This window comes from Motiliproteus sp. SC1-56 (assembly GCF_017309075.1).
Taxonomy (GTDB): domain Bacteria; phylum Pseudomonadota; class Gammaproteobacteria; order Pseudomonadales; family Balneatricaceae; genus Motiliproteus.
Genome location: NZ_JAEMGS010000005.1, coordinates 1 through 56364 on the forward strand (window position 1 = coordinate 1; position 56364 = coordinate 56364).

At 63.6% G+C, this 56364-nt stretch carries 53 protein-coding genes (1 of these 53 only partly in view); 31 read left to right on the plus strand and 22 right to left on the minus strand.

The genetic code is table 11. From position 1 onward, the window contains the following. Positions 1 to 496 precede the first annotated feature (496 nt). Genes JGZ97_RS06510 through napF form a run of 7 tightly spaced genes read right to left on the minus strand, consistent with a single transcriptional unit; the run spans position 497 to position 6544 of the window. The gene (locus JGZ97_RS06510; protein ID WP_207061820.1) at positions 497 to 1099 is read right to left on the minus strand and encodes a NapC/NirT family cytochrome c; all 603 of its coding nucleotides are present in this window, start codon (positions 1097 to 1099) and stop codon (positions 497 to 499) included. A gap of 39 nt (positions 1100 to 1138) precedes the next feature. Further along, positions 1139 to 1588, minus strand: a complete 450-nt coding sequence (locus JGZ97_RS06515) for a nitrate reductase cytochrome c-type subunit (protein WP_207061821.1) — start codon at positions 1586 to 1588, stop codon at positions 1139 to 1141. Then, the gene (gene napH / locus JGZ97_RS06520; protein WP_242521587.1) at positions 1585 to 2451 is read right to left on the minus strand and encodes a quinol dehydrogenase ferredoxin subunit NapH; all 867 of its coding nucleotides are present in this window, start codon (positions 2449 to 2451) and stop codon (positions 1585 to 1587) included. The genes JGZ97_RS06515 and napH overlap by 4 nt, the downstream gene beginning before the upstream one ends. Continuing rightward, a complete protein-coding gene (gene napG, locus JGZ97_RS06525; protein WP_207061822.1) occupies positions 2448 to 3218 on the minus strand; it encodes a ferredoxin-type protein NapG in 771 nt (256 codons plus the stop codon). The genes napH and napG overlap by 4 nt, the downstream gene beginning before the upstream one ends. 30 nt (positions 3219 to 3248) lie before the next feature. Continuing rightward, entirely contained in the window at positions 3249 to 5753 is a 2505-nt protein-coding gene (gene napA, locus JGZ97_RS06530; protein WP_207061823.1) for a nitrate reductase catalytic subunit NapA, read from the minus strand. 12 nt (positions 5754 to 5765) lie between these two features. Next, entirely contained in the window at positions 5766 to 6035 is a 270-nt protein-coding gene (locus JGZ97_RS06535) for a chaperone NapD (protein ID WP_207061824.1), read from the minus strand. Positions 6036 to 6040: 5 nt separating this feature from the next. Beyond that, positions 6041 to 6544, minus strand: a complete 504-nt coding sequence (gene napF, locus JGZ97_RS06540) for a ferredoxin-type protein NapF (RefSeq protein WP_207061825.1) — start codon at positions 6542 to 6544, stop codon at positions 6041 to 6043. A 485-nt stretch (positions 6545 to 7029) separates the two neighbouring features. Between napF and JGZ97_RS06545 the strand changes: the two genes are divergently transcribed. The 16 genes from JGZ97_RS06545 to JGZ97_RS06620 all read left to right on the plus strand — a co-directional run bounded on the left by JGZ97_RS06545 (position 7030) and on the right by JGZ97_RS06620 (position 21128). After that, positions 7030 to 9057 (plus strand): methyl-accepting chemotaxis protein, encoded by a 2028-nt coding sequence (locus JGZ97_RS06545; protein WP_207061826.1) that lies wholly within the window; start codon positions 7030 to 7032, stop codon positions 9055 to 9057. A 99-nt stretch (positions 9058 to 9156) separates the two neighbouring features. Then, entirely contained in the window at positions 9157 to 10008 is an 852-nt protein-coding gene (gene nfo, locus JGZ97_RS06550) for a deoxyribonuclease IV (RefSeq protein WP_207061827.1), read from the plus strand. Between the two features lie 292 nt (positions 10009 to 10300). Then, complete coding sequence (locus JGZ97_RS06555; protein WP_207061828.1) at positions 10301 to 11890, plus strand: PAS domain-containing methyl-accepting chemotaxis protein; 1590 nt, start codon at positions 10301 to 10303, stop codon at positions 11888 to 11890. 55 nt (positions 11891 to 11945) lie between these two features. Then, on the plus strand, positions 11946 to 12128 hold the full coding sequence (locus tag JGZ97_RS06560; RefSeq protein ID WP_207061829.1) for a hypothetical protein: 183 nt from the start codon (positions 11946 to 11948) through the stop codon (positions 12126 to 12128). Between the two features lie 50 nt (positions 12129 to 12178). Next, positions 12179 to 13312: a PQQ-dependent sugar dehydrogenase gene (locus JGZ97_RS06565; protein ID WP_207061830.1), complete on the plus strand. Its 1134-nt coding sequence runs from the start codon at positions 12179 to 12181 to the stop codon at positions 13310 to 13312. Positions 13313 to 13322: 10 nt separating this feature from the next. After that, on the plus strand, positions 13323 to 14303 hold the full coding sequence (locus JGZ97_RS06570) for a lyase (RefSeq protein ID WP_207061831.1): 981 nt from the start codon (positions 13323 to 13325) through the stop codon (positions 14301 to 14303). A 75-nt stretch (positions 14304 to 14378) separates the two neighbouring features. Next, on the plus strand, positions 14379 to 14654 hold the full coding sequence (locus JGZ97_RS06575; RefSeq protein WP_207061832.1) for an HlyU family transcriptional regulator: 276 nt from the start codon (positions 14379 to 14381) through the stop codon (positions 14652 to 14654). 4 nt (positions 14655 to 14658) lie between these two features. Beyond that, complete coding sequence (gene modA / locus JGZ97_RS06580) at positions 14659 to 15432, plus strand: molybdate ABC transporter substrate-binding protein (RefSeq protein WP_207061833.1); 774 nt, start codon at positions 14659 to 14661, stop codon at positions 15430 to 15432. Next, positions 15425 to 16108: a molybdate ABC transporter permease subunit gene (gene modB, locus JGZ97_RS06585; RefSeq protein WP_207061834.1), complete on the plus strand. Its 684-nt coding sequence runs from the start codon at positions 15425 to 15427 to the stop codon at positions 16106 to 16108. Before modA ends, modB begins: the two co-directional genes overlap by 8 nt. After that, a complete protein-coding gene (modC, locus tag JGZ97_RS06590) occupies positions 16105 to 17184 on the plus strand; it encodes a molybdenum ABC transporter ATP-binding protein (RefSeq protein ID WP_207061835.1) in 1080 nt (359 codons plus the stop codon). Before modB ends, modC begins: the two co-directional genes overlap by 4 nt. A 104-nt stretch (positions 17185 to 17288) precedes the next feature. Further along, positions 17289 to 18479, plus strand: a complete 1191-nt coding sequence (locus tag JGZ97_RS06595; protein ID WP_207061836.1) for an NAD(P)/FAD-dependent oxidoreductase — start codon at positions 17289 to 17291, stop codon at positions 18477 to 18479. 28 nt (positions 18480 to 18507) lie between these two features. After that, complete coding sequence (locus tag JGZ97_RS06600; RefSeq protein ID WP_207061837.1) at positions 18508 to 19254, plus strand: hypothetical protein; 747 nt, start codon at positions 18508 to 18510, stop codon at positions 19252 to 19254. A gap of 97 nt (positions 19255 to 19351) precedes the next feature. After that, the gene (locus JGZ97_RS06605; RefSeq protein WP_207061838.1) at positions 19352 to 19525 is read left to right on the plus strand and encodes a hypothetical protein; all 174 of its coding nucleotides are present in this window, start codon (positions 19352 to 19354) and stop codon (positions 19523 to 19525) included. 4 nt (positions 19526 to 19529) lie between these two features. Beyond that, positions 19530 to 20108 (plus strand): TetR family transcriptional regulator, encoded by a 579-nt coding sequence (locus JGZ97_RS06610; RefSeq protein WP_207061839.1) that lies wholly within the window; start codon positions 19530 to 19532, stop codon positions 20106 to 20108. Positions 20109 to 20245: 137 nt separating this feature from the next. Beyond that, positions 20246 to 20611, plus strand: coding sequence for a phasin family protein (locus JGZ97_RS06615; RefSeq protein ID WP_207061840.1), 366 nt, complete (start codon positions 20246 to 20248; stop codon positions 20609 to 20611). A 226-nt stretch (positions 20612 to 20837) separates the two neighbouring features. After that, on the plus strand, positions 20838 to 21128 hold the full coding sequence (locus JGZ97_RS06620; protein WP_207061841.1) for a hypothetical protein: 291 nt from the start codon (positions 20838 to 20840) through the stop codon (positions 21126 to 21128). Between the two features lie 23 nt (positions 21129 to 21151). Here the strand turns inward: JGZ97_RS06620 and JGZ97_RS06625 are convergent, their stop codons facing one another. After that, complete coding sequence (locus JGZ97_RS06625; RefSeq protein ID WP_207061842.1) at positions 21152 to 21625, minus strand: hypothetical protein; 474 nt, start codon at positions 21623 to 21625, stop codon at positions 21152 to 21154. A gap of 255 nt (positions 21626 to 21880) precedes the next feature. On the opposite strand from JGZ97_RS06625, the gene JGZ97_RS06630 reads away from it, so the two are divergent. The 3 genes from JGZ97_RS06630 (at position 21881) to JGZ97_RS06640 (ending at position 24994) form a co-directional block, all read left to right on the plus strand. Next, positions 21881 to 23038: a pyridoxal phosphate-dependent aminotransferase gene (locus tag JGZ97_RS06630; RefSeq protein WP_207061843.1), complete on the plus strand. Its 1158-nt coding sequence runs from the start codon at positions 21881 to 21883 to the stop codon at positions 23036 to 23038. Between the two features lie 258 nt (positions 23039 to 23296). Then, positions 23297 to 23749, plus strand: a complete 453-nt coding sequence (locus JGZ97_RS06635) for a hypothetical protein (protein ID WP_207061844.1) — start codon at positions 23297 to 23299, stop codon at positions 23747 to 23749. Between the two features lie 207 nt (positions 23750 to 23956). Further along, on the plus strand, positions 23957 to 24994 hold the full coding sequence (locus tag JGZ97_RS06640) for a DUF4382 domain-containing protein (protein WP_207061845.1): 1038 nt from the start codon (positions 23957 to 23959) through the stop codon (positions 24992 to 24994). A gap of 28 nt (positions 24995 to 25022) precedes the next feature. Here the strand turns inward: JGZ97_RS06640 and recD are convergent, their stop codons facing one another. From recD to recC, 3 genes are read right to left on the minus strand one after another with little or no spacing between them, the layout of a single operon-like run. After that, complete coding sequence (recD, locus tag JGZ97_RS06645; RefSeq protein WP_207061846.1) at positions 25023 to 26873, minus strand: exodeoxyribonuclease V subunit alpha; 1851 nt, start codon at positions 26871 to 26873, stop codon at positions 25023 to 25025. Further along, positions 26870 to 30439: an exodeoxyribonuclease V subunit beta gene (recB, locus tag JGZ97_RS06650; protein ID WP_207061847.1), complete on the minus strand. Its 3570-nt coding sequence runs from the start codon at positions 30437 to 30439 to the stop codon at positions 26870 to 26872. The genes recD and recB overlap by 4 nt, the downstream gene beginning before the upstream one ends. Beyond that, positions 30439 to 33888: an exodeoxyribonuclease V subunit gamma gene (recC, locus tag JGZ97_RS06655; protein ID WP_207061848.1), complete on the minus strand. Its 3450-nt coding sequence runs from the start codon at positions 33886 to 33888 to the stop codon at positions 30439 to 30441. Before recC ends, recB begins: the two co-directional genes overlap by 1 nt. Positions 33889 to 34084: 196 nt before the next feature. Between recC and JGZ97_RS06660 the strand changes: the two genes are divergently transcribed. Next, positions 34085 to 34492: a DUF4112 domain-containing protein gene (locus tag JGZ97_RS06660; RefSeq protein ID WP_207061849.1), complete on the plus strand. Its 408-nt coding sequence runs from the start codon at positions 34085 to 34087 to the stop codon at positions 34490 to 34492. 8 nt (positions 34493 to 34500) lie between these two features. On the opposite strand, the gene JGZ97_RS06665 is transcribed toward JGZ97_RS06660, so the two are convergent. Together JGZ97_RS06665 and JGZ97_RS06670 are read right to left on the minus strand one after the other, a co-directional pair. Further along, the gene (locus JGZ97_RS06665; RefSeq protein WP_207061850.1) at positions 34501 to 35001 is read right to left on the minus strand and encodes a TspO/MBR family protein; all 501 of its coding nucleotides are present in this window, start codon (positions 34999 to 35001) and stop codon (positions 34501 to 34503) included. 66 nt (positions 35002 to 35067) lie between these two features. After that, positions 35068 to 35517: a PaaI family thioesterase gene (locus JGZ97_RS06670; protein ID WP_207061851.1), complete on the minus strand. Its 450-nt coding sequence runs from the start codon at positions 35515 to 35517 to the stop codon at positions 35068 to 35070. A 358-nt stretch (positions 35518 to 35875) separates the two neighbouring features. Between JGZ97_RS06670 and JGZ97_RS18320 the strand changes: the two genes are divergently transcribed. Beyond that, on the plus strand, positions 35876 to 37171 hold the full coding sequence (locus JGZ97_RS18320) for an FAD-binding domain-containing protein (RefSeq protein ID WP_207061852.1): 1296 nt from the start codon (positions 35876 to 35878) through the stop codon (positions 37169 to 37171). Positions 37172 to 37249: 78 nt separating this feature from the next. Here the strand turns inward: JGZ97_RS18320 and JGZ97_RS06680 are convergent, their stop codons facing one another. Beyond that, positions 37250 to 37936 carry an OmpW family protein gene (locus JGZ97_RS06680; RefSeq protein ID WP_207061853.1) on the minus strand — a complete coding sequence of 229 codons (687 nt, stop codon included), beginning with the start codon at positions 37934 to 37936 and terminating at the stop codon, positions 37250 to 37252. Positions 37937 to 38304: 368 nt separating this feature from the next. Here JGZ97_RS06680 and msrA point away from each other — a divergent pair, with 368 nt between their 5' ends. Then, positions 38305 to 39534: a peptide-methionine (S)-S-oxide reductase MsrA gene (gene msrA, locus JGZ97_RS06685; RefSeq protein ID WP_207061854.1), complete on the plus strand. Its 1230-nt coding sequence runs from the start codon at positions 38305 to 38307 to the stop codon at positions 39532 to 39534. 483 nt (positions 39535 to 40017) lie between these two features. Further along, on the plus strand, positions 40018 to 41667 hold the full coding sequence (locus JGZ97_RS06690; protein ID WP_207061855.1) for a methyl-accepting chemotaxis protein: 1650 nt from the start codon (positions 40018 to 40020) through the stop codon (positions 41665 to 41667). Between the two features lie 40 nt (positions 41668 to 41707). On the opposite strand, the gene JGZ97_RS06695 is transcribed toward JGZ97_RS06690, so the two are convergent. The 4 genes from JGZ97_RS06695 to JGZ97_RS06710 form a co-directional block, all read right to left on the minus strand. After that, positions 41708 to 42046, minus strand: coding sequence for a zinc ribbon domain-containing protein YjdM (locus JGZ97_RS06695; protein WP_207061856.1), 339 nt, complete (start codon positions 42044 to 42046; stop codon positions 41708 to 41710). Between the two features lie 126 nt (positions 42047 to 42172). Further along, a complete protein-coding gene (locus JGZ97_RS06700; protein WP_207061857.1) occupies positions 42173 to 42442 on the minus strand; it encodes a hypothetical protein in 270 nt (89 codons plus the stop codon). Then, entirely contained in the window at positions 42442 to 42672 is a 231-nt protein-coding gene (locus JGZ97_RS06705; RefSeq protein WP_207061858.1) for a GDCCVxC domain-containing (seleno)protein, read from the minus strand. Before JGZ97_RS06705 ends, JGZ97_RS06700 begins: the two co-directional genes overlap by 1 nt. A 76-nt stretch (positions 42673 to 42748) precedes the next feature. Next, on the minus strand, positions 42749 to 43342 hold the full coding sequence (locus tag JGZ97_RS06710) for a Spy/CpxP family protein refolding chaperone (protein WP_207061859.1): 594 nt from the start codon (positions 43340 to 43342) through the stop codon (positions 42749 to 42751). A gap of 364 nt (positions 43343 to 43706) precedes the next feature. Here JGZ97_RS06710 and JGZ97_RS06715 point away from each other — a divergent pair, with 364 nt between their 5' ends. Then, positions 43707 to 44561 carry a YihY/virulence factor BrkB family protein gene (locus JGZ97_RS06715; protein WP_207061860.1) on the plus strand — a complete coding sequence of 285 codons (855 nt, stop codon included), beginning with the start codon at positions 43707 to 43709 and terminating at the stop codon, positions 44559 to 44561. Between the two features lie 21 nt (positions 44562 to 44582). On the opposite strand, the gene JGZ97_RS06720 is transcribed toward JGZ97_RS06715, so the two are convergent. Further along, on the minus strand, positions 44583 to 45050 hold the full coding sequence (locus JGZ97_RS06720) for a DUF1499 domain-containing protein (RefSeq protein WP_207061861.1): 468 nt from the start codon (positions 45048 to 45050) through the stop codon (positions 44583 to 44585). A gap of 186 nt (positions 45051 to 45236) precedes the next feature. On the opposite strand from JGZ97_RS06720, the gene JGZ97_RS06725 reads away from it, so the two are divergent. The 4 genes from JGZ97_RS06725 to JGZ97_RS06740 all read left to right on the plus strand — a co-directional run bounded on the left by JGZ97_RS06725 (position 45237) and on the right by JGZ97_RS06740 (position 48078). Then, positions 45237 to 45884, plus strand: a complete 648-nt coding sequence (locus JGZ97_RS06725) for a DNA-3-methyladenine glycosylase (RefSeq protein ID WP_242521588.1) — start codon at positions 45237 to 45239, stop codon at positions 45882 to 45884. Between the two features lie 134 nt (positions 45885 to 46018). Beyond that, a complete protein-coding gene (locus JGZ97_RS06730) occupies positions 46019 to 46465 on the plus strand; it encodes a hypothetical protein (RefSeq protein ID WP_207061862.1) in 447 nt (148 codons plus the stop codon). After that, on the plus strand, positions 46462 to 47397 hold the full coding sequence (locus JGZ97_RS06735) for an aldo/keto reductase (RefSeq protein WP_207061863.1): 936 nt from the start codon (positions 46462 to 46464) through the stop codon (positions 47395 to 47397). The genes JGZ97_RS06730 and JGZ97_RS06735 overlap by 4 nt, the downstream gene beginning before the upstream one ends. Then, the gene (locus tag JGZ97_RS06740; RefSeq protein WP_207061864.1) at positions 47398 to 48078 is read left to right on the plus strand and encodes a DUF6064 family protein; all 681 of its coding nucleotides are present in this window, start codon (positions 47398 to 47400) and stop codon (positions 48076 to 48078) included. A gap of 10 nt (positions 48079 to 48088) precedes the next feature. On the opposite strand, the gene JGZ97_RS06745 is transcribed toward JGZ97_RS06740, so the two are convergent. Further along, positions 48089 to 48562: an NYN domain-containing protein gene (locus tag JGZ97_RS06745; RefSeq protein ID WP_207061865.1), complete on the minus strand. Its 474-nt coding sequence runs from the start codon at positions 48560 to 48562 to the stop codon at positions 48089 to 48091. A gap of 262 nt (positions 48563 to 48824) precedes the next feature. On the opposite strand from JGZ97_RS06745, the gene JGZ97_RS06750 reads away from it, so the two are divergent. Then, positions 48825 to 51173, plus strand: a complete 2349-nt coding sequence (locus JGZ97_RS06750; protein WP_207061866.1) for a fatty acid cis/trans isomerase — start codon at positions 48825 to 48827, stop codon at positions 51171 to 51173. Positions 51174 to 51551: 378 nt separating this feature from the next. On the opposite strand, the gene JGZ97_RS06755 is transcribed toward JGZ97_RS06750, so the two are convergent. Beyond that, positions 51552 to 52976, minus strand: a complete 1425-nt coding sequence (locus tag JGZ97_RS06755) for an MBOAT family protein (RefSeq protein ID WP_207061867.1) — start codon at positions 52974 to 52976, stop codon at positions 51552 to 51554. A gap of 4 nt (positions 52977 to 52980) precedes the next feature. Next, positions 52981 to 54051, minus strand: a complete 1071-nt coding sequence (locus JGZ97_RS06760; protein ID WP_207061868.1) for a hypothetical protein — start codon at positions 54049 to 54051, stop codon at positions 52981 to 52983. A gap of 945 nt (positions 54052 to 54996) precedes the next feature. Between JGZ97_RS06760 and JGZ97_RS06765 the strand changes: the two genes are divergently transcribed. Then, the gene (locus tag JGZ97_RS06765) at positions 54997 to 56154 is read left to right on the plus strand and encodes an iron-containing alcohol dehydrogenase (RefSeq protein WP_207061869.1); all 1158 of its coding nucleotides are present in this window, start codon (positions 54997 to 54999) and stop codon (positions 56152 to 56154) included. A gap of 38 nt (positions 56155 to 56192) precedes the next feature. After that, on the plus strand, positions 56193 to 56364 hold the beginning of the coding sequence (locus JGZ97_RS06770; RefSeq protein WP_207061870.1) for a CoA-acylating methylmalonate-semialdehyde dehydrogenase. 1325 nt of this gene lie beyond the right edge of the window; the window shows 172 of its 1497 coding nt (coding positions 1-172); the start codon lies at positions 56193 to 56195; its stop codon lies off the right edge, out of view.

Here is a 56364-nt window from a genome sequence, read left to right on the forward strand (position 1 = left end):
AGCTCCGTCTGCTTGCCGGAAAACGGGCATGCAGGCGGTGTGAAATGATCAAAAACCGGGTTATTACGCCGCAAATGCGGCTTGAGCAGCGGAGTAGCTCAGGAGATGGGACTTAATCGTAGGTTCCTTAGTACAAGCGGCCCTGAAGGTCAGGCCACATTACAATATTCCATATCAGGTTCTGAATCTGATGCAGAAGCGTATGTGTATGCATACAAGAAGATGGATAAATGGCATTTATACGAAGTCGTTGTCTACAGTGAAGATCTAGGAAAACGTATAAATGTCGTTTCCCCAACCCAGTAAAAATGCTAACAAGGCGTTCAACTTCAAGCCCAGCTTCGCAGCCGCGCCACCATTGGTAACTCCAACCCCCTAGCGTTCTTGAACAGAAGCGCAGCAGGCCACGCTTCAAGCCTCCGGTGCAAATGCCCTTGTCTTGTCCTGAAATAAAAAAGCCGCCCGCAGGCGGCTTTTTTGGAGAACGTGCTTTGCATCAACCGTCCCAGCCCTCCACGCCTTCCATGTCGGGCAACTGGTGGGCGATGCCCTTGTGGCAGTCGATACAGGTCTTGCCGCCGCTGCCCAAGGCCTCCTCGTGCTGCTCAAAGCCACGCCTGCTCTGTTCGCTGAAGTCCATGGAGATGTAATTGTGGCAGTTGCGGCACTCCCGCGAGTCGTTCTCCTTCATCCGTTTCCATTCCCGGGCCGCCATCTCTCCCCGATGGGCCTGGAACTTTTCCCGGGTGTCGATCTTGCCGGTGATTTTGCCCCACACTTCCCGTGACGCCGCGATCTTGCGAATGATCTTGTAGGTCCACTCCTTAGGCACGTGACAGTCCGGGCAGGTGGCCCGCACGCCGGAGCGGTTGGTGTAGTGGATGGTCTCTTTGAGCTCCTGGTAGACGTTGTCACGCATTTCGTGACAACCGATACAGAATTCCTCCTTGTTGGTCATCTCCAGGCCGGTATTGAAACCGCCCCAGAAAATAATCCCCGCGATAAAGCCGCCCATCAGAATCAGGCCCATCGCGACGCCGGCCGGTTTGGTCAGCATCGTCCAGTAGCGAGCGAGCATGCCTTTACGTTCTTTTGCCATGAGCGTTTGCCCCTTCAGTCGGTGAAATCGTCAAGCCGGTCACTTCTTCAGGTCGGAGGTGGACTGGTACTCGTTGTTCACGATCGGCTTGGTTTCAGCCTGGGGAACATGGCACTGCAGACAGAAATAGCGGCGCGGTGAGATATCGGCCAGCGCGTGTCCGTCACGGGTCTCGAAATGGGTGAGGCTGACCTTGGTCGCCCCGGCCTCCTTGTAGCGTTCCCAGCTGTGGCAGGAGAGGCACTTATTGGCGCGCAGATCCACCTGGTAGCCCCGCACATCGTGGGGAATGACCGGCGGTTGCTGAACATAATTGCGCTTAACCAGCAACTCGTCCTTGTTCACCTGGTGCATCAGGGGCGCCTCGTTGGTGGCGTCGAGCTCCTTAAAACCGCGTAGAGACTCCAGGCCGCCGATATCCCCAAAGCTCTGGCTTGCTACCGAGTAGCTGCCCAGGACCAGGGTCAGAACCACGGTCGTTCTCTTCATGATTGTTTCTCCATCTGGTTAGCAAATCGACTGCCAAATTCGAAAACGTCTACGGAACAAATATCGATGCAGCGCCCGCAATTGGTGCAATCGCCGGAGAGAATCACCGGCCCCTGCCCCCGCCGCTCACCCTTCAGGGCCGGCTTGATCACATGGGGCTCAGGGCACACCGCGAAGCAATCGCCGCAGTCGTAACAGGCTCGACGCCGGGTGGCTTTTACCCGCAGCAGGCTGGCCCTGCCGATAAGCCCGTACAGGGCCCCCATGGGGCAGAGGTGGCCGCACCACCCCCGGGGGACGTAGAACAGGTCAAACACAAACACCGCGATCACCAGCAGCCAGCCGGCCCCGATCCCGAACAGCAGCCCCCGGTGCAGCTGGGACACCGGGTTGACCAGTTCCCAGATCACCATTCCGGTCAGCAGCGGCAGCAACAGGGCCAGCCCCAGCACGGCGAACCGCAGCCGCCGGGACAGCGTGTGCCGGGGCCGAATGGACCAGCGCCGTCCCGCCCAGGCGGCGAGGTCCGTGACCGGGTTGACCGGGCAGACCCAGCTGCAAAACACCCGCCCGCCCACCAGGGCGTAAAAGGCGCTCACCAGCGCCATGCCGATCAGCGCCGAAGCCTCAAGGGGGTGCCCCGCGGCCAGGCTCTGCAAGGTGACGAAGGGGTCGGCCAACGGCACCGTCTGCAGCAGCTCGCTGGCGCTGAGATTGCCCTTGAGAATCCAGAAACCGCCCACCGGCCCCAGCAGAAACAGCCCCAGTACCGCTACCTGGGTCAGGCGCCGCAGGAGCAGCCAGCGGTGGCTGCGCAGCCAGCCCTTGGCTTCAATCGCATCACGACCGGCCATGGCGATCATTGCCCCCCCTCCGGTCTGCGCTCCGGCAGTTTGAGCACGTCGGGAATCAGGGACTCGCCGTCGTTGGCCTCCTTCTCCTTCCACCCCAGCCGGTAATGGCCGCCGATCTGCCCCTTGGCCAGGTGCAGCGGCACGACCTTGATCGCCGCCTCCTCGAGCACGCAGGCCTGCTCGCACTTGCCGCACCCGGTGCAGGCATCGGAGTGGACCGTGGGAATAAAGCGGGCGTGGTGGCCGGTGCGGCTGTCGTGTTCCATCTCCAGGGTGATGGCCTCGTCGATCAAGGGACAGACCCGGTAGCAGACGTCGCAGCGCAGACCGAGCACGTTAAGGCAGGTCTCCCGGTCGATCAGCACCGCCAGCCCCATTCGGGCCTCGTCGATGTCGGTCAGGGTCGGCGCCAGGGCGCCGCTGGGGCAGGCGGCGACGCAAGGAATGTCGTCGCACATCTCGCACGGCACCTCCCGGGCGGTGAAATAGGGGGTGCCGTTGGCCACCGGGTCGGTGAGGGTGGCGAGCTTGAGGGTGTCGTAGGGGCAGTCCCGCACGCAGAGCCCGCAGCGCAGGCAGGCGCCGAGAAATTCCTCCTCCGCCAGCGCGCCCGGCGGTCGCAGTGCCTCGGGCGCGTGGGAGCGGGCCCGGGTACCGTAAAGCCCCAGTCCCAGTCCCAGCAGACCGAGCCCCGTCAGGCTGCGGGCCGAGTCGCTCAGAAAGCGACGCCGGCTGCGCCCCTTCTGGCTCCCTGCGTTGTCACCCTGTCCGCTCATCGCGCTTCACTCAAACGGGTTGCGATAACCCTAGGCTTTCATCACCTTGACCGCGCACTTCTTGAAGTCGGTCTCTTTGGAGAGCGGATCGGTGGCGTCCAGGGTCAGTTTGTTCACCAGCCGCCCCGCGTCAAAGAAGGGTGCAAACACCAGCCCCTGGGGCGGGCGGTTACGCCCGCGGGTCTCGACCCGCATCAGCACTTCGCCGCGACGGCTGACGATCCGGGCCTCCTGACCGCGGCGCAGGTTGCGCGCCTTGGCGTCCTCGGGGTGCATGTAGAGCACGGCGTCGGGGACCGCCCGGTAGAGTTCCGGCACGCGCCGGGTCATGGTGCCGGTGTGCCAGTGCTCCAGTACCCGTCCGGTTGAAAGCCAGAGGTCATACTCCTGATCCGGCATTTCAACCGGGTCCTCATAGGGCAAGGCGAAGATCACCGCTTTCTTGTCCGGCTTGCCGTAGAACTGGACCTCGCTCCCTTTCTCCACGTAGGGGTCGTAGCCTTCGCGGAAACGCCACAGGGTCTCCTTGCCGCCCACCACTGGCCAGCGCAGGCCGCGGGCCTGGTGGTACATCTCAAAGGGCGCCAGGTCGTGGGCCTTGCCCCGCCCGAAGGCGGCGTACTCTTCAAAGAGCCCCTTCTGCACGTAGAAGCCGAAGTGCTCCGCCTCGTTGTTGGGGAAGTCTTCGTTCACCTCGCTGGTCGGGAACGCGTCCACGTTGCCGTTGCGGTAGAGCACCTCGTAGAGGGTCTTGCCGCGGTACTCCGGCGCCTGCTCCAACAGGGCGTCGGACCAGACCTCCTCGGTCTTGAAGCGCTTGGAGAACTCCATCAACTGCCAGAGGTCGGACTTGGCGTCCCCCGGCGCCTGCACCTGCTGGCGCCAGAACTGGGTGCGCCGCTCGGCGTTGCCGTAAGCGCCCTCTTTTTCCACCCACATGGCGGTGGGCAGCACCAGGTCGGCCCCCTGGGCGGTGACCGTGGGGTAAGGGTCGGAGCAGACGACAAAGTTGTCCGGATTACGGTAGCCCGGATACCCCTCTTCGTTCATGTTGGGGGCCGCCTGCAGGTTGTTGTTGCACATCACCCAGTAGGCGTTGAGCTTGCCATCCTTGAGCATGCGGTTCTGCAGCACCGCGTGATACCCCACTTTTCCCGGTATGGTGCCGGCGGGCAACTTCCAGATCTCCTCCGCCTTGGCGCGATGCTTGGGGTTGGCGACCGCCATGTCCGCGGGCAGGCGATGGGCAAAGGTGCCCACCTCCCGGGCGGTACCGCAGGCCGAGGGCTGGCCGGTGAGGGAGAAGGGGCCGTTGCCGGGCTCGGAGATCTTGCCGGCCAGCAGGTGTACGTTATACACCAGGTTGTTGGCCCAGACCCCGCGCTGGTGCTGGTTGAAGCCCATGGTCCAGTAGGAGACCACCTTCTTCTCCGGGTCGGCATAGGTCTTGGCCAGTGCCTCCAGGTTTTGCGGCGGCACCCCGCTCAACTCAGACACTTTGTCCAGGGTGTAGTCGCTGACAAAGGAGGCGTACTCGTCGAAGGTCATGGGCGTCGACGCGCCGCTACCCGGGTTCTTGGAGCGCTGCTCGGCGGGATGGTCGGGCCGCAGGCCGTAACCGATGTCGGTGTCGCCGCGGCGGAAGTTGACGTGCTTGCTGACGAAGTCCTGGTTCACATGGCCGTTCTGAATGATGTAGTTGGCGATGTAGTTGAGAATTGCCAGGTCGGTATGCGGAGTGAAGATCATACCGTTGTCCGCCAGCTCAAAGCTGCGGTGCTGGAAGGTGGAGAGTACGTGCACCTGCACGCCGGGGGCGCTCAGGCGCCGGTCAGCCAGGCGCGACCAGAGAATGGGGTGCATCTCCGCCATATTCGAGCCCCAGAGCACGAAGGCGTCGGCGTTTTCCAGGTCGTCGTAACAGCCCATGGGCTCGTCGATCCCGAAGGTGCGCATAAAGCCGCCCACGGCCGAAGCCATGCAGTGACGGGCGTTGGGGTCGATGTGGTTGGTGCGGAACCCCGCTTTCATCAGTTTGGAGGCGGCATACCCCTCCCAGACGGTCCACTGCCCCGAACCGAACATCCCCACCGGCGGCATCTCGTCGCTGTTGCGGGTCTTGGCGATGGCCGCCTTGAACTTCTCGGCCATGATGTCGAAGGCCTGGTCCCAGCTGATGGGGGTGAACTCGCCGTTCTTGTCGTATTCACCGTTGGTCATGCGCAGCAGGGGCGTGGTGAGGCGGTCCTGGCCATACATGATCTTGGACAGGAAGTAGCCCTTGATGCAGTTGAGCCCTTTGTTAACCGGCGCATCCGGGTCGGCCTGGGTCGCCACCACCCGCCCCTTCTGAGTACCCACCAGCACCGAGCAACCGGTGCCGCAGAAACGGCACGGCGCCTTGTCCCAACGGATTTCAGACTCGCTGGAACGGGCCAGCAGGTTGGTGGCCGATGCCGGGACCGACACCCCTGCGGCGGCGGCGGTGGCGGCGACGGCGTTGCTCTTTACAAAGTCTCGTCTTGTCAGCTTCATGGTTCTCTCCTGCTAGAGCGCTTGCTCTTCGCGGTGGTGGTACACCAGCGAGGTCGACACTACGCCGGGCATATTGTTGATCGCTTCAATGGTGGTCATCACAAGTTGCTCGCCGCCGATCTCCTCGACGGTCACCACCAGGTTTCCCTGTTCACTCGCGGCGTGAACTTCCACCCCTCTGAGCGCCCGAAGGCGTTCGGTCAAGCGCGCGACTTTCTCCGGTCGTGCGCGCACCACCATGCCGGTGATGTCAAATTCCGCGGGGGCATTCTGGCTTGGCATAAGGGTCACACTCCCCTTTCAGGACGTTGCATGGAAATGGCTTGGGTGGGACAGACGCTGAGGCAGGCACCGCAGCCGGTACAGGTTTCAAGTTGCACCTGCGGCTCGGCCGCCCGGCCAAGGCGCGGCGTAAAGCGGATTGCGCCGGGCTCGCAGGCCTCCTCGCACCGGCGGCACTCCACGTTACGCAGAGTGACGCAGGCCGCGCCGACCTGCGCCCGGATGGTCCAGGGAGACGCCTCCCGGGACCGGAACAGGGGCTCTGGGCAGGCACCGGCGCAGTCACCGCAAAAGGTGCACTCACCCAGTTGAAAGTCGAGTTCGGGATAGCCGCCGGAGCCGGCGTGAATAATCTGGGTCGGGCAGGCCTTGATGCAGTCCCCACAACGTGTACAACCGTCGGTGAAAGCGATTTCAGCGACACTCCAGGGCGGGCGTTGGGGTTGCCGCCGGGCGCCCAGGTCACCTTTGAAAAGCTGACGCCGGGCTGGGTTAAAGGAGCTGCTCATAGCGGTGGGTCCTGACCAGGTTCCGCCGGTTTCTGCGTCCGGTCTGTCTAAAACCTAGATGGGGGTGGACAATATTTCAAACGGTGCAAAAAAGCGTTTCGTCAGCACTTTAAAAAACCCCATTCGATTGCGTTGCTTAGGGGCAATATGGACGAGGAGAAAAAAGACCGACTTGATCTTTATCAAGCCCGCCCCTCATCACTTCGGTGTTGCAGGCGTATCGAAAACCGCACAACAAGTCGGGAGGAGCGCCGACAGCAGAAGCCTCCCTGCGCACCCCTGCCGCCGCGCCCCACTCAAAAACCTGCACCGCGTCAAACGCACGGAGAGCTGCGCACAGAAAACCCACCGCAGTGACATAGATCAATTAATCACGTATTCCCGCTGTTTTACCCGGCCCCTACATTGTGCGCTTCAGGTCAATGTTTTAACGTCCCCCGGTTTTCAACGAAAGTCTAACAACAACAAGAAAGAGAGAGGTTGCGATGCGCTTCAACAGCCTGAGCATTGTGCGCCAGATTACGCTGGTCTTTTTGATCACCCTGCTGGCGGTGTTCTCCACCACCGGTTTTGTCACCTACCAGCGAATGTCCGGCATTCTGCTCGACAAGGCCGAGGTGGAGATCGACAAGCAGGTGCAGATCATTCGCGACCTCATGGAGCAGCAGTTCAACGCCTACGCGGTGCAGGCCAACTCCCTGGCCGACTCCTTTGAAAAGATGTTCCCCAACGGTATCGAGCAGCAGCGGGGAACCACCGATATCAACGGCCAGGCCGTGCCCGTCCTCTCCACCCTGGGCATCCGGCTCAACAACAACTCCAGCATCCCCGATGTATTCACCAAGCGCACCGGCGCCATCGCCGCCGTCTACTCGCGGGCTGGCGATGACTTCATCAGCATCAGCACCAGCCTGGAGAAAGCCGACGGCTCCCGCGCCATCGGCCAGCGCCTGGAGAGCACCCATCCGGGCTACCAGAAGCTGCAGGCCGGCGAAGCCTACACCGGCTGGGCCCGGCTGTTCGACCGCTACTACATGACGGTTTACAAACCGATCGTGTTTAAAGGCGAAGTCGTCGGCGCGCTCTCTATCGGCTTCGACATCACAGAAGCCATGGGGCTGCTGTTCGAAGGGCTCGCCGAGATCCGCTTCGGCGACACCGGCTACGTATTCCTGGTGCGCGCCGACGCGGGCAGCCAGGGTGAGTTCTTCTACCACCCGAACCAGAGCCAGGACGCCAACGTGCTGGCCCTGGAGACCCCCGATGGCGCCAAGCCCTTTGACCAGCTCTTCGCCGCCGACAAGGGGGCCTTCACCTATTCCGGGTCCCATGCCGACGGCCGGATCGAGACCAAGAACCTGTTCTTCCACAAGGCGCCGCAGTGGAACCTGGTGATCGCCGGCGGCTCCTTCGTCAGCGAATACCAGAAAGAGTCCTCGGCGGTGGTCACCCTGATCGTCATCATCTCCGCCCTCGGCGCCCTCGCCGCCGCGCTGGTCGTGGGCTGGATGCTCAACCGGACCCTCGCGCCCCTGCAACGGCTGGTGGCGCAACTGCGCCGGGTCGGTGACGGCGAAGTCAGCGTGCAGGTGGACAACGTCCAGGCCAACTCCCGCAACGAGGTCCACCAGATGGCCTCGGGCGTGCAGGAGATGGCCGACAGCATCCGCCGCCTGATCGAGCGCTTCCGCCAGTCGGTGAACGAACTCGATACCGCCACCGGGCGCATGCACGGCTCGGCGACGGTCAGCGGAGCCGCAGCCCGCGAGCTGCAGGCCCACACCGACCAGATCGCGACCGCCATCGAAGAGATGTCCGCCACCGTCGAGGAGGTCGCCCGCAGCGCCCAGGAGGCCGCCAGCAACGCCGCCTCGGTGGACCAGGAGACCCGCTCCGGGGCCCGTCTGGTCGCGGAGGTGATCACCGAGATCGAGGCACTTAACGCCCGGATTCAGGACTCGAGTGAGGCGATCACCGCGGTCAACCGCGACAGCGAGTCGATCCAGCAGGTGATCCGGGTGATCAACGAAATCGCCGAGCAGACCAACCTGCTGGCCCTCAATGCCGCCATTGAGGCGGCGCGGGCCGGCGACCAGGGGCGCGGCTTTGCGGTGGTCGCCGATGAGGTGCGACAGCTCGCTCAGCGCACCCAGAACTCCACCCAGGAGATCGAGCAGACCGTGGTCAGCCTCGGAAGCAGCACCCAGCGCGCGGTCGCCCTGATGGAGCAGAGCCGCAGCAAGGGCGAGACGACCGTGGAAAAGGTCGGCCAGGCCGGGGAGTCGCTGGATGCCATCGCCGGGCGGGTCACCGGAATCGCCGACATGTCGGCACGCATCGCCACCGCGGCGGAGCAGCAATCGGCTGTGGCCAACGAAGTGGCGCAGACCCTGACCGACGTGCGCCACAAGGCGGATGCCGCCCTGGCCAACTCCCAACAGTCCGAGCAGGACGCCGCGCAGCTCTCACAGCTTGCCAAGGAGCTTGGCCAGCAGCTGTCGGTGTTCCGCTAAGCGACCCTGTCCGGTCTCACTCCGCCCCGCCGGCAAGGCCCCTTTTCACAGCCAGCCGGCGGCGGTAGGGTGAACATTTTCTGTAGAGAGGTAGCCACCGTGAAATATGTGGGAGCCCACGTCAGCGCCGCCGGCGGGGTGGAAAACGCCCCTTTAAACGCGGCCCAGATCGGGGCGCGGGCGTTTGGCGTGTTCACCAAAAATCAGCGCCAGTGGCAGGCCAAGCCGCTGACCGAGGCCGGTATCGAGGCCTTCAAACGCAACCTGGCCGAGACCGGCATCGCCCCCGAGGCAGTGCTGGTGCACGACTCCTACCTGATCAACCTTGGCCATCCTGATCCCGAGGCACTGGCCAAGTCCCGTGCCGCCTTCGTCGACGAGATGGCCCGTTGCGCCCAACTGGGACTTCCCCTGCTCAACTTCCACCCGGGCAGCCACCTGCGCAAGATCGATGAGCAGCGCTGCCTGGCGCTGATCGCCGACTCCATCAACCAGGCCCTGGCGCAGGTTGAGGGGGTCACCGCGGTGATCGAGAATACCGCCGGCCAGGGCTCGAACCTGGGCTGGCGCTTCGAGCACCTGGCCGAGATTATCCACCGCGTCGAGGACAAGTCCCGGATCGGCGTCTGTATCGACACCTGCCACGCCTTCGCCGCGGGCTACGACCTGCGCACCCGCGCCGCCTGCGAGCAGACCTGGGCCGAGTTCGACCGGGTGGTGGGCTTTGACTACCTGCGCGGCATGCATATCAACGACGCCAAGAGCGACTTCGGCTCCCGCGTGGATCGCCACCACAGCCTCGGGGCCGGCAACATCGGCTGGGACGCCTTTGCCTACATCATGCAGGACCCGCGCTTCGACGGCATTCCCCTCATCCTGGAAACGGTGGACGCGTCAATCTGGGCCGACGAAATTAACGCCCTCTACGCACTGGCAGCCCCTCTCCCCTGATCCAACGCGCACCATTTAAGGGCAACCATGGGCGCAGACGTAAGTAAAGTCCCTGATTAATAGGCCTTTTTTAACTTAAATCTATACTTTCCCGGCTTTTCTACGCTATAAAAACGGCTGTACCCAGGTGCGCCGGAAGGCACGGAACGCAGTAGCCCCGCCCAGCGGAGAAGCCCTTGATGCCTGTCGACCTCGTTTTCCGCTGTACCCCAACCCGCTTCGTCCCTACCCCCGGGGCTGGCCTGTCGCCAGCCACCGCGGGCAAGTCGCGCCCAGAGCAGGAGAGCGTCGTATGAAGGTCAACCAGCCCGTTACCAACCGAGAACAGCCGCTGCGACCCGATCACAGCATTATCTCGATGACCGACCTCAAGGGGATCATCACCTATGTGAACCGGGACTTCATCGAGATCAGCGGTTTCGAGGAAGAGGAGCTGCTGGGCAAAAACCACAACCTGATCCGTCACCCCGACATGCCCCCGGCTGCATTCCAGGACCTCTGGGACACGGTCAAGGCCGGCCGTCCCTGGCGAGGTATCGTCAAGAACCGCTGCAAGAACGGCGACCACTACTGGGTCGAAGCGTTCGTGATGCCGGTCATCAAGCAGGGCCAGATCCAGGGCTATCAGTCGGTGCGCAGCAAGCCCAGCAGTGAACAGGTGCGGGCCGCCGATGCCCTCTACAACCGCATGAACCGGGAGAAGATCAGTTCCCTTCCCCGCCAGCGCGACCTGCGCCTGCGCATCAGCACCCAGTTCAAACTGCTGCAAACCCTGTGGCTCTTGGCCCTGGCCGCCCTCCTGCTACTTTCGCCCGCGTGGACCCTGCCCCAGTACCTGGTCGCGGGACTGGCGCTGGGCCTTTATGGCTTCGGTTTCTACTGGGTGCGCCGGCGGGTGATCGCGCCACTGCGATCCCTGGCAGAGGCCACCCAAAAGCTGGCCAACGGCGACCTGCGAACGCCGATTCCCGTGGATCAGGTCGGGGCGCTGGGCGAGATGCAGCTGTCACTGAACATGGTGCGCGCGCGCCTCAAGGCAGTGATCGGCCGCATCCAGGAAGCCACCACCGGGATGGCCGCCTCGGCAACCCAGTTTGACGGCCTCAGCACCCAGACCCAGCAGCAGATGCAGGCCCAGATGGCCGAGACCGAACAGGTCGCCACCGCCATGAACGAGATGTCCGCCAGCGTGCAGGAGGTGGCCGGCCACACCCGCGAGGCGAGCGAGGGGGCGGCCGGCGCCCAGCGCGAGGCCCTTGGTGGAGCCGAGATCGTGGCCCGTACCCAGGCCAGCATCAGCCGTCTGGCCGATGAAGTCAGCGCCGCCGAAGCGACCATCCGCGGGCTGCACCAGGACAGCAACGCCATCGGCTCCATCATCGACGTGATTCGCGATGTCGCCGAACAGACCAACCTGCTGGCCCTCAACGCCGCCATCGAGGCGGCCCGGGCCGGCGATCAGGGCCGCGGCTTTGCGGTGGTGGCCGAGGAAGTGAGGGCCCTCGCGCAACGGGTGCAGAGCTCCACCGACGAAATCCACCGCATGATCGGTAAATTGCAGGCGGGCACCGATGACGCGGTATCAGCCATGCAGCAGGGACGCGCCTGCACCGAGGAGTGTGTGCGCCAGGGCGAAGAGGCTGACGCTGCCCTGAAGCGGATCAGCACGGCGGTGGGCAGCATCCGCGACATGAACACCCAGATCGCCAGCGCCGCCGACGAGCAATCCCGGGTGGCCGAGGAGATGAGCCGCAATATCGTCGGCATCCGCGACATGGCGGTACGCACCGCCGACTCCTGTGAAAAGACCTCCAGCGCCAGCAGTCAGCTGGCCGGCTCCGCCCGACGCCTGGAGTCCCTGACCCAGGATTACGAGGCCTGAGGAACCAATCGCGCCCACGGGGCGTCCACAGGGCAGGTTTTTCGCTGGAGTTGGCATGAAAAAAGTTTTCCTGGCAGCGCTGCTTTTGCTCCCCTGCGGGCCGCTGGCCGCCGCGCCCGCGCCCTGGTACCTCTGGCAGAGCAAGCTGGACGGGCGCCTGCTCTGTATCCAGTCCACTCCGGGTGAAGGCTGGGTCCGCATCGGCGGTCCCTTCCGCAGCTCCCGGTGCGGACGCTAGCCGCCCGTGCCCTGGTCTATGCTGCCGTTAACCCACGAGAGGAGCCCCGCATGCCCCCGCTACGCCAGGCGCTGAGCGCCACCCTGTTGATCTTCGCCCTGCTCCCCGCGGCCCGGGCTGAGCCCCTTTACCAGGGCAGCAGCGAGGGGATGCCTTTCGAAGTTGAGACGCTGGCCACAGGGCTTGGCATTCCCTGGTCGCTGGTATTCATCGGCCCTCAGCAGCTGCTGTTCACCGAACGGGATGGGGGGCTTGGGGTGCTGAACGTAGATACCGGTCAGCTGCAAGCGATCACCGGTGCTCCCGAGGTTCGCGCCAAGGGCCAGGGAGGACTGCTGGATGTGGCGACGACGCCGGACTACCGCCCCGGGGACTGGCTCTATTTTACCTACAGCAAGCCCCAAGAGGATCGCGGCGTCACCGCCCTGGCCCGGGCACGCCTGGACGGCCTAGCACTGACAGACTGGGAGGATCTGGTGGTCACCCGCTCGGCCACCGGCACCGACCGCCACTACGGCAGTCGCATTGCCTTCGACGGCCAGGGGCACCTGTTCTTCACCGTGGGTGACCGGGGCAAGCGGCCCAACGGCCAGGACCTGACCACCCACGCGGGGGCCGTGCTGCGGGTGACCCTCGAAGGCGAAATGCCCGATGACAACCCCTTTTTAAGCCAGGAAGGCGCCCTGGCCGAAATCTGGAGCTACGGGCACCGCAACCCCCAGGGCATCGCCTATGACGCCGCAAACGATCGCCTCTGGGAGATCGAGCACGGCCCCCGGGGAGGCGATGAGATCAACCTGATTGAACGCGGGGAAAATTATGGCTGGCCGGTGGTCTCCCAGGGCAAGGAGTACTGGGGCCCGGTGGACGTTGGCGAAGCCGACCACCGTCCCGACATGAAGGACCCGGTGAAGGTGTATATTCCCTCCATCGCCCCGGGGAGCCTGCTGCTCTACACCGGCGATGCTTTTCCGGCCTGGAAGGGCAACCTCTTTGCCGGCGCCCTTAAGCTCACGCACCTCAACCGAATCACCCTGAACGAAGCCGCAGAAGCGGTCGCTGAAGAGCGGCTGCTGGAGACACTGGAGGAGCGCATTCGGGCGCTGGCCCAGGATGCCCGTGGCTGGCTCTACCTCTCCACCGACAGCGGCAGCATTCTGCGCCTGCGCCCGGTACAGCCGTGAACCCTGCCTGATGGGCCGTCGGCTGACGCCGCTCCTGCTGTTTGCGAGCCTCGTTTGCGCCAACCTGGCGGCCGCCCCCGCGCTGAGCGAATGGCCACTGCCCTGGCCCGACAGCCTGCCGAGGGATCCGGTGATAGCGGCCGACGGCCGCGTCTGGTTCTGCGCCCAGCGGGGGGACTTCCTCGGCGTGTTCGACCCCGCCAGCGAGCGCTTCTCCCGCTTCCCGCTCCCCCCCGGTAGCGGCCCCCACGACCTGGCGATCGATTCCGACGGCCAGATCTGGTACGCGGGCAACGGCAACGCCCATCTCGGTCGGCTGGATCCGGCCAGTGGCGCCATCACTCCCTACCCGCTGCCACTCACCACCATGGATCCCCATACCCTGGCCCTGGATGGGCAGGGCAGCCTCTGGTTCACCCTGCCCGGGAGCAACCTCGTTGGGCGGCTGCAGTTGACCAGCGGTAATCTGCGTTTTGTAGCCCCCCTGACCGAGGCCGCCCGCCCCTCCGGCCTGCTGATCGACAGACGCGGGCACCCGCGGGTGGCGCTGTTCACCACCAACCGCATTGCCACGCTGGGCCCGCGCAGCATGCAGCTGATCGAGGGGGCTCTGCCCGCCCCCGGGGCCCGGCCACACCGCCTGACCTTGGGCGCCGACGGCGCGATCTGGTACTCCGACTCTGCCCGCGGCATCCTCGGCCGTTACCAGCCGACTCAGGGCTGGGTTCACGAGTGGCCCCTTCCCGGCGGCCCGGGGTCAAAACCCCACGGTCTGGCCCGGGACGCCCGTGGCCGCATCTGGGTCGCAGAGACCGGATTCGAACCTAACCGGCTGGTGGCCTTTGACCCCCAGGAAGGCAGGTTCGGCGCGGCTTTGGCCGTCGCCAGCGGCGCGGGCGGCATTCGCCGCATGCGCTTCGACCCTGCACGTAACGAGATCTGGTTCGGCACCGACCGCAACACCCTGGTGCGGCTGCGTCCCGGCCCCTGACCCCCTGCCCTTGACCCCCTGCCCCTTTCCTCCTGCGCCGTTTGGCTCCACAATAGGCGCCAAAAGGAGAAACTGATGTTAGCGAACCTGATACGTAAGCTTTTTGGCGGCGCCTCCGAGACGCCCCCCGCCCCCGAGCAGGCGGAGGTTTACAACGGCTACGAAATCACCCCCTGCCCCCAGCCCGCGGACGGACAGTTCCGCATCGCCGCGTTTATCCGTAAGGACGGGCGCGAACACCATTTAATCCGCGCCGACATTCTTCCCACCCGCAACGAATGCATCGAGCACTCACTGCGCAAGGCCCGGACGTTGATCGACCAACAAGGGGAGCGACTTTTCGAGCACTGACCCCATGGCCCTGATGCGCATCACCCTCTTGCTGCTGTTGCTGGTCAGCAGCCTCGGTGCCTCCGCCCGCACGGTCGAGCCGCTGCAGGTGGCGGTAGCCTCCAACTTCAAGCGCGCTTTTACCGCCATCGCCAGCCGCTTTGAAGCCGAGTACGGCCACCCGGTGGTCGCCACCTACGGCGCCACCGGAAAACACTACGCCCAGATCCTGCAGGGCGCCCCCTTCGATCTTTTCCTGGCCGCCGACACCGAACGGCCGCGACAACTGGAGCGAGCCGGCATTGCGCTGTCCGGCTCGCGCATCACCTACGCCGAGGGCCGTCTGGCGCTCTGGGGCCCCAACGCCCACGGTGAATCCGCCCTGATGATGCGGCTGAAAACCGGGCGTTTTAAGCACCTGGCAATCGCCAATCCCCGCTTCGCCCCCTACGGGCGGGCCGCCCAGGAGGCACTCGACGCCCTCGACCTCTGGGAGCAGGTCTCGGACCGGCTGGTGCGGGGGGAAAACGTGGCCCAGGCCTACCAGTTTGTCAGCAGCGGCAACGCCGACCTGGGCCTTGTCGCTTACGCCCAACTGATCGGCGATCGCCACGCTGACAAACAAACAGGCGCTTACACCCTGATTCCTGATACCCTGCACCAGCCGATTCGCCAGCAGGCGGTGCTCCTCAGTAACCGTCCGGCGGCCCGTCAGCTGCACCTTTTTTTGACGACACCGGCGATTCAGCAGCTGCTGGTGCGCTTTGGTTACGCCCCGCCGGAGCGAAAGCGTGCTTGATGCCTCAGATCTCAGCGCCCTGCTGATCACCCTCAAGCTGGCGGCGGTCACCACCCTGATTCTACTGTTGCTGGGCATGCCCCTGGCCTGGTGGCTGGCCCGCACCCGGGCGGCGTTCAAGCCCGTGGTGGAGACCCTGGTGGCCCTGCCGCTGGTACTGCCACCGACGGTGCTCGGCTTTTACCTGCTGATTGCCCTCGGGCCGCACGGCCCCATCGGCCAGCTGATGGCGTGGCTGGGAGGCCCCCAGCTGGCCTTCAGTTTCGCCGGGCTGGTAGTGGGCTCGGTCATCTACTCCCTGCCCTTCGTGGTGCAGCCGCTGCAGAACGCCTTCGCCGCCATCGATCCCCGTCTGCTCGAGGCGGCGGCCACCCTGCGGGCCCGCCCCCTGGACCGCTTTTTTTCGCTGGTGCTGCCCATGGCCCGCGCCGGCATCATCACCGCCATAACCCTCGGCTTTGCGCACACCCTGGGTGAGTTTGGCGTGGTATTGATGATCGGCGGCAACATCCCCGGTGAAACCCAGGTGTTGTCCATCGCCATTTACGATCATGTGGAGAGCCTGGCCTACGACCGCGCTCACTGGCTCTCCGGGGGGCTGCTGCTGTTCTCCTTCACGGTGCTGCTGCTGGTGTACCGGGTGAATCGCCGCGGTGCAGGGGGCCTGGGGACGTGAGCGCGCAGATCCACTTTCGTTACCGCCATCGCCGCGGAGAATTCGAGCTCTTGGTCGACAGCCAGGTGCCCGGGAAAGGCGTTACCGCCCTCTTCGGCCGCTCGGGCTCGGGGAAAACCAGCCTGCTGCGGTGCCTGGCGGGGCTGGAGCGCCCGGATGAGGCCTACCTGGCCATCGGCGATGAGGTACTTCACGACAGCCGGTCGGGTCATTTCGTCCCCCCCGAGGAGCGGGGCTTCGGTTACGTGTTTCAGGAGGGTGCGCTCTTCCCCCACCTCTCGGTGGCCGCAAACCTGGCCTATGGCCTCAAGCGCACCCCCGCCGCGCAGCAACGCCAGGCCCTGGCGCCGGTGGTCGAACTGCTGGGTCTCGGACCCTTGATGCAACAGTATCCGGCCCAGCTCTCAGGGGGTGAGAAACAACGGGTGGCCATCGGCCGGGCGCTGCTCAGCAGCCCCCGTACCCTGCTGATGGACGAGCCGCTGGCGGCGCTGGACCGCCAGCACAAGAACGAGATACTGCCCTACCTGGAGCGCCTGCACCGGGAGGTCGCCTTGCCGGTTCTCTATATCACCCACGACCCCCAGGAGATGACCCGGATCGCTGACCACCTGCTACTGCTCGATAGCGGCAGAGTGATCGCACAAGGCCCCCTCGACGAGGTGCTGGCAAGGCCGGAGCTGCCGCTTTCACGCACGGAGGATGCGGCCGTCGCGGTCACGGCGACCGTGATCGCCCAGGAGACGGAATTCGACCTCACCCGGCTCGCCTTCAGCGGCGGCGAACTGCTGGTAGGACGCATCGATGCGCCGGTCACCAGCCAGGTACGGGTGCAAATTCATGCCCGGGACGTCAGCCTGGCACTGACCCCGCCCGCGCAGAGCAGTATTCTCAATATCCTGCCGGCCCGGGTGGTCGCCCTGGAGTCCCACGATCGTGGTCGCATGGTGGTCCGACTGGACCTGGAGGGCACCGCCATCCTGGCGCGGATCACCCGCAAGTCGGCGGCACAGCTGGCCGTGCGCGAGGGCAGCCAGCTGTTTGCCCAGATCAAGGGGGTTTCACTGCTGGCCTAAAATGACCAGGGGTGATAGCGCAGCGTCAATCGGAATCCCCCGGCGGGGCTGTACCCGGGAGCCAAAATCACTACAATGGCGCCCCTTTACTCGGGGAAGCGAGAATGATCAGAACCACTGATGTGCTGGTGATCGGCGCCGGTGCCGCAGGCCTGATGTGCGCCGCGACTGCCGCCGCGCGCGGGCTCGCCGTGGTGGTGGTCGACCACGCCCGCAAGGCGGGAAAGAAAATTTTGGTCAGCGGCGGTGGACGCTGTAACTTCACCAACATGGACGTAGGCCCCGAACACTACCTCTGCGCCAACCCCCACTTCGTCAAGTCCGCCCTGGCCCGCTACTCCCAGTGGGACTTTATCGCGCTGGTCAGCCGCTACAACATCGCTTACCACGAACGCGAGCACGGCCGGCTTTTCTGCGACGGTTCAGCCAAGCAGATCGTCAACCTGCTGCTCAACGAAAACCAGGCCGCCGGCAGCCACGTGGAGCTCAATACCGAGATCAAGTCGGTGGAGCAAAACGAACAGGGGTTCCTGGTCACCACCGGACTGGACCGGATCCAGTGCCGTCACCTGGTGGTCGCCACCGGCGGACTCAGTTTTCCCAAGCTCGGCGCCACCGGTTTCGGCTACCGGATCGCGAAAATGTTCGGGCACCGGGTCCTGCCCACGCGTCCCGGGCTGGTGCCGCTGACCCTTGCTTCCGATACTGAGATGGCGCTGGACAAACTCTCTGGTATCAGCCTGCCCGTGCGCATGGGCGCCGAGGATGGCCGCCGTTTCACCGAGGACTGCCTCTTCACCCACCGGGGGCTCTCCGGACCCGCGGTGCTGCAGACCTCCAATTACTGGCAGCATCAGCAGCCCGTTGAGGTTGATCTGCTGCCCCAGGCGCAGATCGAGGCCGAGCTGCAGGCACTGCGCCAGAGCCAACCCGGCCTCTCGCTGCGCCGGGGTTTGACCCGCCACCTGCCCCGCCGCCTGATTGACACCCTGCTTGCCTCCCGGGTCAACCTGGACGGGCCGATCGGCCAGCTCACCCGGGAGCAAACGGACGCGGTGATCCAGACCCTGCACCACTGGCGCCCGGTGCCGAACGGGTCGGAAGGATTCGACAAGGCCGAGGTGACCCTGGGCGGGGTGGATACCAGCGAGATTTCTTCGAAAACCATGATGTCGCAGAAGGTGAAAAACCTCTATTTTGTCGGCGAAGTCATGGATGTCACCGGCTGGCTCGGTGGCTACAACTTTCAATGGGCCTGGTCATCCGGCTACTGCTGCGGCCAGGCAATGGATTAATGCCCGCCTAGCTTTCAAAGAGGACTGCATGGGGTTTGCTCTGTTCCGCTCAGCACCGCTGATCGATGATGTTTCCGCACGCTGGATGAGCACGGTGTTCGACTGGGCCCTGAGCCAGTTCGAGGCGCCCTATTTTCACCGCCACACCCCGCTGGTGCGCCCGGACAACACCCACTTCCCGGGGCGGGCCGCAAGCATCGAGGAGATGGCCGCCAACCTGCTGCGGCATACGCTTGCCCACGCCGGCCTGAGCCACTGGCCCCATCAGCTGGTAGAGGTCCGCAACCTGGAGGCCCTGCCGCCTTCTCCCCTGACCCCGGCCCAGGCACGGCGGGCGGAGCCTCCCACCCCGGCAGCGGAGCAGCTCCCCCTGGTCATTCCCTACGATGCAGCACAGGTCAACGATCCCCAGACCCTGGTGGCAAGTTACGCCACCTTTCTCGGCCACCACCTCGGCGAACTTGCAACGGTGCCGGCGCCGGCCACCGTCGAGCAGCAGCCCCTGGTGGCGGAGCTGGTGGGCATCTACCTGGGATTCGGGGTCCTCTTCGCCAACAGCGCCTTCGCCTTCAAAGGGGGCTGTGGCAGCTGCCGCCCGGGCTTTCAGCGCACCGCTTACCTGTCCCAGGACGAAGCCGTCTACGCCCTGGCCCTGTTTTGCCGGCACAAGCAGTTGGAAGCTCGGGAGGTGCTGCCGCACCTGAAAAAGCACCTGCGCCCCATCTATAAAAAGGCGCGCAAAGAGCTGCAGCGACGCATTGAGGAGGCGCACTAGGCAAGGTCGACGCCTCGGCCGCCCGGTTCTTATTCCGTATTGTTTACGGTAGCATCGGAGCTTAGGCCCAATCAGGGCGTGACACGGGGAGAAGAGCATGGATGAGTCCCGAGACGCTGTTTTAAACTGCGACCACTGCAGCTGTGAAGCCTGTCACTGCGGTCCTAGCGACCTGGACACCCTGCCCAGCTGCCGTTGCGGGCGGGATTTCTCCATCGATCAGCCGGTTCCCGACAGCCCGCCCCCGACCGGCGACAAGCCTGAACCCTGACCCCGTGCCAACCACCAGCTCACCACCCCCGCAGCACGCCGAGGCCATTCTGGACGCGGCCCTGCAACTGGCCGCCCTGCACTCGTGGGAGCAGGTGCAGCTTATCGAGGTCGCCGAACGGGCAGGATGCACCCTCGCCGATATTCAGCGCCTCTACGACCAGAAAGAAGCCTTGGTGGACGCCTGGTTCGACCGGGCCGACAGGGCCCTTCTGGAAGCAGCCAGCGACCCGCTCCTGGGCCCGCTCGACCCCCATGAGCGTCTGGAACCCCTGCTGACCACCTGGCTTGAGACTCTGGAGCCCCACCGTCGAACCACGCGGCAGATGATTTGCGGTCGCCTCGAACCCGGCCACCTGCACGTTCAGGGCGCCGATCTGCTGCGCATCAGTCGCACGGTGCAATGGTGGCGCCAGGCCGCCCGGTGCCGCAGCCAGTTTCTGCAACGGGCGCTGCAGGAGTCGGTTCTGACCGGAATTTATCTCGCCACCTTCGTCCGCTGGCTGACCGCGCCAGGGGATCACACGACCGCCAGCCGAGCCCTGCTCCGCCGCCTCCTCAGGCACGCCCGGCCGATACTGTGAGGGCGTGCCGGTCATGGGAGCTTTCATTGAAAGCTTTTGAATGCTGCAGCGCACAAAAAAATTTGACCTTGCCTTTGACCCCGGTTATAGTGGCCTCCAACAATTTGTTGCGTTGCACAAAACACAAAGGTGAGACTATGTACGACCAGATTTTCAACGATATCAAAACCCGCATGCAGCCTGCCCTGGACCTGGCGGAAACCAACAAGAAGATGATGGAGCAGCTGATCGAGCTGCAGAAAGTGTCTACTCACGAGCTGGTCAACGCCAGCCTGGAGCAGTTCAAAGCCCTGTCCCAGGTAAAGGAGCCCAAGGCCGCTCTGGACCTGCAGGTCGCTTTCTACAAGGATCTGGAATCCAAAATGACTGCGGCCGCTGAAAAGAGCATCGCCGTCATCAGCGAAGCCAAGGACGTTGTCACCTCCACCGTGGAGGCTTCTGCCAAGCAGGCCGCTGACGAAGTTAGCGCCGCGGTTAAGAAGGCGACCGGCAAGGCTGCCTGATAAGCGGGTTCAAACCCCGGGGACGAACGCCATCGGCGTTCGTCCCTTTTTTTGTCTTCAAAAAATCTTTCCCTCGAAACAACTCGCCAGCGCCCGTTTTTGTCTACGCTCTTGCAGGTCCCATACAAGGATTCGACTTGCAGTCCCAGGCAGTGCATGATGCCCCCCAGCCGGACTACCGGAAACACACGCTAAAGAAGTGCACAGGCTTCAAGAAGGAGAGGTAATGGCAGGCAATTTCAGGCGCGGTCGCGCTCGACCGCAAAAGTTGATCGGCCGAGGCGAATTGCAATCGGTAGAGACCGAGGGTCCGTTCAACGACTGGGTGGGGATGCCCCCCTACTACCTCCATGCCCTGACCGTTGATGGTGAGGTCTTCAGCTACCTCTCCGGGGACAAGACGCTGGAAATCGAGCCGGGGAAAACGGTGACCTTCCGTTACCGGGAAACCAAAGAAAAGCGGATTATCGACAAGAACTCTCTTGGGGTGGTGATCGATCCCAGCGAGCTGGGTTAAAGCCCCGCGCCGTTGCCCCTGGATCAGGAATCGCCGCGGCAGGTCCAGTGGTCGCGCAGGTTGCGGCTCGAGACTTTTTCGATGCGCTGGCCCGGCTCACAGTGACGGACCGACAGGTGGCAGTGAGAAGGCCCCTGGTCACCGGCCACGGCAACCGTTCGCAGCAGGTAACTGTGGCCGGGCTTGAGCATCAGGGTCTTGACCCTGTCCAACGCTTCAACCACCGGCTGCCCCTCGGCCTCGACTTGGCAGTTGTAGGTCAGGCGGTAGGTTCCGGACGGCACCAGCGCCCCCGCGTAGCCACGAATATCGATGTCGTTGATCTTTTCCAGCTGCAAATGTTCGATTCGGTGATAGCCGGCGTGGGTGTAAAAGGGAAACAGCATGCGCACCGCGTCGGGATCCTCTTCGGAGGTCAACTGCGGGGAGACGTAGTGCAAGTCGCCGCAGCCGGCCAGTACCAAGGCAGCCAACACCAATGGTAACGAACGGTTCACCCTTCCCCTCCTGCCCCGACCCCAGCCAACGGCATTAAAAACAATATTGATCAAGCGGCATATTATGCCCCTATTCGCACACATTTTTAGCGGTTTTTATCTGACCTGGATCATTGCCAGGCCCAGCTCACCCGCTTAAGCCACCGTGCACACCTGCCGCGCGGCCTGTGTCCACAAATTAAGTATGGTTTAGGTCATCGCAGCATAGCTGCCGTTCTGATAGGCTCAATGGACGCCCCCGTTCGGAGAACCGATATGAGTCTGCAACTGAGTCAGCGTGGTCAGCGGTTTTCCCAGTCATTGATTCGCGCCATGACCCGCGAATGCAAGCGGGTCGACGGCATCAACCTGGCCCAGGGGCTGTGCGATCTCCCGGTACCGGCACCGGTGGCTGCGGGCGCCTGTCGCGCCATCGAGCAGGGACACAACAGCTATTGCGCCGCCGAGGGCCTTGGCGCGCTGCGCCAAGCCATTGCCGCCCATCATCAGCGCCAACAGGGGGTCACGGTCTCGGCCGAACGGGAAGTGCTGGTGAGCGCCGGCGCCACCGGGGCGTTTTACGCCACCGCCCAGGCGCTGCTTGACCCCGGGGATGAGGTGATCCTGTTCGAACCCTACTATGGCTATCACGCAGCAACCCTGGAATTGATGGAATGCCCGGCCCGCTACGTGCGCCTGGACGCTCCCCACTGGACGCTGGAGGCCACCGCTCTCGAGGCCGCCGTCACGCCGCGCACCCGCGCCCTGGTCTTGAGCAACCCCTCCAATCCCAGCGGCAAGGTGCTCAGCCGGAAAGAGCTGGCCATCCTGGCCGATTTTGTCGAAGCCCACGACCTGGTGCTGTTCTGCGACGAGATCTACGCCGCCTTCATCTACGACGACTGGCCGCTGGTCAGCCCCATCACCCTGCAACGGTTACGCCCGCGCACCGTGACCCTGGGCGGATTCTCCAAACTGTTCTCCATTACCGGTTGGCGACTGGGCTACGCTATCGCCCCGCCTGAAGTGACCGAGGCGGCCAGCCGTCTCAACGACCTGGTCTATGTCTGCGCGCCGACGCCGCTGCAGGTGGGGGCTGCGGAGGGACTGCTGCAACTGGACCCGACGTTTTTTACCGGCATCGCCCGGGATCACCAGTACAAACGCGACCTGTTCTGTGACGCCCTGCATAAGGCCGGGCTCTATCCCCACCGGCCGCAGGGGGCCTACTACGTGATGGCCGATATCAGTCAGCTGCCGGGCGAAGATGATCTGGAAAGGTGCCATTTCCTGTTGCAGCAGACCGGACTGGCCGCGGTGCCCGGTCGCGCCTTTTACCATGACGAGGGCGGGCGCGACCTTGCCCGCTTCTGCTTTGCCAAGCGCCCCGAGGTGCTCGATGAAGCCTGCCGCCGCCTGGGCCGGCTCGGGTAATGCGGAGCCCCGGGCCCGACTTCAGTGGGCGCCGGAGGCCCACCTGCTCTTCACCTCCCGCCACAGCCAAAGCCCGCCTTCCACCTGCAGCCAGCACCGCCATCAACTAAGGTTTAAGCTAGAAACCTAGCCCCTGGGAGCCAGAATCAAGGGTCCATCCAGGGCGACCGCCAGTGCGGGTGGAGCACGCACGCTGTTTAAGCCCGGAAAAGCGCAGCACGACCTCCGCGCTGCCTAACGTGCTCAAAGGAGGATACGATGAACTTCGAACGTATGCGTGATGTGATCGACCATGCGCGTCTCTTTCATACCCAGCTGAGCGCCCATTTCAAAGCCCTCAATGATCAGGAACAGCAGGAGCGCGTCCACATGCTCCTTGAGTACCTCAGCCGCCACGAGGCCCACATGGCCAAGGTGCTGGAGCGCTACCAGGAAGACGCCTCCCCAAGCGTACTGGAAACCTATTTCCAATACACAGCCCCGCTGAATGCCGAAGGGGAGCAGCTGAGAAATCAACCCAACCTCAGTATCGAGGAAGTGATCGACCGCGCGACCCGGTTCGACGAGTGCCTGGTGGATCTCTACGAGACCCTGGCCCACGAGGCCGAAATTCCCGAGGTCCGCGAAGTCTGCGACAAGCTAGTGCAGCTCGAACAGGAGGAGCGCCAGAGCCGCAGCCGCTCCATCGCCGGATTACAGCAGGACATGTAGCCGCTCATTAACGGCCGCCCCCGCCTTCTTCGCCCCACTGGACCAGGCTGAATAATCATGCAGCTTAAGCCGACGGTTAACGCTGGTTCGAGGATAGGCTAAGGCTCTAATTACTTGGTCTTTGGTAATCGGAGGCCGCCCCGTACAAGGCGATCTCGAAACAGTAAGGATGCACGACAAACAGTGAATGAAGTCAGGAGCAGTTCTATGAAAAGATTTTCCTTGGTGGCCCTTGGATCCGCGATGATGCTGGCGGGCTGCGGCGGCGGCGACGGCAGCAGCACCCAGACCGGGAGCTTCTCCCTCGGGGTTTCCGACAACCCCGCCAATGTGGAACGGGTGGTGATCGGCTTTCGCCAGGTGGTACTGAAAAGCGTTGGCGACAATGGCCAGACCTTCTCCTTTGAGGTCGCTGAAACCGGACAGATCGAACAGGTGGACCTGTTGCAATTCACCGGCAGCCAAGTGGAAACCCTCGTCGCCAACCAACAGATTCCAGTCGGTGAATACCAACTGTGTATCTACATGCGCAATGACGAAACAGGCACCGCCGACACCTCCTTTGTCGACACCGGCACCGCCATCGAAGGGCTGACAACGCCCAGCAACGGATCCTGCGGCGGCGTCGGGGCGACCGAAGAAAACACCGGCCGACTGTTTTTCAACAAGCCGTTCCTGATCGCGGCCGGGGATAACAATTTTGTCGCCGAATTCAACTTGGAAAAGGGACTGATCCAGCCGCCGGGGTTAGGTGGAACCTGGCGAATCAAACCCACCGCCGTGCAGCTGGTCAACAACACTGAGGTGGGTAGCATCAGCGGCTCGATCGCCCCCTCGCTGGTCACCGACTGCCAAACCGCCGCCGCCACCGGAACTTTTGCCGAGAAGGTTTACCTTTACAGCGGCTCCGCCGCTCTGCCCGCTGACGCCAGTGATCCGACGATCAATGCCATGGTTGATTTTCGCCTCGCAGAGCAGGTTTCAACCGGCCAGAGCAGCCCCATCGCAGCCGCTCAGGCGGTGCCTGAGGAAGACGGCTTGGGCAATATCACCGGTTACAACTACGAGCTGGCTTTCGTCGCCCCCGGCGATTACAGCCTTGGCTTCACCTGTTTAGCCCAGAACGACGATCCGGAAAGGGCGGACACGCTCGAAACCGATCCGCCTTTCTTCCTGTTTGCGGCCGAGCCCGACGTAACCGTCAGCGCCGGTGAAGTCAGCGTGAGAAACTTTCCCAGTGAGTAACGTTCCCAGCGAATAACAGGCTGCAGCCTTAGTCCAGCGCCCGGGGTTCGTTCCCCAGGCGCTGGCGCAACCCCGACCAGCGCTGCGCCCGGGAGGCCAGCGCCTGTTTCCAGACAGCCTCACCGGCGGCCACCATACAGTGTTTCTTGGCCCGGGTAATGCCGGTGTAGAGCAGCTCCGGGGTCAGCAGGCGGGCGCTACTCTCTTCCAGCAACAGCGCCACCCGCCCAAATTCAGAGCCCTGGGTCTTATGAACGGTCATGGCGTAGACCGGCTCCACCTCGGGTAACAGGCCCAGGTTGATGCGACGCAGCCCCGCCTCCTCCCTGAAGAAGGCCTCCAGCGCCCCCTCTGCGTTGCGCCAGACCAGCCCGACGTCACCGTTATAGAGGTTCAGTGCGGGATGGTTGCGGGTCACCATGATGGGGCGTCCGTGGTAGTGACGGCCGCTCTGCTGGCGGACCAGGCGCTGCTCGATCTGCTCATTCAGCTGCTCCACCCCCCAGGGGCCACGGCGCATGGGCACCAGCAAGCGAAACGCATCCAGGCAGGCAAAGGCCGCATCCAGGTCCGGCGCCTTTAGCAAAGGCCGGTAGTAGCGTTCCACCACGTCCGCGACCCAGGCCCCGAGATCCGGTTCCTGGGTCAAGGAGAGCTGTCCATTGCCCTCCGGGCCGGCTTCGCTTAGCAGACGCCAGCTCGCGGCGGCATCCAGATTGATCACCGCCTCGGCCAAGCGCCCGACTCCCCCCTCGCCGTCAAACCGGTGGCTCTTGCGCAACAGCCCCACGGGGTCTTGCCCACCCTCATTGGCCACCGGCACCGAGTAACCCACCAGGGTGCGAATCGACTCGGCCGCCGCGGCGCTGTATCCCGGGTGGGGCAGCGGCGCCAGGTCAGCGAGCACCGACCCCACGGCAATGGAGGGCAACTGGTTGGCGTCCCCGACCAGCACCAGGCGCGCCGTATCGGGCAGCGCCCGCAGCACCCGGGTCATCATCGGCAGATCCACCATGGAGGCCTCATCAATGAGCAGCAGGTCCACCGGCAGGGGGTGATCGGCGTCATAGCGCAGCCGAATGCTGTTGGGCCGCACCCCCAGCAGGCTGTGCAGGGTATGGGCCTGCTCGGGAATGGCCTTGAGCAGGTCGGCGTCGACCCCGCTGGCGGCAAGCTGGGTCTTGGCCCCGGCGATGGACTCCTGCAGGCGCTGCTTCGCCTTGCCCGTGGGGGTCGCCAGAGCAATCCGCATCGGCTGATCGGCCAGACGCTGCAGCGTCGCCAGCAGCCTTGCCACCGTGTAGGTTTTGCCGGTACCGGGCCCGCCGGAGAGGACGCTGAACGGATGCACCAGCGCGTTGGCCACCGCAACCGCCTGCCAGTCCGTCTCGGACTGCTCGCCGCCGGGCGGATTGGGGAAAAGTTCTGACAGCAGGCGGCGCGCCCGCTGCAGTTGCCCGGGTTGCAGCCTGACCGCACGCATCCGCTGGCGCAGCCGCATCGCCAGCTCCGTTTCGAAACGCCAGTAACGACGCAGGTAGGCGCGGTCGCCTTCCACCACCACCGGTCGGTCTGCCTCGGGGCTTAGGTCAAGCCCGGCCAGCAACGCCCTCAGGGCGGGCAGCGGGCCGAAGGCGTAACCGGGCCGAGGCTCATCGGCGCCACCGTCGGCCCAGAGGGTTCGCCCGGCAATGCCCGCCAGATCGAGGCAGCTGTGTCCCTGGCGCAAGGCCCAGTGCAGCGCCAGCCAGAGGTGAAAACGCTCTGGACAGGGGGCGCCGAACTGCCGCTCCAGCTCCCGGGCGAGAAAAAAGTCGATCGCTTCCACATCGGCCAACGCCCCCAGGCATTGCTCGCAGGTCGGTAAACTTCCGCTCATTTCATTCCCCCGCGCGAGGCGCCTGCGGCCCCCTGAAACAGCGCATCCAGGGCATCCAACAAGGTTTCGTCGATGGCAGTGTGGTAGATACCGCTTGTGCGTCCCGCCGCCATCCCCCGCAGATAGAGGTAGTAGACGCCGCCAAAGTGGCGCCCGGGTTGGTAATCCGGCACACGCCCTTTCAGGTAACGGTGCAGGGCCAGGCTGTAGATCAGGTATTGCAGGTCGTAGAAGTTGGCTTCGTTATTGCGTTTGAGGGCCGCGTAGCCGTAATCCTCAAAGCGGTTGCCCAGATGGGTGGACTTGTAATCTGCCACGTAAAAACGCCCCCCGTGCTCGAAAACCAGGTCGATAAAACCGTGCATCATGCCCCGCAACGGCTGCTGGCCGGGCAGCTCCAGGGTCGCGCCCTCGCCCCGGTGCTCGCGCAGAATGCGGGCAAGTGCCGCCACCCGCGAACCGGGCATGGAAAAATAGAACTCCGACTCGCGCAGGGTATGGGGCCAGGAGAGATCACACAGGCGCAGCGTCTCCCCCCCTCCCACCGCGGGCAGCGGCGCCTCCAAACACTCCTGGAGCCACTGCTCCAGGTGCGCAACGTCGGCCTGGGCAAGGCCGCCAAAGCGCAGCAACGGCTCACGCAGAGCCTCCTTCCAGCGCGGCTGGGTGAAGTCGGTGTGCTCCAGCGCATCGTGCAGCAGGTTGCCGGCGTGAGCCCCTTTGGCGAGACGAAAACGGAGCGCCAGCTCCCCGGTCGCGGGCTCCGCCGCTGCCGTCCGGTCATCGTCGTGATCCTTGCGGTCTCGGCGCGCGTGATCAAGGTTACGGGTGAGGGCGGAGAACGAGCTCAATCGCCAGTTGCCGTCGATATGCCCCGTGAATTTCGCCGCCTGCGCGTGTCCGTCCGTGGCTCCCGCGGCAGACCGCTGGGCGGCTGCCAGGCGCTCGACGTTCACTTTCAACAGAGCGCAGTTTTCCGGTTCGCTGGCCGCCAGGGCCGCCAGCTCCGCCGGCCAGTCGGGCTCCCCCTCGCGCCTTGCGCCAAACCCAAGGGTGCGCGCCAGGGGCGACTCCAGGGTCTTGCCGTAGGGGGCGCAACAGAGGTAACAGCGCTGCTCCGCCCGGGTCACCGCGACGTAGAGCAGGCGAACCGCCTCGGCCAGGGCCTCGTCCCGGGCCAGGGTCTCGGCCTCCGGCGTACGCCCGAGTTGCTGCCTCGCTTCACCGCTTTCAGGGTCGTGAAAGGCGAGGTATTCAGCCTTTTGATTTCCCTGGCTCAGTGGATCCTTGCGGTAGTTGGCAAAGGGCACAAAGACCACCGGGTACTCCAACCCCTTGGAGCCGTGTTGCGTGACGATGCGGATCAGGTTGGCGTCGCTCTCCAGGCGCAGTTCGGCCTGGCTGTCGCCACCGCTGCCCTGAATCTGGTCATTGAGCCATTCAAGCAGCTGCTGCGGATGGCGCAAATTGCCCGAGGCCTGTTGCAACAGTTCGGCCAGGTGCAGGTGGTTGGTGAGGCAGCGCTCGTGGCGGGCCGGCGGCGGCTGCAAATGCCCGTGGATCAGCGCCATCATCATGGGGATAAAGCCCTCGCGGCGCCAGCGCTCACGCAAAGCCGAAAGCTGATAGCGCGCCTCCACCAGGGCGTCGGCGTCACTGGCAAGCCTAGCCAGGCGGGCCGCATCCCCTCCCAGCAGGGCGGTGGCAAAGGCGCGGTGCAGCTGCCGGGGTTCCTCGCAGGCCAGTATCCCCTGCAGTACCTGGGACAGCTCCAGCGCCTCCGGGCTGTGGAAAATGTTGTCCCGGGCGCTGAGGTAGACCGAGGGGTAGCCCGCCTCCAGCAGCGCCTCCTGCATGATCGCGGCCTCGGTGCCGGTACGCACCAGGATCGCCACATCCCGCTCCTCCAGCGCCCGCGCCTGCCGATCACCGCTGCCGAGGCGAACAGGCTCGCTGAGCAGACGGTGTATCTCACCACAGCACCAACGGGCCACCTGGTGGCGAAAATCCGCCGTGACTTTTTCCTTGCCCTCCTCCTCTTCGTCGCCAGTCAGCCACACGAAGTTGAGGGCGCGGAGGCTGTCGCCGGGCGGCGACTCCATGAGCGCATCGTGCGCCCGGCTGGCCTTGGCGGCCTTGACCGGTTCGTAATCGATGCCGTAACCGAACACCGGCTCGGGGTCCTGATCCAGTGGCGCCCCCCAAAACAGGCGGTTGTAGGCGTTGACCATGGCCGGCACCGAGCGCCAGTTGGTATCCATGTGCCAGCAGTCGTCCGCCCCGCCGCGGGCCTGAAGGTAGGTAAAGATGTCGCCGCCGCGAAAGGAGTAGATAGCCTGCTTGGGATCGCCGATCATAAACAGGGCGGTGCCGGATTCCGGCTCCGCGAGGGCTTCCTCCCGGTGCGGATACACCCGCTCCAGAATGGCGTACTGGCTGGGGTCGGTATCCTGGAACTCGTCCACCAGGGCCACGGGGTATTGCTGGCGCAGGGCCGCCACCAGGGCGGCGCCCTCTTTCGCCGTGACCCGCTCGGCCAGCAGGGTGATCAGATCGTCAAAATCCATCAGCCCCAGGCGCTCTTTGCTGGCGGCAAAGGCGGCGCGGATCGCCTCCAGCCCCTCGCGAATAACCGGGTAGATCCGGGCCGCCTCGGCATCGCGAGCCAGCTCCGGCAACCGGCTCTTTAGATCCTTGAAGGGCTGCAGCCAGGCTTTCAGCGCTTCGTCCTTGCGGTAGCGGTTGCCGTTGACGAAATCCATCGCCGCCTTGGGGGGCGCTTCGAGGGCTTCCCCGGCCAGCCACTCAAGCAGAATCTCCCACTCGCCGCGCCGTTTTTCAGCCTCCTTGTGGCTGTCGATCAGGCGGCTCACGATCTCCGCCTCATGGGCCAGCAGTTCCTCGCGCACAGCCGCTTTTTGCGCCAATCCCGCCCGGGTGAAGTTCTCGGGCGCGGCCGCCAGCAACGGGGCCCGGCTGCTCAGCGCACGTCCAAAGCAACGCATAAAAGCCTGGGGCGTGTGCCAGCCCCGTTCGCTCAACAGCTCGAACCGCTCGCTGTGGGCAATGCGCCGCAACCAGTCCCGCACCGCCTCCAGGGCCTGCTCGCTGGTGTCGGCCTCCATCTCCAGCTCCATGGGCAGGTCGCTGCTCAGGGCGTGCTGCCTGAGCACCCGGGCGCAGAAGCCGTGGATGGTGAAGATGGCCGCCTCATCCAAGTGCAGCAGGGCGCTCTGCAGCAGCGGGACCGCCCGGGCCCGGTCGAAGCGAGCCTCCATCGCCGCGAAAAAGGGATCCGCCCCCAGCGTGCCCCAGTGGCTGGCAGCGTGGCGCAGCTCCCGGTCGATGCGTCCGCGCAGCTCCTCGGTGGCCGCCTTGGTGAAGGTCATGACCAGGATGGACTCCACCGGCAACTGCCGTTCGACCAGCAGGCGGATATAGAGCCGGGTGATGTTGTACGTTTTGCCGGTTCCGGCACTGGCCTCGATCAGGTGACGACCGCTCAGGGTCAGTGCGGCGGGATCCAGGTGGCGCTGCTTTGGCTTGGCTATCGTCGGGTTGGACATCATGCTCCCCTCTGCCCGGTTACGGTGGCAGATTCACCGGCAACCCCGGAAAGTGCGGCACAGGGCCGCTCGTAAACCGCCCTGATGGGGTCCCACCACTCCGCAAGCTCCGCCCCCTCGGGCCAGAACCAGCGGACGTAAGCATCCCGTCCGGTGCCGTAGGGGTTGGCGAAGGGACCGTCGTCCCACTCCGTCCACCACTGCCGGGCACGGGCGGCATCGGCGTCAGGCCTGCGCACGAAGCCCTCGCGAGACTTTTTATACTGGGCAGCGCACACCGCGAACCCCAGCTGCGCATTCAGCAGCAGCGGGCGGCAGCGGCCCGCACGCCAGGTTTCAAGCAGCTCCACCAGGTGCGCTTCGGCCGCCGGTTGGGAGGCGAGCTCCAACTGCTCAACTTCCGGATTGCCCTCCTTGTCGGTGGCCAGGAAGAGGCCCCGGCTGCGCTGGGAAACGCCGGTCGCACAGGCCAGCAGGTGGTAAAGCCAGAGCCGCAGGCGATCCTTCGCCTTGACCCGGGCGGGACGCGACAGCAGCAGTTCGGGCCCCTCAACGGTTGCCACCAGCGGCAGCTCCGCGCTAAGGCGCACCCCGGCCAGGGTCAGCTCCACCGACCGTTTTTCCACAGGGCCGGCCTCGGCCAGCGCCCGGGCCAGCACCCTGGCCTCGGCCTCCCAGCTGTCGAGAATCGCCTCGCAGCCCCGGCTGTCCGGCAATTGGCCACCCACGGCGAGAATTTCCCTCGCCTGGGCCGTGGCCCGGGCCGGCTGCGGATCCAGCTGCGCCGCCAGCAACCGCTCGCGGCCCTGAAAAGCGGCCAGGGGATCGGCGTCAAAGGGCTCGGCGTCATCCAACAGATCCCCCTCGGCGCTCAAATTCAGTCCCAGCCGCTCCTCGGCAAAGGCCCGCGGCGGATTCTCGAAGAACCGCACCAGCGACTCCAGCGTCACGCTCTCCAGGCCCGCCTCGTCCCGGGTCACCTCCGGCTCGGGCAGTTCGATCAGGTTATCCCTGGCTTCGCCGGGCCGGCTGAGCGCCAGCCAGCGACCGTCGAAGCTGGGCCGTGCGCCCTCGAAATTGGCCGGGCTGAAGGGATGCAACGGCGCCATCTGCAATTGCGATGCGCCGTCCCCCGGCTCGAAACGCCAGCCGTAGCCCCGGGCCAGGTAATCCATCAGTTCGCTGAGGATCAGGCTGGGCTGGCGCTCGCTGTTGTTCTTGATGTCCGCCCCCTGGTAGCTCAGGTAGAGCTTGTGCCGAGTGCAGATCAGGGCCTCGAGAAACAGGTAGCGATCGTCGCCGCGGCGGGAGCGATCGCCCGCCCGACGGGGTGTCGAGGCCATCAGGTCAAAACCGAAGGGGACCTGTTGCCGGGGGTACGCCCCATCGTTGAGGCCAAGAATGGCGATCACCCGAAAAGGCGCGCTGCGCATGGGCTCCAGGGAGCAGAAGGTGATCTGCCCGGTCATGAAGCGATTGCCGCCGTCGGGAAGGCCCAGGTGGTGGTTGAGATAAAAGCGCACCACGTCCAGCGTCAGGGGCGCCCGGTACCCGACCCGGTCGGTCCAGCTCAGCAGCTGGCCGATCGCCTTGTCCAGCTCTTCGCCCGCCTCCGTCTCCCGGCTGTCCTGGGTGGCGGCGAAAAAATCATCGCGCAGGGCACGCAGGTAATCGCCCCACTCCTTGGGGGTCCGCCGCCGCGACAGGGCCTGGGCGTGCTGCTGCAGGCGCTCCAGCAGCTGCATGAGGCGACCCAGCAACAGGGCATCACTGCCCTCCACATGGGGCAGCAGCCACTGGTGGTCCACCAGCTCAGCCTGGTCACCACGGGCAAAGCCCAGCAGCATGCGGCGCAGCCCCCACTGCCAGCTGAACAGCTCGGACGCGCTGTCGGCGCCGGTCACCCGGGCCTTATGCTCGCCGTCCAGACCCCAGTGGATACAGGCCTCGCTGAGCCACCACTCCAGGGTCAGCAGCTCGTCATCGTTAAATCCGAAACGCTGCTGCACCGTCGGCAGGCGCAGCAGGTCAAGCACTTTGGAGACCTGGAAGCGGCTGTCGGGCAACTGCAGCAGTTCCAGGAAGCTGCTGATCAACGGTTCGGCGTCCCGCGGCGCCCGGTCGGTCACCGCCACCGGCAGTCTCGGCTCGTCTACCCCCACGGCGCCGGCGCCAAAACCGGTGTCAAAGACCGCCCCGATGTAGGGGGCGTAATCCTCCACCTGGGGACAGGTGACCAACACATCCCGGGGGGTGAGCGTCGGGTCTTCATTGAAACGATGCAGCAGCCAGTCGTGCAACGCCTGCAGTTCGCGCAGCGCGCTGTGGCTGGCGCTGAAAGTGATGCTGTCGTCCACCTCGGGGGAGACCGGCTGCGCCGGGTCGGCCGGGCGGGCATCGCGCAGGCGCAGAATGTCGGACTGGACCTTTTCCAGCACCGTGGGGCCGCTGTCGGTCCCGGGGCGCGTCGCCTCGTCGAGTTCGAAGGCGGCAATTTCAAAGGTATCCAGCCCCTGCAGGGCGGCGAAGAACTCCTTGCCCTGGCTGCCCAGGTTGGCCAGCAGCGGGTTGCCCACCTCCGCATCGTGGTCAGGCGCGTCTGCGACCGCATCCGGCTCCGGCTGGGCCAGCCAGCGTCGAGCCTGCTCGGCGCGCTGGGCCGCCAGCTGCTTCTCCGACTGCAGGTTGCCCCAGTACTCCACGCAGGGGTTGAGGTGAAACAGGTGCACCTGAACATGTCGCGCCAGGCGATCGAAGAACCCGAGGGTGCTGGGCGGCAGGGTGTTGATGGCGAACAGGCACACCTGGGGCGGCAGCTTCTCCCGGTGCGAACCCAGGGCCGCGGCGGCCTCGCGCTGCAGGCGCACCGGGTGATCCGGCTCCTCCGCCACCAGCGCCTGCCACAGCGCCCCCTGCCAGTTCGGCGGCAGCGCGTCCGGGGTTTCGCCGGCATCCCAGGCCTCGATCCAGTCCGGGCGGAACAGCAGGTACTGCTCAAAAAGATCCGCCTGCTTGGCGGCGAGCTGGTAGCGCTTGAGCGGATCGGCCTCGACCTCGGCCCCCGGCAGCGCCTTGCGCCAGTAGCGGGTGGGTTCGGCAAAACGCGGGTCGGCGACGATCGCCTCACTGGCCAGCAAACGGTCGATCCGCCAAGCCAGCGCCTCGCGCTGGTAAGGCGACTCCAGCGGCACCCGCTCCACACCGAGCACCTTGCGCACCAGTTGCCAGATAAAGACCCCGGGCATCGGAAACTGGGTGTTCATGCACACTCCCCGCGACTCGGCCAGGGCCATGCTGACCCAGTGCTGCATGCCCTTGCTCTCGACAATCACGGTGTGGGAAGAAAGGGCAGCCCCCGGCGACAGGCGCAGCACCTGGTCCAGCAACACCGCCAGGTCTTCCAGGCGGTTGGCGGGGTAAACGGTGATCTGGCCAGCACCTTGCGGCATGAATGGTTTCCTTCTCGTTGGCCGACTGTAGCCGGCCATTATAAAAGGTTTCAGGGGGGCTTTTGCCAGTCGACTTGAAACCGCACCGAAGTCATCCTTCAGCACCCGCGGCCCGGCTGATCTAAGCTTTGCCGAGCAAAGGGTGTTCACTAAAGCCGAGTCCCCCGTGCTCCCCGCCTCGCCTTGAGAAACCGCCATGAAGGATTCACCGCCAGATGCTGTCGTCGCTCGGGAACTCAAGCGCCTAGACCGCTTGGCCGAGCTCCTGGACAGCGCCTTTGTGGTGCCCGGCACGCGCTGGCGATTCGGGGTCGATGCGCTGCTGGGGCTGATCCCGGGCCTGGGAGACGTGGCGGGGGGCGTGCTCTCCTGTTACCTCATCTTCCGGGCATGGCGGCTGGGGATTGCACCGGGTTACCTGGTCAGCATGCTGGGCAACGTGGTGCTGGAGGTGTTTCTCGGCGCGGTCCCCGTGGCCGGGGATCTGTTTGATGCCTGGTTCAAGGCCAACCGGCGCAACATGCGCTTACTGCGGCGCGCCCTGCAGCAAAACGCTGAAATGAGGAAAAGGGCCGCAGGCGGAAAGTCGCTAAGCGGCCAATAAAAGGGTCGCTAACCGCCCAGCAACTGGGGGTTGAGCTGCCACACCGAATAGTTAAGCAGCGCCGCAAAACTGACCCAGAGCCAGTAGGGAATAAGCAGGACCGCCGCCAGGCGGCTGTGCTGCCAGAAGGCAACCAGGGTCGCCAGAATAAGCGCCCAGAGCAGTAAAACATCCAGCAGCGCCGCGCCGCCCAGGTGCCAAGCAAAGAACAGCCAACTCCAGAGACCGTTGAATACCAGTTGCACCAGGTAGAGCAGCAAGGCTCGCCGGGCGCCGGCAAAGCCGCCCCGGCGCCAGACCAGCCAGGCCGCCAGCGCCATCAGGATAAACAACAGCGTCCAGACCGGGCCGAACACCCCGGCCCCGGGGGCCCAGTCGGGCCGGGCCAGCTGTGAATAAAAGGCGGGCGCCTCCAGGGAGGCGATAGCGCCAACACCGGCCACAACGCAACTGATCACCAGCCAGGTAACCAGGCCGGTAAACTGCGCTTCCTTGCGTAAAGGTTCCATGTCGTTCGTCCAATGGATTGCGGTTACCGCCAGCTTAGGCCATTCCGCCACCCCGCGTCGGCGCCCTCAGGCACGGTAACCGTCGACTTTGCCCAGGGGCACGGCACTGCGCAAAAACAGCCCGCTGCCCCGCCCGAGCTCCTCCCCCTTTTCATCCTCGATAATGGCTTCGGCGACAAACTGGTTTCCGTTGCGACTTAACACGCGCCCCTGTGTCCGCACGCATCCGTCCACCACCGGGCGGGTGAAATAGGTGGTAAAGGACGCGGTCTGCAGGAAAAAACGCTGTTCGAGTGTTGCCGCGGCAAAAAAGGCCGCCTCGTCGAGCAGCTTGAAATAGACAGCACCGTGGACGGCGCCAGCCGCGTGGTGATAACGGTCGCAGAGGTCCGCCTCGATGCAGGCACGCCCGTCGGCAAGCGCCAGCCGGGAGGGAATCAGCGCGTGAATCGGTCCGGCGCGATACATGGCTTCGAGGGCCGCCAGATGCGGGTAAGGATTCGGGCGAGGGTCCATAAGCGCTCCTTTGGGAAGGGTCGGCAATCCCGCCCCCCTGGCAAGCGTAGCCGCTCGCCCCGCTCGCGGACAGCGACCGGCCTGAACCCGTGCTCAAACGCAGGTCTAAACGCGGGTCTATAGTGGAAGTGAATCAATGCCCCGCTGCCTGCTCGAAGCTCGCCTAAGCGGATTGCGCACAGGGGCGAACATTCATGGGAGCACCCAGCCCCACCAAGACGGAGTCGATCGGTCATGAGCTTGTACGGTGTCGCGGGGATGAATGTGCCGACAGCCGTCGTGTCCCCAGCGTCCCTTAGAAGGCATAACACGAAGCCGTCCCTTCCCGGCCCGCTGGCGCTCAGCCCTACACCCTCCCATGCATAACCGCGCCCTGCTCTGGTTTAACCAGGACCTGCGCCTAGACGACAACCTCGCCCTGCGCATCGCCGCTCGGCAGAGCCGGCAGCTGCTGTGTATCTACTGCCTGGACCCGGTCCAGTTCCGCAGCGACCACTACGGTACCCGGGGGCTGGGCGAACGGCGCTGGGGCTTTCTCCACGCCTCACTCGCTGCCCTGGACCAGGCTCTTGATGCGTACGGGCAACGCCTTCATGTGTTGCTGGGCGAGCCCGTACAGCTGATATCCCAGCTGGTACCGCTGCTGGACCTGGACGCCGTCTATCGCGGCCACCCCACGGTTCCCGATGAGTTCCAGCCGTGGCAACGGCTCCAGCAGCGTTTCCCTTATCTGCGCTGGGTTGCGGTGCGCAACGGGGAGCTGTTCAGCCAGCGCCGGCTGCCGTTCCCGCTCAGCGCGCTGCCCACCGCTGAGTCCGACTTTATCGCCGGGATGGTTCAGGGGTCTGTGCCCCCGCCCTGTCCCCCGCCCAGGGTCCTGCCGCCACCCCCGCCAGACGTCCCAAGCGGCCCGAAGCCGCCGCCCACGTCCGCGGTGCCTTCACCAGTCCCGACGGGCGAACGGGAGCTCAAGCTCCAGCTGCAATGCTATCTGCAGACGCCACCGGCGGACGGGGAGGTCAGCGATCCGCCAAGCAACTGCCGGCTGGATCCCTGGTTTGCCAACGGCAGCCTGTCGCCCCGCCGGGCCTGGGCGGCGTCAAACAAGCCCGACGTCGCCCCCGCGGCGCAAAAGGCGCTGAGGGCTGTCCTGCTGAGACGGGAATATTACCGCTGGCACGCCCGGTACGCCGGGGACCGGCTCTACGCCTTCAGCGGCGTTGCCGGGCGACGCCCGCTCACCAGCTTCTACCCGGAGCGGTTTGCCCGCTGGTGCCAGGGTGATACGCCCTTACCCCTGGTCAACGCCTGCCTCAACGAACTCAACAGCACAGGGCTTCTCGCGCCCTGGGGACGCCGGCTGGCGGCGCGCTACCTGGTAAAGGAGCTGGCCGTGGACTGGCGGGCCGGCGCCCGCTATTTCCAACAGCAGCGGCTGGACTACGACGCCGCGGAGAACTGGGGCCTGTGGCAACAGGTGGCCGGGGTCGGACCGGCTGCCGGGCAGGAACAGTGCGATTTGGAGGATGCCGCGACCCTGTCGGCGCGCCATGACCCCACAGGGGCGTACCAACGCCGTTGGAGCCCGGGGACAGCGGCCGAAGCCATCGATTCAGTGGATCCCGCGGACTGGCCGATTCCGCCGCGGCATTGACAAGCGGCCAGACGCAGGAATATCAAAAGCGGATGCACAGCGGCGCAGGATTCGACACCGCTGTGCAGGGGGCTGATCTTAGAAGCGATAGCCCAGCATCAAGGAAGAGACAAAGGGATCGATATCCACATCGACCTTGCTGGCCTCTCCGCCCAGTTTGAACTCGGCGGTGGTGTCGATATCCAGGTAACGGACCGAGCCGTTAACGGACCAGCGCTCGTTCAACTGGTAATCGAAGCCCACCTGGGCCGCCAATCCCCAGGAGTCCTCCAGTTCCAGGTCACTGAAGCCCTGGGCCTTGCGGCTGGCATCAAACTCCTCCTCGAAGAAGGTGGTGTAATTGATGCCAACACCGACATAGGGCTGAAAGCGGGCGCTGCTGTCGTTGAAGTAGTAGAGCGCGCTCAGCGTGGGCGGCAGGTGCTTGACGTCGCCCAGGGCACCGTTACCCAAGAGGGGGGCCGTGTCCTTCTCCAGGTTGACGTCGTGGTTGAAGGGGGTGGCCGCCAGCAGTTCAACGGCCCAGTGAGGGCGCACAAAATAGACCAGGTTAAGACCCAGCTGGGTATCGTCTTCCACGCTCACTTCCAGGCCGGTCTTGCCCAGCGCGCCAAAGTCGGTAAAGACCTTGCCGCTGTCATCGTTGGGGGCGACGTGGGTGGCGCCGGCCCGCACCACCCAGTCACCGGCCTCGTACGCGTAGGTCGCGACCGGCAGAGCACTCAAAGTAGCAGCCAGCGCGCAGCAGAGAGGTGTTTTTTGCATTGCTATTTCCTGTTCAGAAGAAGTTCGCCGGCATCCTAGCCAAAAACCCTACTCGCCGTATTGATTTAGGTCATCAATAACACCACCAAAAGCGCGCCATTAGCCGCTAAACTGACAGCCTCATTGCGTTACATCATTTTTACCACTCACCCCGGGCGTCACGGCACGGGTTTTTAAGGGACGGGGTTTTAAGGTTCACGGACGCCAACCTCGACATAAAAGCACCAGCCTTTGCAACAAAACGCAGGGTGGCACGTCCAGTTAGTACATGGCCGCGGAACCCGGTTCGGCGGAAACCATCACACTAGATTGAGATAAGTCCTCGCGGCCCCGGTTTCGGGGCCTGTTAAACGGACGGAGGAATCGACATGGTTTTGACCCACCCCCTGCCCCGGCACCTTACCAGCGTGCTGCTGGCCATCGGGCTGTTGAGCGCCCCCCTCAGCGGCGCGCAGGAGACGGACTCCCCTTACGCCCCCAACGACCCAAAGCTGAAGGTCGCCACCTTCGCCGGGGGCTGTTTCTGGTGTGTTGAAGCCGGGTACGAAAAGATTCCCGGGGTAGTGGAAGCCGTCTCCGGCTACAGCGGCGGCGACAAGCCCAACCCCACCTACAAGCAGGTTTCATCCGGGCGCACCGGCCACACCGAAGCGGTCCAGGTCTATTACGACCCCGATCAAATCACCTACGAAGGGCTGGTCCAGGGTCTCTGGCGGATGATGGACCCCACCGACCCCGACGGTCAGTTTGTCGACCGGGGCCGGCAGTACCGCCCGGCGATTTTCTACCACGATGCCGAACAGCAGCGAATCGCCGAGGCCGCGAAGGCCGCATTGCAGGCATCCGGCCGCTATGAAAAGCCGGTGGTAATCGAAATCGTCCCCTTCAAAAAGTTCTGGGATGCCGAGGAGTACCACCAGGACTACTACGAGAAAAACCCCATCCGCTACCACCTCTACACCTTCAACTCGGGACGCTACCAGTTCATCAAGAAGATCTGGGGGGAGAACTACGAGCTCGACTTCAGCCCCTACCGGCCCGACAAGCAGGCCTTCATCCCCCCCGTTACCGGCGCCTTGAAACAGACCGCCGCAATCGAGAACGAAGCGCTTCAAACCAAAATCCAGGGCTTCGACCCGGCGACCTTCGTCAGGCCCACCGACGCGGAGCTGCGGCAACGGCTGACGCCGCTGCAGTACGAAGTCACCCAAGAGGAGGGCACCGAACGCGCCTTCAGCAACCCCATGTTCGAGGAGAAGCGGGCCGGCATCTACGTGGATATCGTGTCCGGGGAGCCGCTATTTCTCTCCACCGACAAGTACCGCTCGGGCACCGGCTGGCCCAGTTTTACCCGGCCCATCAACCCCGATGCGCTGGTGGAGAAGAAGGATATCAGCTGGCTCGGGGTCCGCACGGAGGTGCGCAGCACGCACGCCGACTCACACCTGGGCCACGTCTTCAACGACGGTCCGGCCCCCACCGGGCTGCGCTACTGCATCAACGCGGCGGCGTTGCGCTTCATTCCCAAGGAGAAGATGGCCAAAGAGGGCTACGGCGCCTACCTCGACCTAGTCCAGCCACCGCTCAAGGAGTCCTGAGCAGCTATCGACAAGAGCCGTTGCGCTCCGGGGAACGGCGGCCCTCCCGAGACGAGGGCCGCCAGGTGCTCTTTTCTGTGAGCCGTTTCACCTGATCACTTCCTTGCGCTATCACACGCCCATCAGGCTCCCATGACGCCCCTATAACACAAGGCCTTTGCGTCGAAACATTCGGCGCGCTGATGGGTGACAAGGATCGGCCGTCGAGAGACAGCGCCTACCTCAGATCCTAATCACTTGTTTTAGTTACCCTCCTTATCATTTGACTCAGATCAACCTGAACTCAATAAAGCCGTCCAAGGCAGCTTTATAAGACTTTTTCCTATACCCACTCCGACCCCGAATAGGAAAATATGAGAAAAGAACAAAACAGAACTTAACGCAATTGCGCCAGGGAACGCCCTTCACCAGGGACGCCGGCGTAACGCTCAACCCATGCTGTAACGCATCCACCGCCGGTAGCGGGTGGCAAGGAGTGCCATCATGAAATCGTTCTTGCTTAACCTACGTGTACGCAACAAGCTGATTGCCCTGGGGGCCATCGCAGTCGGCGGTATTCTGCTGCTGCAAGGCCTCTCCCTGAGTACCTTTGATAAGGAGCTGCTGAGTACCAAAAAAACCGAGCTTCAGCACCTGACGGAAAATGCCTACAGCCTGATCGAACAGCAGCAGGCCCTGGTGGAGGCCGGCATCAAGGGACGCGCCGAGGCGGAAAAGGCCGCCTTCGAGGCAATCGCGGCGCTGCGATACGGCAGCAACGACTATTTCTTCATCATCGACGGCGACTACCGCATGCGCATGCACCCCATGAAGCCGGACTTGGTCGGTCGGGAGCTGACCGCCATCGCCGATGCCAAAGGCGACCGCTTTTTCGGACGGCTGGTGGATAACGCCCGCCGCGAAGGATCCAGCCTGACCCGCTACTACTGGTCCCGACCCAATAGCGAAGCGCCGGTGCCCAAGCTCTCCTACGCCAAGTTCCACCCCGGCTGGGATCTGGTGGTCGCCACCGGCGTCTACGTTGACGATCTTGACGCCATCTTCTGGCGCGAGGTCCGCACCAACGCCACCCTGGGCGGACTGGTCCTGTTAGCCGTGGTCATTCTGACAACCCTGATCAGCCGTTCGATCAACGGTCCGCTCTCAAGGCTGCAGGCGACCATGGAGCAAGCCTGCGAGAACCGGGACCTGAGACTGCGCGCGGACCTGAAAACCGAGGATGAGTTGGGCCGCATGTCCCGGGCCTTCGACAGCATGATGGTGACCTTCAACGGGCTGGTGCTGGAAATCACCGCCGCCACCAGCCAGGTCGCCGGCGCCGCCAACGAGCTCTCGGCCACCACTCTGCAGACCAGCCAGGGGATGGAAGAGCAGAAGCGAGAGACCCTGCAGGTAGCCGCGGCGGTCAATCAAATGAACGCCACCGTACACGAGGTAGCCAACAACGTCGGCAAGGCGGCGGATGCCTCCACCGAGGGCGCCCGCTCGGTCAGCCACGGGCAGGCGATCATGGATCAAACGGTCAAGGCCGTCACCCAGCTCGCGGAGCGGCTGGCCAAGTCGACCGAGCTGACCCGCACCCTGGAGCAGGAGAGCGCCAACATCAATACCATCCTGGAGGTGATCAACGGGGTCGCCGAACAGACCAACCTGCTGGCCCTTAACGCCGCCATCGAAGCCGCCCGGGCCGGTGAGCAGGGCCGCGGCTTCGCGGTGGTCGCCGACGAAGTACGCACCCTGGCCCAGCGAACCAGCGAGTCAACCGCGCAGATCAAGGCGGTGATCGAACAGCTTCAGAACGGCACCGCAGCGGCGGTCAGCGCCATGCAGGAAAGCAGCGAGGAAGCAGAGCGCACCTCCGGCTTTGCCGACGAGGCAGGGCAGGCGCTGCAGCAGATCTCAACCTCCATCGAGCAGATCGATGGCATGACGGTTCAGATCGCCAGCGCTTCGGAGGAGCAATCTGCGGTGGCCGACGAAATTAACCAGAACATCGAGCAGATCAGTCGCGTCACGGAAGAGAGCAGCGAGGCCGTTTCCCAGGTGGCCCGCGCCAGCGAGGAGCTGGCTCACCTGGCCGAGCACCTGCAAGAACTCTCCCACCGTTTCTCGGTGACCGAAGAGGCCGGCTGAGCACAACGGCAGGTACCTGAGCCCCGCTGTTAACGGGGGCTCAGACCTTCTTCACAAACTCCGACTTCAGCTTCATGGCGCCGATACCGTCAATTTTGCAGTCGATGTCATGATCACCGTCCACCAGGCGAATGTTTTTCACCTTGGTGCCCACCTTCACCACGGACGAGGAGCCCTTGACCTTGAGGTCCTTGATCACGGTGACGGTGTCGCCGTCAGCCAGGGGGTTGCCGTTGGCGTCGGTCACTACCGCCGCCGCCTCGGCCGCCGCGGTATCCGCCTCGCTCCATTCGTGAGCGCACCCGGGGCAGACGTAGAGGGTGCCGTCCTGGTAGGTGTATTCAGAATTGCACTTCGGGCACGGGGGGAGCTGTTGCATAGGATTCGGACCGGTTGACTGGGTATGAAAGGAGTTGGGAGCGGATAAGAACAGATTTGCCGCCGAATTGCCAGACGCCTTGCCGAAGCCTACCCGGCAAAGCCCCCGGCACAACCGCCCTTTCGCTCAGGCGTTGACCCAGACCTGACCGGCCACCACGAACGCCGCCACCAGCCCCCAGCCGGCATAAGTCAGCAGCTTTTCACTCATCCGGCCCTGGCGCTGCAGCCGAAAGCCGTAGAGCACGACTGCCGCCACCAGCACCTGCACCCCCATCAATCCCAGGCTGCCGGGGAAGATGTGGCTGCCAAGATCAACCCCGAGCAGCAGCGCACCGCCGCGGATCACCCCAAAGCCGAGCAGCAGAATACTGAAAATTTTCAGGTAGTGGAGCATCAGGGTTCTCCCGGCTGCCCCTGGTGACAGCACCCCTGATCGAGCTGAATCGGCGGGCAAGGGGTATCTCCGTAAGAGCAGAAGACACAGCAATCACCCGGTTGGGGCTTGAGCAGGCGGCCGCACCCCCGGCAGTCGTAATAGTACTGGCAGGCGTTCTCAGGCATGCGCTCGGTTGCCATGTGACCGCAATGGGGGCAGCGCAGGGTCGATTCTATTTTCAGTTCCATGTTTCTCCACTCTTATTTTGCCCGTCATAGGGCAAGCGCCGCCTTCGATGTCGATCGCAACGACGAGGCTATTGGCTCAGTGATGGTTTGCGTGCGGGCCATGCCCATGCTGCCCGCCGGCCCCCCGGTTACCCCGCAGCCGATTATAAAGATGGACCTGGTGCCGGGTCAGAAGGTCGGCCTGCACCAGGTGTGCCTGCAGATGCACAGCGCGCAATTGCGCGCTCAGGCCTCCGATGTGTTTCAGCTTCGCCTGGAGCTTGGTCACCGTCGCCTGTTGGCTGGCAAACAGGCGGCCCAGATCTTCCTCGGCCGCCACCAGTTCCGCGCCCAACGCTTGCGCCCGCTGCTGCATCTGCTCAAACAGGGCCTGGCTCTCTCCCCGCTGCGCTTCGGTTAGCCCCAGCGCGTCCGCAAGTTCCAGCACATGCGCAGGCCCCGGATAGCCGTTCAGCTCAGCCGCCTTCGCCTGGCCCATCCCTTTGCCGGCGAGCAGACCTGCCCGCTCATCCGCTGCCAGCGCGCTGACCGCAACGGCGTCTTGCTCTCCTGCCTCCACCGCCCCGGCGCATGGGGCGACGACCGGCGCCAAGGCCACCGTCACCGGCCACAGGTACCGGTTCAGCACTGTTTTCTTTACCCATGATTGCATCGCCAGTGCTTGCTTCACCAAAGGATCCTCCCCGCCTTTACTTCGGTTACGTTTATGATGGGTGAGCCGGCGGATAAAACCAACCCCGTAAGCCCTTTACGCAAAACGCGTCGAGATTACGCACCCCATCATCAACCCTCCGCGTCGGCAGAGGGTCTCCAGCCGCGCCGGCAGCGCTGGAGACCGCGCCCCGTTTGGCTACACTTTCAACTGAATCTGGCGGATAGCAGTACGGTAAAAACCGTCTCCACTACCCGAACCGCGTGCCCTTGGGAACTGCACCATGGCAGCCAGTACCTCAACCCGACCGAACGCTTTTTTCCGCCGCCCAGTTGGCCACGACAGCCAGCTTGTTGCTACCCATGAAAGCGGGGTGGCCTAAATGGATTTGGGTTTCGCATTGCGGGTACTTAAGCAGGCGCTCAAGAGTTTCTTCAAGGACAACGTACTCTCGCTCTCCGCCGCCCTCTCCTTCTACACCCTGCTCTCCTTCGCGCCGCTGCTGGTGCTGGCCCTCTGGATGACCTCGTCCATCGGCTACGACTCCCAGGAGGTCCTGCTCGAACAATTAGACTCCCTGGCCGGCAGCGGCGCCCGCGACACCGCCGAGGTGGTGATCCAGAGCGCCAGTGAAGAGCCCTACATCGGCAGCATGGCCGGGATCGCGGGGCTCGGGATCTCGCTGATCGGCGCCACCACCGCCTTTGCCCAACTCCAGGCTTCGCTGAACCAGATCTGGGGCATTAAGGTGCCGCCGGGACGGGCGATCTGGGTGTGGCTGCGCCGGCGCCTGCTGTCGCTGGCCCTGATCGGACTGCTGGTGTGCATCCTGATTCTCTCCTTGAGCGTCAGTTCCGCCCTGGGGATCTTCCTCGCCAAAGCCGGCCAGTCCTGGGATATGCTCAACCAGCTGGTCAGCACGCTGGTGATCATCGGCCTGTTCACGGTGCTCTTCCGCTACCTGGCCGACGCCAACCTGGACTGGCGAAAAGCGGTCCTGGGGGGCGTGGTGACCGGGGTGCTGTTCTCGCTGGGCAAATGGGGCATCGGCAACTACCTGGCCCGGGGGGACGTGGGCGGGGCCTACGGGGCGGCCGGCTCGGTGGTGGTGCTGATGGTCTGGGTCTACTACTCCAGCGCCATTTTCTTTTTTGGCGCCGAGATACTGCAGGCCTGGTACCGGCTACGGGGGCGCACCATTCCGGCAGCGGAGCACGCTGTGAAGGTGCGCGACTGATTCACGGGGAGCGGTCCCCGCTCAGTGCGTGTAACCCTGGCGCAACTGCTCCACCCGCACGCGATTCGCCCCCAGGTCGCTGGTGCCGACCCGCGAGGCCGAGCGCAGGTGAATCACGCCGTTGGCCACATCCCGCCGGGCCTCGAAATCGTCCACGAATCCGAATAGCTGACTGGTAAAGGTCGCGGCCAGGTAGTCGCCCTGGACCTGCTTGAGCTCGCCCCCCTGGTCACGAATCACCTGCTGAAAACGCTGCCAGTCCGCATCGGCCTGGCCTTCCGGCAACGGCAGCGGGGCCACCAACTTGTCCGGCGGTGTACCGGCTTCGCTGCAGACACAGTTGGGCTTGGGGGAGCAGGGCGCCAGGTGCCCCGCGACCAGCCCCGGGGCCTCGCCGCTCTTGGACTGGTGCGCCTTGACCACCAGCAGCACGACCACGGTGATCAGGGCACCGCCCACCGCAATGCCGAGAATGCTCAACAGTTTCATGATGGCTCCTTGTGCCGGTTTAAATCGCGGGGGGCAGTATAACGACCCGCGCGGGCCAGGGCGATGACCGGCAGCGCTTGTTTGAATCCCCAGTGACAACAGGCGCCAACCCGCGGCGGCTTATCTGGTAGACTCGACTCCCCCACCCGGGGTTCACCGATCACAGGCGAAGAGGACGGTCTCGATTTGAGCGATACACTTACCGCGGCGCCGGGCGCCATTCACCGGGCAGAGGGGCTTAACAACGCCCTCGCAGCACTGGCCGACATCGACCCGCACCTGGGCAAGGCCCTCGCCGAGATCGGCTCCCCCTCGCCCCGCGCCCGCCCCCGTGGATTTGAGACCCTGGTGAGCGCCATCATCGGCCAGCAGATTTCCAAGGCCGCCGCCACGGCGGTCGAAGGGAGGGTCCGCGAGCTGTTACCCGAGTTCACCCCCCGGGCGCTGCTCGCCTTGGAGGTCGAGCAGCTGCGCGCCGCGGGCCTGTCGGGACGCAAGGTGGAGTATGCCCAGGGGTTGGCCACCGCGGTGGAGTCCGGCGCGCTCGACCTAGAGGCTCTTGACGGAATGGACGACCAGGCGGCCATCGAAGCCATCAGCGCCCTGCGGGGCTTTGGCCGCTGGAGCGCGGAGATTTACCTGATGTTCTCCCTCGGCCGTCCCGACATCTTTCCCGCCGATGACCTGGCGCTGCGGGTGGCCCTGGGCCGGCTCAAGGGACTCGACGAGCGCCCCACGGCAGGCCAGGCCCGCAAGCTGGTCAGCCACTGGGCCCCCTGGCGCAGCGCCGGTGCGCTCTTTTTGTGGCACTATTACCGGGCGGCGCCGCTCTAAGGCGTCCCGCTTCCGCTTCCGCGACCGGGTCCCGCGTCTTTAACGCCCAACCGCCGCCGGGACCTCCTTCCGCTTACCTTCTTGTAGCTTGTTGTAGCTTGACAGCCGTTCGCCCCCGCCACTAGCTTGAAACCATGGCGACCAACCACCCGGGGCCGACCCACCGCTTTGCTACCGGTCCCGCCCGGGCCTGGATGACCTTTCTCGCCCACGGGCTCTTCATCCTTGCCGCCTGGACCCTGTTTATCAAATACCTGTTTCCCATCGCTATGGCGCTGGCGGCGGGAAAGCCGCTTCACACCCATATCTACTGGGACTTCTGGCCGGTGGTCCATGTCTGGCTGGGCTGGGCGTTACTGGCCCGTCCCGCCTACGCGCGCACCCTGGCACTGGTGGTCGCCCTGACGGAAGTGGTGATCGTACTCACCCTGCTGACCGGCTTTCTGGCCGAGCCCCAGTGGAGCATCTGGCGTACCAACTGGTTCGTAAACAAGGTTTTCGTACTGGCCTGTTTCAGCGCCCTGCTGATCACCCTTCTAGTCGGGGCCGATGACCTCAAGCGCGGAGAGCGACCGTCATGAAGCCCATGCGCAAACCGGTCACCCGGCGCCACGCCGTCAAGTTGATGGCCATGGGGCTCTGCGCCGCCGGGCTTGGGCTGCCCCCGGCCGCCAGGGCTTTAGCGGATCCGGCGCCGACCCTCGCGACGGGGGCGCCCCTGCCCCCCATCGGCCTGGGGACCTGGATCAGTTTCAACGTAGGCCGCGACCCGCAGCTGCGACAGGCCCGCACCGAGGTGTTACGGGCTTTTTTTGAAGCCGGAGGCGGCATGGTGGACTGCTCCCCCATGTACGGCTCCTCCGCCAAGGTGCTGGGCCATGCCCTGGCGCAACTGGGGACGCCCGAATCGCTGTTTTCGGCGGAGAAGGTGTGGACCCGGGACGGCGGGGCCACCGGCGCACAGATCGCCACCCAGGCCTCGGCCTGGAACATCAAGCGCTTCGACCTGGTCCAGGTGCACAACCTGCTGGCCTGGCAGCCTCATCTGGAAGCCTTGCGCGAGATGAAGGCAGCGGGGCAGATCCGCTACCTGGGCGTGACCACTTCCCACGGTCGCCGCCACCGCGAGCTGGAAACCATCATGGCGCGAGAGCCACTGGACTTCGTACAGCTGACCTACAACCTCACCCACCGTGAGGCCGAGCGGCGGTTACTCCCCCTGGCGGCGGAGAAGGGCATCGCCGTCATCGCCAACCGGCCCTACGACGGCGGCCGGCTGATCAGCCGCCTCAAGAACCGGGGACCGGTTCCCAACTGGGCCACCGACGCCTTTGGCTGTCGCACCTGGGCCGACTTCCTGCTGCGCTTTATCATCGCCCACCCGGCGATCACCTGCGCTATTCCCGCCACCAGCCAGGTCGAGCACATGCGGGAGAACATGGCCGCTGGCGCAGGCCCCATGCCCGATGCGGCCACCCGGCAACGGATGATCCGCTTTATCGAGTCCCTCTGAATGCCCGCCTGGTCAAGCTACGCCCTGCAGGATTTCGTGCCCTTCAACGCCCCGGTCTACCTGCGCCTGCTCGAGCGGGTCAACGAGGGGCTCTGGCCCCTTCACCCGCTGCTTCTGCTGGCCGGGATACTCGCCGGCGCACTGTTGCAAAAAGGTCAGGACCGGCTGGCGGGTCTGCTGCTGGCAGCCTGCTGGGCCGTGGTGGCCGAAGGGTTCTTTGCCCGTTACTACGCGCAGCTCAACTGGGCGGCGGGCTACCTGAGGTGGATCTGCTGGCTGCAAGGGGGCCTGCTGCTGGCCGCCCTGACCAGCCGGTCACCGGCGCCGGGGCGCAATACCAGCGCCCTTATGAGGCTAGGACTGGGTTTAGTGTTGGTGCTGGCCGGACTGGCCTACCCTGTCGTCGAGCTGGCCGCCTCGCAGTCCTGGCGCCAGGGGGAGTTTTTCGGTGTACACCCGGACCCCACCGCCCTGGCCACCCTGGGACTTTGCCTGCTGCACCTTCGGGGTTGGCGGCTCGCGTTGTGCACCTTAATGCCCCTTGGCTGGTGCCTGCTGAGCGGCGCCACCCTGCTGGTGCTGGAAGAGCCCCGGGCCTGGGCCCTGTTCACAGCGGCCGCGCTGAGCCTGTCAGTGCCGCTTTATCAGACCCTCAGCCCCCGCACCGGCCGGGCCGACTAGAAACTCGCCGTCACAGCAACAGTTTCTCGTCGATGGGGTGAAAGCGGTCCGCGGCGCGGATCAGGCTGTCGGCGGTGAGCTCCGGCACGCCGTAAACCTCGGTTTGCACCCCGAACCGCTGGCGCACCCGCTCCAGCAGGCGGTCGAAGTCACCGTCACCGGAGAGCAGCACCACCCGGTCCACCTGGGGGGCGAGCTCCACCACGTCCAGGGTGATGCCCACATCCCAGTCCCCTTTGGCGGAGCCATCGGCGCGCTGAATGTAGGGTTTGAGCGCAACCTTGAACCCCAGTTGCCTGAGCGCGTTCTGGAACTTGCGCTGACCGCTGTCCTGACGGTCGGTGGCATAGGCTATCGCCGACACCAGGGTGCCCTCCGCCTCGAGCTGTCGCCACAGGGCCCGGTAATCGAACTGTCGGCCATAGCGCTGGCGGGTGGTGTAATAGATGTTCTGGACGTCGGCAAAGAGCGCGATTCGAAGCATGGCCTGAGTTCTTTCAACAGTTCTTTCAACGGCAAGGCCGAGCATTATGCCAACCGCCTGGCGCCCTGAATACCGCCGACCTTCTCACCGACCCAACCACCGGCCATTTCCAACACCGGCTTCAACGGGCCAGGCTGGTCAATCTCCGGGCCCCGGGATATAGTGAGCGGCACGCCAGGGCGGCGAGCATACAGGGAGTTTGACGTGGGTTCGCGGCCTCCAGCCGGCGCTTGACCGGCGTGTTCAAGATAAGGATCATCGCTTGCCCGCATTGTTAGCCCGACTTGGCAAAAAAGCACGGCGACTAACGCAAGCCGGCGGTGCCGAACATTTAACCGCCTCCCTGCTGCTGGCTTTTTCGACAGCCAGCCCCGCCCAGGACGTCGACTACCAGCACGATATCCAGCCCCTGTTCGACCGCTACTGCGTGGCCTGCCACGCCTGTTTCGATGCGCCCTGCCAACTCAACCTGACCCACGCCGAGGGGCTGATGCGGGGCGCCTCCAAGCGCAAGGTGTACAACGCTCGCCGGCTCGAGGCCGAGCCACCGACGCGGCTGTTTGTCGACGCCCAGACGCCCGAGGCGTGGCGCCAGAAAGGCTTCTTTCCCCTCACCGAACACAGCCCGCAACGCCCGGCGCTGCTGTTGCAACTGCTGAAGCCCGGCGCAAGCGATGCGCCTGCATCGACACTGTCCCCGGTGCTGGCCCCCCATCTCGGACGCCAGAACCAGTGCCCCACCCCGCAGCAGGCGCAAGCCTTTACCCAGCGCCAGCCGCAGGTGCGCATGCCACTGGGCTTTCCCGCCATGCCCGAAGATGCAAGGAATATGATTCAACGCTGGCTGGAGCTAGGCGCCAACGCCACCCTCCCCCCCCCGACGCCCACTGCCGACGAAGCCGGGCAGATCAGCCAGTGGGAAGCCTGGCTGAACGGTGATAGCGCCGAGCAGGCACTACTCTCCCGCTGGCTGTTCGAGCACTGGGCCCTGGCCAAACTCTATTTTGGCAACGGCGAAAGTGGCCACTTCTTCCGCTTGGTACGCTCCAGGACAGCGCCGGGCGAACCCAGCCAGGAGATCGCCACCCGGCGTCCCAATGATGATCCCGGTGAGCCCTTCCACTACCGGTTTCAGATGGAGAGGGGCACCCGCGTCTACAAGACCCAGGTCACCTTCCGGCTGAGCCCGGAGCTTTTCGGCGACCTGCGAACCCGCTTTTTCAGCCAGCCCTGGCAGGCCGGGCCGCTGCCCGGTTACGGCGGCGCCGAGCGCTCCAACCCCTTCGCCACCTTCGCGGCGATTCCCGCCGACGCCCGCTACCGCTTCATGCTCGACCATGCCGAATATTTCGTGCGCACCTTTATCCGCGGGCCCGTGTGCCGGGGCCAGATCGCCACCGCCGTGATCCGCGATCACTTCTGGGTCATGTTCCAGGCCCCGGAGCACGATCCCTACATTGTCGATCCGGATTTTCGCCGCCAGGCCAATCAGCTCCTGAACCTGCCCGGCATCGAGGATGACCTGCTGGCCGGCCCCGGCGCCTGGTTCGACTCCTCCACCCAGCGCAACGCCTATATCGCCCTGCGCCAGAAGGCCCTTGCCCGACTGGCCCCCCGGGGCCCGGGAATGGAGACGATCTGGGACGGCAACGGCGACAACGGCAGCGCCCTGCTGACCGTCTTCCGCCATCACGACAGCGCCACGGTCAGACAGGGCTGGATCGGCCACACGCCCCTTACCCTCTGGTGGCTGGACTTCCCGTTGCTGGAGCAAAGCTATTACAACCTGGTGGTCAACTTCGACGTCTTCGGCAACATCGCCCACCAGGCCCAGACCCGGCTCTATTTCGACCTGATCCGCAACGGCGCCGAGCAGAACTTTCTGCGCCTGCTGCCAGCCCGAAGCCGGCAGCGCACCCTGGACCGCTGGTACGAGGGGAGCGGTCTGCTGAAACTCTGGATCGCCTACCAGTCCATCGACACCCACACCCCCAGCGCCCTCGATCTGCCGCGCAGAAAACCCAAGGAGGCGCTGGTCGAGCGCCTGCTGGCCCGCTTCGCCCCCCTCAACCCGCCGGACCTCAACCGCGGCGAGCTCCCCGACTCAGACTCGGCACGTGTCCTGAGCCGCCTGAGCGGCATCCCCGCCGAGCGCATGCCGTCCGTCAGCCAGCTACCCAATGCGTCCCTGTTGATGGTCGTTCCTGCCAATTCCGATGCCAACAACGCAGATGCCGACGCCGGTGCGCTGCCCGAGCTGTATACCCTGGTACGTAACCGCCGGCACTCCAACGTCGCCTTCATGCTGGGGGAGTCCCTGCGTTACGTCCCGGACGAGGACAGCCTGACGGTGGTGCCGGGCATCGCCACCAGCTATCCCAACTTTATCTTCCGGGTCCCGGAAAAAGAGCTGCCCGCCTTTACCCGCGCACTGCGCAGCGCCTCGAACCGGGATCTGGAGGCGACGATGGAGAAGGTGTTGCGACGCTGGGGGGTGGCCGCCAATGACCCGGCCTTCTGGGATCACTTTCACCAGGTGACGCGATACCTGGAGGCGAGCGACCCGGTCAACGCCGGCATTCTGGATATCTACCGTTACCAGAATCCCTGAGCCATTTACGAGGTAGGTTAACCCATTGAAAAATAGAACTTTGCAGTAACAATATAGAGAACCTATATTTTTAAAATCAAGACCACAAAAAACGGTTTTCACAACCAGCGCAGAATTTTTCTCAGTTTTTGGCCAGCGACAAATGACAGCAGGTTGAGCGCATCGCCTAATTTCCCCTTAAGATAAAACCGTCTAAATTAGGCTGACTGATTTTTTAGCGATCCGGTCAACGTCGGCATTCTGGATATCTGCCGTTACCGGAATCCGTAACGATTCATAGCAGCGCTGAAGAACGCTGCTCATTAGGGCAAACTAAAGACTGTCAGCTCCCACAACGACGCGAAGGCGGCATTAATGGAGCGAACTTCAAACACAGCCCTAAAACTGAAAGTATATGAAAGGTGCGGTCCCTGTGGTCAACGCCAGAATAACAAACAAGGTGGCGACGATCACACCCGACTGAACCCAGGAGTTGAGCCGGCAATAGACCGCTTTCCATTCATATGTCCACTGGCTCGGGGTGTAGTGAAGCGCTATCGCAACAATCAAGGTCATTAACGCAAGAGGGCCTAATGGCGTATGGGTGTTACTCCAATTCCCCATCGCTTCCATATAGGCATACGCATCGGAAAGAGTCCCTCCCCTAAAGAGAACTCGGGTCAGCGAGACGATTGTAAAAATCCAGAATACCCGCCATACCCAATGCAGGCCGGTGTACTCCTTCACCCCTAGGCCTGCTCTTTTACGCCGATTAAGCTGCCAGCGTTCATACATGACCAGGCTTGCATGACAGACACCGTAGGCAACGAAATTCCAGCCAGCGCCATGCCAGATCCCGATGGCGACAAAGGTTATGAAAAGATTGAAATAAACGTTTCCATACCGTGACCCGCCGAGCCCATGAAAAAGATAATCTCTGAAAAACGAGGACATTGAAATATGCCATCGCTGCCAAAAATTTCCGATACTGGTTGCCTTATAAGGGCGGTCGAAATTGATTTGAAGATCATAACCAAGACAACGGGCTGCCCCCCGGGCTATGTCCGTATAGCCGGAGAAATCCATGTAGACCTGATAGCTGTATGCATACAATCCGATCATTAGAAACAGGGGGGAATAGTCGCTTGGGGACGCAAAAGCGGGATCCACGATATGGACCGCCAGCACATCGGCAATTGCAATTTTTTTAATAAATCCACGCAATATCAGCGCCGTTCCAGACTCAACAGGATTTTTTATCTCTTCCTTGAATGATTTATCAAGCTGCGGTAAGAAATGGCTCGCGCGTACGATGGGTCCTGCCACCAACTGCGGGAAAAACGCGACAAATAGAGAAAAGTCTCTTAACGAACTGACCGGCTCCAGTCTGTTTCTATAAATATCCAAGGAGTAGCTGATACTTTGAAAAGTATAGAAAGAAATACCGACCGGGAGTATTACGCTTAACAATGGAACGGACGGCTCCAAGCCTAATCCAATCAAGAGGCCGTTAAACGACTCTATGAAAAAGTTGGCATACTTGAAATACGCCAGTATAGACAAGCTACTGATCAATGAGACACCCAGCCAAAGCTTTTTACCGGCTGTTTCATCGGCCTGCTTTATCAGCCGGCCAGTCACATAATTAATCAGTGTGATGCTGAAAATCAGGCCTGCAAACCGCCAGTCCCAGCACATGTAAAAATAGTAACTGGCAGCAAGCAGGCAATTTTTTTTCGCCTCATGGTGATTCTTAAGCACCACCCTGACCAGCAGAAAAACCGTGATAAAAAAGACCAAAAAGTGATACGACTGAAAGGCCAATTGACTAGTCCTTTGTTGGCGGCACGTGTGCAATCAAATCCGGCACAAGGTACTGCGCGATGATTCGAGATGCCGTCTGAGTCCCCTTCACAGAGAAGTGAGTGGCGTCACCGAAATACTCTCTTCCACCCGGTATTTTTTCCTGTAAGTTAAAATACCGGACGCCTTGTTCCTGGGCTGCGTGCTGAATAATTGCATTGTGACGATCAAATAGCTCATGCAGACCGGCCGTATCAAAACAGTGGTTGTAATACCTTGCCGTTTCTGAAAGCGCGTGCTGCGTCTCGGGGGACATATCTTGGCGGAATGCACGGGCATTGCCCACTACCAATACCGGCTTCCCCGTTTCTTTCAAAACGCTCAATAAGTGGGTTATATACCTTCTGTATTTCGACGTATCCACCTGATCCGGATCGACCAAAGACTGCTGTTTAGCCAACGGTGTCCGTAAGGTCACGGTATTTTTAATGATCAGTTCAGGGGTCAACAACCACTTAGGCAGTTCCAGCTTTGGCAGGGAGTAATTTATCGCCTTTTCCTTTCCCCTATCCTTACGACAATATGCCGAGAGATCGTTAAAACCCGGGTAAAGGACATAGTGATCTACTGAAAGCTGGCTTAACAGGCGCTCAACCATTCGCCCCATGTCGCCGAGTGTGTAACCCGCAATACCAGCATTGATCACACGATAGGACGAGTCCCCGGAAAGCTCTGCAAGCACATTTTGCAGTCGATAGGATAATGTATCCTGATTATTCCGAGTGTAGGTTCCCATCACCGACGAAGCGCCGACGAGTGCGATGCGGTACTCGCTGGCCGGCTTAACGTCGTCGATCGATTCATCACGCAGGCCGTATTTGTTGGTGACGATGACGGCCTGCGAGCCTTCGATGCGATGATTGGGTTGTAATAGCTTTAAGCCGGTTTGCTGATCAACCACAAAGGTTTTTTGATCACTGACGGCATTGAACACACTCTGTCCATAACGGATGTGACTGCGGACTTGAAGCCCCCCTTCGATCAACAGCATCAAGCCCAGGCTGATCAGCAGCGTGTTGCGCGTTTTGACAAGCATGCTTTCCCTGCAACTCTAAACGGTTCCTAGGTATCAAAGGCTAAAAGCGATAATTCCTCCACCGGAAAGTGGTTTTTTGAGTGTAATTTAAAGCATTGGGTTCGCCAGGATAATACGCCACTTTTTCACCGCAAGATCTACAGCTATCCATGCTGCCTCCTTCCGAGCGAACCTCGGCGCTCAAAACGAGACCAAAGAGGAGCCTACTTTTGAAACGACTGCTGACTCTCCTTAAGCTGCGCCCTCTAGTGGAGAGCCGGAACAGTGCCAGATAAGGATCGAGCACCCTCCCTTTGCGGTCCCGCTTACGGCAAGCCAGCCGCTCCGCCTGGCCTTCGATCGCCGTTGAAGGCGCCCCTGACCAAGCGCACAGTCACACAGACAACAGCACGGACCAGCCATGCACGGGGATTATGTGTTCGGCATCCGGCGCGGTTACAGGGCTCGAATGGAGCCTTTGCTGCGCCTTGGGCTTCGCCGCATCCGGCTTTAGCCGTTTGCCAGTTCCCCGCGTGTGCCCAGCAGGCAATAACCGGAACCAGAACCACAAACCGCCACGGACCAACCTTCGCCGGGCGCCGAAGCAGGGCGCCGATGATCCTGCGCCGGTCAAATGGAGGTCCCTCTTCACCACCTAACAAGCTGCTTATATCGATACAATTCGTATCGTTTATTGACAGGGAGCTTTTTGGGGGTTATCTTGATTTCGATACAAGGCGTATCGATTTAATAATAAAAATGACTTTTGCCGCCTAGCCCGGGCGCATCCCCTGAGGACCCAGCCATGCCGTGCATTACCACGCCGCTGAAAAAGACAATCACTACCCAGGCTGTCACCACCTTGCTGCCGTCAACAGCCCACGCCCAGTGACCCGAAGCGCGACCATGCGTCTGCCCAAACTCGAAACCCTCTTATCCCTAATGATCCCGAACCTAGGAGCCGTTATGTCCAATCAAATCATTCTTCCGCGTATTCTCCAGGTCGGCGAAGGCGCCAGCCAGGAACTCCCCACTATCCTGACCAGCCTGGGCTGCAAGCGCCCGCTGATCATCACCGACAAGGTCATGGTCGAACTCGGCTACGCCAGCGCCCTCCAGGACGTCCTGGCCCGTCACAGTATGGGCACCGACGTATTCGACGACACGGTACCCGAACCCACTGCCGCGTCGATCCAGGCAGGGGTCCAGAAAGCCCGCGCCGGCGACTACGACTGTGTCGTCGCCCTCGGTGGCGGCAGTCCCATTGACAGTGCCAAGGCGATCGCCATCCTGGCTCGCCACGGCGGCACCATGCGCGATTACAAATTTCCGCGCATCGTCAACGAGCCCGGCCTGCCGGTGATCGCCATCCCCACCACCGCCGGCACCGGCTCCGAGGTGACCCGCTTTACCATCATCACCGACGAGACCAGCGACGAGAAGATGCTCTGCGTTGGCGTCGCCTTTATGCCGGTGGCGGCCCTGGTGGACTACAGCCTGACCCTGTCGGCGCCGCCACGGATCACCGCCGATACAGGGATAGACGCCCTCACCCACGCCATCGAGGCCTACGTCAGCCAGAAGGCCAACCCCTACAGCGACTCCCAGGCCCTGGCGGCGATGCGTCTGATCGGCCCGAACCTGCGCCAAGCCTTCCACGACGGGCGCGACAAGAAAGCCCGCGAGGCGATGATGCTGGGCTCGACCCTGGCCGGGGTGGCGTTCTCCAACGCCTCCGTGGCCCTGGTACACGGGATGAGCCGGCCCATCGGTGCCGCCTTCCATGTACCCCACGGTCTCTCCAACGCCATGCTGCTGCCCACGGTGACCGCCTTCTCGATACCCGCAGCACCGGCACGTTACGCCGACTGCGCCCGGGCCATGGGGGTAGCAACAGCGCAGGATGACACCGACACCGCCAACCGCAAGCTGCTGGATGAGCTGAATTCCCTAAACGACGAGCTGCAGGTGCCCACACCGGTGCAGTTCGGTATCGACCGGCAGCGCTTTATCGACCTGATGCCCACCATGGCCGAGCAGGCGCTGGCCTCCGGCTCGCCCAATAACAACCCCCGCGTGCCCAGTGCCGATGAGATCGTCGGTCTTTACCAGCAAATCTGCTAGGCGACTCCAGCAACCGGATCCAACAAGAGGAATTATCCATGACCACCATCGGACACCTGATCAACGGCGAAATCGTCACCGAAGGCACCCGCAGCCAAGCGGTCTACAACCCCTCCACCGGCGAGACCAGCAAGCAAGTGGACCTGGCTTCCAAGGCCACCGTCGAGCAGGCGATCGCCTGCGCCCAGGCGGCCTACCCCGAGTGGCGCG

Excerpts from the sequence above, each read along its gene's own strand:
- JGZ97_RS06510 (WP_207061820.1), bottom strand. The coding sequence starts at position 1,099 with ATGGCAAAAGAACGTAAAGGCATGCTCGCTCGCTACTGGACGATGCTG.
- JGZ97_RS06515 (WP_207061821.1), bottom strand. The coding sequence starts at position 1,588 with ATGAAGAGAACGACCGTGGTTCTGACCCTGGTCCTGGGCAGCTACTCG.
- napH (WP_242521587.1), bottom strand. The coding sequence starts at position 2,451 with ATGATCGCCATGGCCGGTCGTGATGCGATTGAAGCCAAGGGCTGGCTG.
- napG (WP_207061822.1), bottom strand. The coding sequence starts at position 3,218 with ATGAGCGGACAGGGTGACAACGCAGGGAGCCAGAAGGGGCGCAGCCGG.
- napA (WP_207061823.1), bottom strand. The coding sequence starts at position 5,753 with ATGAAGCTGACAAGACGAGACTTTGTAAAGAGCAACGCCGTCGCCGCC.
- JGZ97_RS06535 (WP_207061824.1), bottom strand. The coding sequence starts at position 6,035 with ATGCCAAGCCAGAATGCCCCCGCGGAATTTGACATCACCGGCATGGTG.
- napF (WP_207061825.1), bottom strand. The coding sequence starts at position 6,544 with ATGAGCAGCTCCTTTAACCCAGCCCGGCGTCAGCTTTTCAAAGGTGAC.
- JGZ97_RS06545 (WP_207061826.1), top strand. The coding sequence starts at position 7,030 with ATGCGCTTCAACAGCCTGAGCATTGTGCGCCAGATTACGCTGGTCTTT.
- JGZ97_RS06555 (WP_207061828.1), top strand. The coding sequence starts at position 10,301 with ATGAAGGTCAACCAGCCCGTTACCAACCGAGAACAGCCGCTGCGACCC.
- JGZ97_RS06560 (WP_207061829.1), top strand. The coding sequence starts at position 11,946 with ATGAAAAAAGTTTTCCTGGCAGCGCTGCTTTTGCTCCCCTGCGGGCCG.
- JGZ97_RS06565 (WP_207061830.1), top strand. The coding sequence starts at position 12,179 with ATGCCCCCGCTACGCCAGGCGCTGAGCGCCACCCTGTTGATCTTCGCC.
- JGZ97_RS06570 (WP_207061831.1), top strand. The coding sequence starts at position 13,323 with ATGGGCCGTCGGCTGACGCCGCTCCTGCTGTTTGCGAGCCTCGTTTGC.
- JGZ97_RS06575 (WP_207061832.1), top strand. The coding sequence starts at position 14,379 with ATGTTAGCGAACCTGATACGTAAGCTTTTTGGCGGCGCCTCCGAGACG.
- modA (WP_207061833.1), top strand. The coding sequence starts at position 14,659 with ATGGCCCTGATGCGCATCACCCTCTTGCTGCTGTTGCTGGTCAGCAGC.
- JGZ97_RS06595 (WP_207061836.1), top strand. The coding sequence starts at position 17,289 with ATGATCAGAACCACTGATGTGCTGGTGATCGGCGCCGGTGCCGCAGGC.
- JGZ97_RS06600 (WP_207061837.1), top strand. The coding sequence starts at position 18,508 with ATGGGGTTTGCTCTGTTCCGCTCAGCACCGCTGATCGATGATGTTTCC.
- JGZ97_RS06605 (WP_207061838.1), top strand. The coding sequence starts at position 19,352 with ATGGATGAGTCCCGAGACGCTGTTTTAAACTGCGACCACTGCAGCTGT.
- JGZ97_RS06615 (WP_207061840.1), top strand. The coding sequence starts at position 20,246 with ATGTACGACCAGATTTTCAACGATATCAAAACCCGCATGCAGCCTGCC.
- JGZ97_RS06620 (WP_207061841.1), top strand. The coding sequence starts at position 20,838 with ATGGCAGGCAATTTCAGGCGCGGTCGCGCTCGACCGCAAAAGTTGATC.
- JGZ97_RS06630 (WP_207061843.1), top strand. The coding sequence starts at position 21,881 with ATGAGTCTGCAACTGAGTCAGCGTGGTCAGCGGTTTTCCCAGTCATTG.
- JGZ97_RS06635 (WP_207061844.1), top strand. The coding sequence starts at position 23,297 with ATGAACTTCGAACGTATGCGTGATGTGATCGACCATGCGCGTCTCTTT.
- JGZ97_RS06640 (WP_207061845.1), top strand. The coding sequence starts at position 23,957 with ATGAAAAGATTTTCCTTGGTGGCCCTTGGATCCGCGATGATGCTGGCG.
- recD (WP_207061846.1), bottom strand. The coding sequence starts at position 26,873 with ATGAGCGGAAGTTTACCGACCTGCGAGCAATGCCTGGGGGCGTTGGCC.
- recB (WP_207061847.1), bottom strand. The coding sequence starts at position 30,439 with ATGTCCAACCCGACGATAGCCAAGCCAAAGCAGCGCCACCTGGATCCC.
- recC (WP_207061848.1), bottom strand. The coding sequence starts at position 33,888 with ATGCCGCAAGGTGCTGGCCAGATCACCGTTTACCCCGCCAACCGCCTG.
- JGZ97_RS06660 (WP_207061849.1), top strand. The coding sequence starts at position 34,085 with ATGAAGGATTCACCGCCAGATGCTGTCGTCGCTCGGGAACTCAAGCGC.
- JGZ97_RS06665 (WP_207061850.1), bottom strand. The coding sequence starts at position 35,001 with ATGGAACCTTTACGCAAGGAAGCGCAGTTTACCGGCCTGGTTACCTGG.
- JGZ97_RS06670 (WP_207061851.1), bottom strand. The coding sequence starts at position 35,517 with ATGGACCCTCGCCCGAATCCTTACCCGCATCTGGCGGCCCTCGAAGCC.
- JGZ97_RS18320 (WP_207061852.1), top strand. The coding sequence starts at position 35,876 with ATGCATAACCGCGCCCTGCTCTGGTTTAACCAGGACCTGCGCCTAGAC.
- JGZ97_RS06680 (WP_207061853.1), bottom strand. The coding sequence starts at position 37,936 with ATGCAAAAAACACCTCTCTGCTGCGCGCTGGCTGCTACTTTGAGTGCT.
- msrA (WP_207061854.1), top strand. The coding sequence starts at position 38,305 with ATGGTTTTGACCCACCCCCTGCCCCGGCACCTTACCAGCGTGCTGCTG.
- JGZ97_RS06690 (WP_207061855.1), top strand. The coding sequence starts at position 40,018 with ATGAAATCGTTCTTGCTTAACCTACGTGTACGCAACAAGCTGATTGCC.
- JGZ97_RS06695 (WP_207061856.1), bottom strand. The coding sequence starts at position 42,046 with ATGCAACAGCTCCCCCCGTGCCCGAAGTGCAATTCTGAATACACCTAC.
- JGZ97_RS06700 (WP_207061857.1), bottom strand. The coding sequence starts at position 42,442 with ATGCTCCACTACCTGAAAATTTTCAGTATTCTGCTGCTCGGCTTTGGG.
- JGZ97_RS06705 (WP_207061858.1), bottom strand. The coding sequence starts at position 42,672 with ATGGAACTGAAAATAGAATCGACCCTGCGCTGCCCCCATTGCGGTCAC.
- JGZ97_RS06715 (WP_207061860.1), top strand. The coding sequence starts at position 43,707 with ATGGATTTGGGTTTCGCATTGCGGGTACTTAAGCAGGCGCTCAAGAGT.
- JGZ97_RS06720 (WP_207061861.1), bottom strand. The coding sequence starts at position 45,050 with ATGAAACTGTTGAGCATTCTCGGCATTGCGGTGGGCGGTGCCCTGATC.
- JGZ97_RS06730 (WP_207061862.1), top strand. The coding sequence starts at position 46,019 with ATGGCGACCAACCACCCGGGGCCGACCCACCGCTTTGCTACCGGTCCC.
- JGZ97_RS06735 (WP_207061863.1), top strand. The coding sequence starts at position 46,462 with ATGAAGCCCATGCGCAAACCGGTCACCCGGCGCCACGCCGTCAAGTTG.
- JGZ97_RS06740 (WP_207061864.1), top strand. The coding sequence starts at position 47,398 with ATGCCCGCCTGGTCAAGCTACGCCCTGCAGGATTTCGTGCCCTTCAAC.
- JGZ97_RS06745 (WP_207061865.1), bottom strand. The coding sequence starts at position 48,562 with ATGCTTCGAATCGCGCTCTTTGCCGACGTCCAGAACATCTATTACACC.
- JGZ97_RS06760 (WP_207061868.1), bottom strand. The coding sequence starts at position 54,051 with ATGCTTGTCAAAACGCGCAACACGCTGCTGATCAGCCTGGGCTTGATG.
- JGZ97_RS06765 (WP_207061869.1), top strand. The coding sequence starts at position 54,997 with ATGTCCAATCAAATCATTCTTCCGCGTATTCTCCAGGTCGGCGAAGGC.